Annotated in this window: 37 protein-coding genes; 22 read left to right on the plus strand and 15 right to left on the minus strand. The window is 71.3% G+C overall.

Annotation, left to right across the window (positions count from 1 at the left end; all coding sequences use genetic code 11):
* Positions 1-59 precede the first annotated feature (59 nt).
* The gene (gene groL / locus ACWGDX_RS31065) at positions 60-1,691 is read left to right on the plus strand and encodes a chaperonin GroEL (protein WP_453630947.1); all 1,632 of its coding nucleotides are present in this window, start codon (positions 60-62) and stop codon (positions 1,689-1,691) included.
* 120 nt (positions 1,692-1,811) lie between these two features.
* On the opposite strand, the gene ACWGDX_RS31070 is transcribed toward groL, so the two are convergent.
* The 3 genes from ACWGDX_RS31070 to ACWGDX_RS31080 form a co-directional block, all read right to left on the minus strand.
* Positions 1,812-2,585 (minus strand): SDR family NAD(P)-dependent oxidoreductase, encoded by a 774-nt coding sequence (locus tag ACWGDX_RS31070; protein ID WP_363084062.1) that lies wholly within the window; start codon positions 2,583-2,585, stop codon positions 1,812-1,814.
* Positions 2,586-2,607: 22 nt separating this feature from the next.
* Positions 2,608-4,122, minus strand: coding sequence for a multicopper oxidase family protein (locus ACWGDX_RS31075; RefSeq protein WP_453630950.1), 1,515 nt, complete (start codon positions 4,120-4,122; stop codon positions 2,608-2,610).
* A 307-nt stretch (positions 4,123-4,429) separates the two neighbouring features.
* Complete coding sequence (locus tag ACWGDX_RS31080) at positions 4,430-5,107, minus strand: MOSC domain-containing protein (RefSeq protein WP_453630951.1); 678 nt, start codon at positions 5,105-5,107, stop codon at positions 4,430-4,432.
* Between the two features lie 90 nt (positions 5,108-5,197).
* Here ACWGDX_RS31080 and ACWGDX_RS31085 point away from each other — a divergent pair, with 90 nt between their 5' ends.
* Positions 5,198-6,148 (plus strand): LysR substrate-binding domain-containing protein, encoded by a 951-nt coding sequence (locus tag ACWGDX_RS31085; RefSeq protein WP_453630953.1) that lies wholly within the window; start codon positions 5,198-5,200, stop codon positions 6,146-6,148.
* A 91-nt stretch (positions 6,149-6,239) separates the two neighbouring features.
* Here the strand turns inward: ACWGDX_RS31085 and ACWGDX_RS31090 are convergent, their stop codons facing one another.
* Entirely contained in the window at positions 6,240-6,611 is a 372-nt protein-coding gene (locus tag ACWGDX_RS31090) for a WhiB family transcriptional regulator (protein ID WP_363084066.1), read from the minus strand.
* Between the two features lie 424 nt (positions 6,612-7,035).
* On the opposite strand from ACWGDX_RS31090, the gene ACWGDX_RS31095 reads away from it, so the two are divergent.
* The 4 genes from ACWGDX_RS31095 to ACWGDX_RS31110 all read left to right on the plus strand — a co-directional run bounded on the left by ACWGDX_RS31095 (position 7,036) and on the right by ACWGDX_RS31110 (position 11,631).
* Positions 7,036-7,647, plus strand: a complete 612-nt coding sequence (locus tag ACWGDX_RS31095; RefSeq protein WP_003948568.1) for a response regulator transcription factor — start codon at positions 7,036-7,038, stop codon at positions 7,645-7,647.
* A 366-nt stretch (positions 7,648-8,013) separates the two neighbouring features.
* Positions 8,014-8,589 (plus strand): sigma-70 family RNA polymerase sigma factor, encoded by a 576-nt coding sequence (locus ACWGDX_RS31100; protein ID WP_365903752.1) that lies wholly within the window; start codon positions 8,014-8,016, stop codon positions 8,587-8,589.
* Between the two features lie 256 nt (positions 8,590-8,845).
* Positions 8,846-10,348 carry an IMP dehydrogenase gene (gene guaB, locus ACWGDX_RS31105; protein WP_453630955.1) on the plus strand — a complete coding sequence of 501 codons (1,503 nt, stop codon included), beginning with the start codon at positions 8,846-8,848 and terminating at the stop codon, positions 10,346-10,348.
* A 158-nt stretch (positions 10,349-10,506) separates the two neighbouring features.
* Positions 10,507-11,631, plus strand: a complete 1,125-nt coding sequence (locus ACWGDX_RS31110) for a GuaB3 family IMP dehydrogenase-related protein (protein WP_365903753.1) — start codon at positions 10,507-10,509, stop codon at positions 11,629-11,631.
* Positions 11,632-11,769: 138 nt separating this feature from the next.
* Here ACWGDX_RS31110 and ACWGDX_RS31115 read toward each other — a convergent pair whose 3' ends face one another.
* Together ACWGDX_RS31115 and ACWGDX_RS31120 are read right to left on the minus strand one after the other, a co-directional pair.
* Entirely contained in the window at positions 11,770-12,312 is a 543-nt protein-coding gene (locus ACWGDX_RS31115; protein ID WP_453630957.1) for a hypothetical protein, read from the minus strand.
* A 61-nt stretch (positions 12,313-12,373) separates the two neighbouring features.
* Positions 12,374-13,636, minus strand: a complete 1,263-nt coding sequence (locus ACWGDX_RS31120; RefSeq protein ID WP_453630958.1) for a nucleotide sugar dehydrogenase — start codon at positions 13,634-13,636, stop codon at positions 12,374-12,376.
* Between the two features lie 319 nt (positions 13,637-13,955).
* Between ACWGDX_RS31120 and ACWGDX_RS31125 the strand changes: the two genes are divergently transcribed.
* The 8 genes from ACWGDX_RS31125 to ACWGDX_RS31160 all read left to right on the plus strand — a co-directional run bounded on the left by ACWGDX_RS31125 (position 13,956) and on the right by ACWGDX_RS31160 (position 30,826).
* A complete protein-coding gene (locus ACWGDX_RS31125; RefSeq protein ID WP_453630960.1) occupies positions 13,956-15,662 on the plus strand; it encodes a glycerol-3-phosphate dehydrogenase/oxidase in 1,707 nt (568 codons plus the stop codon).
* Between the two features lie 473 nt (positions 15,663-16,135).
* The gene (locus tag ACWGDX_RS31130; RefSeq protein WP_453630962.1) at positions 16,136-18,088 is read left to right on the plus strand and encodes a protein kinase domain-containing protein; all 1,953 of its coding nucleotides are present in this window, start codon (positions 16,136-16,138) and stop codon (positions 18,086-18,088) included.
* 241 nt (positions 18,089-18,329) lie between these two features.
* Positions 18,330-21,452, plus strand: coding sequence for a protein kinase (locus ACWGDX_RS31135; RefSeq protein ID WP_453630963.1), 3,123 nt, complete (start codon positions 18,330-18,332; stop codon positions 21,450-21,452).
* A 274-nt stretch (positions 21,453-21,726) separates the two neighbouring features.
* Positions 21,727-23,400 carry a serine/threonine-protein kinase gene (locus ACWGDX_RS31140; RefSeq protein ID WP_453630995.1) on the plus strand — a complete coding sequence of 558 codons (1,674 nt, stop codon included), beginning with the start codon at positions 21,727-21,729 and terminating at the stop codon, positions 23,398-23,400.
* A gap of 352 nt (positions 23,401-23,752) precedes the next feature.
* Positions 23,753-25,459 carry a serine/threonine-protein kinase gene (locus ACWGDX_RS31145; protein WP_453630965.1) on the plus strand — a complete coding sequence of 569 codons (1,707 nt, stop codon included), beginning with the start codon at positions 23,753-23,755 and terminating at the stop codon, positions 25,457-25,459.
* A gap of 165 nt (positions 25,460-25,624) precedes the next feature.
* The gene (locus tag ACWGDX_RS31150; protein ID WP_453630967.1) at positions 25,625-27,379 is read left to right on the plus strand and encodes a serine/threonine-protein kinase; all 1,755 of its coding nucleotides are present in this window, start codon (positions 25,625-25,627) and stop codon (positions 27,377-27,379) included.
* A 106-nt stretch (positions 27,380-27,485) separates the two neighbouring features.
* Positions 27,486-29,204 (plus strand): succinic semialdehyde dehydrogenase, encoded by a 1,719-nt coding sequence (locus tag ACWGDX_RS31155; RefSeq protein ID WP_453630969.1) that lies wholly within the window; start codon positions 27,486-27,488, stop codon positions 29,202-29,204.
* Between the two features lie 47 nt (positions 29,205-29,251).
* On the plus strand, positions 29,252-30,826 hold the full coding sequence (locus tag ACWGDX_RS31160) for a GMC oxidoreductase (protein ID WP_453630971.1): 1,575 nt from the start codon (positions 29,252-29,254) through the stop codon (positions 30,824-30,826).
* 158 nt (positions 30,827-30,984) lie between these two features.
* Here ACWGDX_RS31160 and ACWGDX_RS31165 read toward each other — a convergent pair whose 3' ends face one another.
* Both ACWGDX_RS31165 and ACWGDX_RS31170 read right to left on the minus strand, forming a co-directional pair.
* Positions 30,985-32,034 carry an LAETG motif-containing sortase-dependent surface protein gene (locus tag ACWGDX_RS31165; protein WP_453630973.1) on the minus strand — a complete coding sequence of 350 codons (1,050 nt, stop codon included), beginning with the start codon at positions 32,032-32,034 and terminating at the stop codon, positions 30,985-30,987.
* 595 nt (positions 32,035-32,629) lie between these two features.
* Positions 32,630-32,965, minus strand: a complete 336-nt coding sequence (locus ACWGDX_RS31170; protein WP_453630975.1) for a chorismate mutase — start codon at positions 32,963-32,965, stop codon at positions 32,630-32,632.
* 324 nt (positions 32,966-33,289) lie between these two features.
* On the opposite strand from ACWGDX_RS31170, the gene guaA reads away from it, so the two are divergent.
* From guaA to ACWGDX_RS31185, 3 genes are all read left to right on the plus strand, one after another.
* Positions 33,290-34,876: a glutamine-hydrolyzing GMP synthase gene (gene guaA, locus ACWGDX_RS31175; protein WP_363080407.1), complete on the plus strand. Its 1,587-nt coding sequence runs from the start codon at positions 33,290-33,292 to the stop codon at positions 34,874-34,876.
* A gap of 118 nt (positions 34,877-34,994) precedes the next feature.
* Positions 34,995-36,260 carry a hypothetical protein gene (locus ACWGDX_RS31180; RefSeq protein ID WP_453630977.1) on the plus strand — a complete coding sequence of 422 codons (1,266 nt, stop codon included), beginning with the start codon at positions 34,995-34,997 and terminating at the stop codon, positions 36,258-36,260.
* Positions 36,261-36,440: 180 nt separating this feature from the next.
* A complete protein-coding gene (locus tag ACWGDX_RS31185; RefSeq protein ID WP_363080405.1) occupies positions 36,441-36,959 on the plus strand; it encodes a DoxX family protein in 519 nt (172 codons plus the stop codon).
* A gap of 156 nt (positions 36,960-37,115) precedes the next feature.
* Here ACWGDX_RS31185 and ACWGDX_RS31190 read toward each other — a convergent pair whose 3' ends face one another.
* Positions 37,116-38,462: a PspC domain-containing protein gene (locus ACWGDX_RS31190; protein WP_453630979.1), complete on the minus strand. Its 1,347-nt coding sequence runs from the start codon at positions 38,460-38,462 to the stop codon at positions 37,116-37,118.
* Between the two features lie 363 nt (positions 38,463-38,825).
* Between ACWGDX_RS31190 and ACWGDX_RS31195 the strand changes: the two genes are divergently transcribed.
* Positions 38,826-40,127 carry a PspC domain-containing protein gene (locus tag ACWGDX_RS31195; protein WP_453630981.1) on the plus strand — a complete coding sequence of 434 codons (1,302 nt, stop codon included), beginning with the start codon at positions 38,826-38,828 and terminating at the stop codon, positions 40,125-40,127.
* Between the two features lie 46 nt (positions 40,128-40,173).
* On the plus strand, positions 40,174-40,899 hold the full coding sequence (locus tag ACWGDX_RS31200; protein WP_363080401.1) for a response regulator transcription factor: 726 nt from the start codon (positions 40,174-40,176) through the stop codon (positions 40,897-40,899).
* A gap of 57 nt (positions 40,900-40,956) precedes the next feature.
* On the opposite strand, the gene ACWGDX_RS31205 is transcribed toward ACWGDX_RS31200, so the two are convergent.
* The gene (locus ACWGDX_RS31205) at positions 40,957-41,334 is read right to left on the minus strand and encodes a hypothetical protein (protein WP_453630983.1); all 378 of its coding nucleotides are present in this window, start codon (positions 41,332-41,334) and stop codon (positions 40,957-40,959) included.
* A 194-nt stretch (positions 41,335-41,528) separates the two neighbouring features.
* Positions 41,529-42,593, minus strand: a complete 1,065-nt coding sequence (locus ACWGDX_RS31210) for an NlpC/P60 family protein (protein ID WP_453630985.1) — start codon at positions 42,591-42,593, stop codon at positions 41,529-41,531.
* Positions 42,594-42,989: 396 nt separating this feature from the next.
* Between ACWGDX_RS31210 and ACWGDX_RS31215 the strand changes: the two genes are divergently transcribed.
* Positions 42,990-43,730 (plus strand): formylglycine-generating enzyme family protein, encoded by a 741-nt coding sequence (locus tag ACWGDX_RS31215; RefSeq protein WP_453630997.1) that lies wholly within the window; start codon positions 42,990-42,992, stop codon positions 43,728-43,730.
* Here the strand turns inward: ACWGDX_RS31215 and ACWGDX_RS31220 are convergent.
* On the minus strand, positions 43,706-44,905 hold the full coding sequence (locus tag ACWGDX_RS31220) for an NlpC/P60 family protein (RefSeq protein WP_453630987.1): 1,200 nt from the start codon (positions 44,903-44,905) through the stop codon (positions 43,706-43,708). The two genes, ACWGDX_RS31215 and ACWGDX_RS31220, sit on opposite strands and share 25 nt — an antisense overlap.
* A 321-nt stretch (positions 44,906-45,226) precedes the next feature.
* On the opposite strand from ACWGDX_RS31220, the gene ACWGDX_RS31225 reads away from it, so the two are divergent.
* Positions 45,227-47,851, plus strand: coding sequence for an ATP-dependent DNA helicase (locus ACWGDX_RS31225; protein WP_453630989.1), 2,625 nt, complete (start codon positions 45,227-45,229; stop codon positions 47,849-47,851).
* Positions 47,852-47,967: 116 nt separating this feature from the next.
* Here ACWGDX_RS31225 and ACWGDX_RS31230 read toward each other — a convergent pair whose 3' ends face one another.
* Both ACWGDX_RS31230 and ACWGDX_RS31235 read right to left on the minus strand, forming a co-directional pair.
* Positions 47,968-49,422: a peptidoglycan DD-metalloendopeptidase family protein gene (locus ACWGDX_RS31230; protein WP_453630998.1), complete on the minus strand. Its 1,455-nt coding sequence runs from the start codon at positions 49,420-49,422 to the stop codon at positions 47,968-47,970.
* Positions 49,423-50,033: 611 nt separating this feature from the next.
* Entirely contained in the window at positions 50,034-50,930 is an 897-nt protein-coding gene (locus ACWGDX_RS31235; RefSeq protein WP_453630991.1) for an esterase/lipase family protein, read from the minus strand.
* Between the two features lie 395 nt (positions 50,931-51,325).
* Between ACWGDX_RS31235 and ACWGDX_RS31240 the strand changes: the two genes are divergently transcribed.
* Positions 51,326-51,739, plus strand: a complete 414-nt coding sequence (locus ACWGDX_RS31240; protein ID WP_363080393.1) for a cobalamin B12-binding domain-containing protein — start codon at positions 51,326-51,328, stop codon at positions 51,737-51,739.
* Between the two features lie 185 nt (positions 51,740-51,924).
* Here the strand turns inward: ACWGDX_RS31240 and ACWGDX_RS31245 are convergent.
* On the minus strand, positions 51,925-53,457 hold a 1,533-nt coding region (locus ACWGDX_RS31245; protein WP_453630993.1), incomplete at its 5' end, for a DUF5691 domain-containing protein.

Here is a 53,457-nt window from a genome sequence, read left to right on the forward strand (position 1 = left end):
CCCTGCGATTGCCGGGCGGACAGGGGCGCGGTTCGTGTGAGAGGACAGAGAAAGCTCCCATGGCGAAGATCCTGAAGTTCGACGAGGACGCCCGTCGCGCCCTCGAGCGCGGCGTCAACAAGCTTGCCGACACGGTGAAGGTGACGATCGGCCCCAAGGGCCGCAACGTCGTCATCGACAAGAAGTTCGGCGCCCCCACCATCACCAACGACGGTGTCACGATCGCCCGCGAGGTGGAGATCGACGACCCGTACGAGAACCTGGGCGCCCAGCTCGTGAAGGAGGTGGCGACCAAGACCAACGACATCGCGGGTGACGGCACCACCACCGCCACGGTGCTGGCCCAGGCGCTGGTCCGCGAGGGCCTGCGCAATGTCGCCGCCGGCGCTTCCCCGGCCGCCCTGAAGAAGGGCATCGACGCCGCGGTCAAGGCCGTCTCCGACGAGCTGCTCGCGACCGCCCGTCCGATCGAGGACAAGTCCGACATCGCCGCCGTGGCCGCGCTCTCCGCGCAGGACCAGCAGGTCGGCGAGCTGATCGCCGAGGCGATGGACAAGGTCGGCAAGGACGGTGTCATCACCGTCGAGGAGTCCAACACCTTCGGTCTGGAGCTGGACTTCACCGAGGGCATGGCCTTCGACAAGGGTTACCTCTCCCCGTACATGGTCACCGACCAGGAGCGTATGGAGGCCGTCCTCGACGACCCGTACATCCTGGTCCACCAGGGCAAGATCTCCTCCATCCAGGACCTGCTGCCGCTGCTGGAGAAGGTCATCCAGGCGGGTGGCTCCAAGCCGCTGCTGATCATCGCCGAGGACGTCGAGGGCGAGGCGCTCTCCACCCTCGTCGTCAACAAGATCCGCGGCACCTTCAACGCGGTCGCGGTGAAGGCCCCTGGCTTCGGTGACCGCCGCAAGGCCATGCTCGGCGACATCGCCACCCTCACGGGCGCGACCGTCATCGCCGAGGAGGTCGGCCTCAAGCTCGACCAGGCCGGTCTGGACGTACTGGGCTCCGCCCGCCGCGTCACCATCTCCAAGGACGACACGACCATCGTCGACGGCGGGGGCAACTCCGGGGACGTCGCGGGCCGTATCAACCAGATCAAGGCCGAGATCGAGGGCACGGACTCCGACTGGGACCGCGAGAAGCTCCAGGAGCGCCTCGCGAAGCTGGCCGGCGGCGTGTGCGTGATCAAGGTCGGCGCCGCCACCGAGGTGGAGCTGAAGGAGAAGAAGCACCGTCTGGAGGACGCCATCTCCGCGACCCGCGCCGCGGTCGAGGAGGGCATCGTCTCCGGTGGTGGCTCCGCCCTGGTGCACGCGGCCAAGGTGCTGGACGGCAACCTCGGCAAGGAGGGCGACGAGGCGACCGGTGTCGCGGTCGTCCGCCGCGCCGTCGTCGAGCCGCTGCGCTGGATCGCCGAGAACGCCGGCCTTGAGGGCTACGTCATCACCGCGAAGGTGGCGGAGCAGGACAAGGGCCACGGTTTCAACGCGGCCACCGGTGAGTACGTCGACCTGGTGAAGGCCGGCGTCATCGACCCGGTGAAGGTCACCCGTTCCGCGCTGGAGAACGCCGCGTCCATCGCGTCGCTGCTGCTCACGACCGAGACCCTGGTCGTCGAGAAGCCTGCCGACGACGAGGCCGAGGCGGGCCACGGCGGCCACGGCCACAGCCACAGCCACTGACGAGCCGCTGACGCGGGTCCGCCCCGCGCGCACGGCCTGAACGCACCGAGGCCCGGCGCCCCTTCGACAGGGGCCGCCGGGCCTCGGCGCGTCCGCCGCCGGACTCCCCGCCCCGGGGACCTACCGCGGGCCGTACTTGCGGCCCGTCTTCGAGGTGATTCCGCCGAGCAGGCCGCGCGGAGCCAGTTTCACCGCGCCCATCAGCGCCTTGTACCGGGGGTCCGGCACGGACACCGTCTTCCCCCGGGACAGATCCGCCAGCGCCGCCGCCACCAGTTTGTCCGCGTCGAGCCACATCCAGCCCGGGATGTTGTCCGTGCCCATTCCGGCCCGTTCATGGAACTCGGTCCGTACGAATCCGGGGCACAGCGCCATCAGCCGCACCCCCGTCCCGGCCAGATCCCGGGACACACCCTGGGTGAACTGCACGACCCAGGCCTTCGAGGCACCGTACGTACCGCGCGGTACGAACGCCGCCACCGACGCCACATTGACGACTCCGCCCCGGCCGCGCTCCCTCATCCCCGCGACCGCCGCCGAGGTCAGCCGCAGCACCGCCTCGCAGTGCACCTTCAGCATCGTCAGCTCATCGGCCATGGTGACATCGAGAAAACGTCCCTTGTTGCCGAAGCCCGCGTTGTTGACCAGGAGATCGACCGGCTGTCTGCGGTCCGAGAGCCGCCTCTCCACCGACGCGATCCCGGTGTCGGTGGAGAGGTCGGCCGTCAGCACCTCGGCCTCGATGCCATGCCGGTCGTGCAGCTCGGTGGCCTGTTCCCGCAAGCGCGTGGTGTCGCGCGCCACCAGTACGAGATTGTGCCCGTCCGCCGCCAGCCGGCGCGCGAAGGCGGCGCCGATCCCAGCCGTCGCGCCCGTAATCAAAGCAGTCGTCATACGCGGCACGTTAGTGCCTGAGTCAGTGCCCCTGATGTGTGTGGACAGCAGATGGACGGCCCGCCCGCTGTCCCTTCTCGACCACCACGAACTGGCCCATCATCCCCTGGTCCTCGTGGTAGAGCAGATGGCAGTGGTACATGTACGGAGTGTTCGGGTCGGTGGGTCCGTCGAAGCGCATCGCCAGCTTCACGGTCGTACGGTCCGGGATGAAGACGGTGTCCTTGGCGCCGCGCAGAGCCGGTTCCGGTTCCCGGCCGTTCACCGACAGAACCCTGAACTGCACATCGTGGACATGGAAGTTGTGCGGCATGCCGTTGTTGTTCCGTATGGTCCAGATCTCCGTCGTACCGCGCGTGACCGTGTCGTCGATCCGGTTCATGTTCATGCTCCGGCCGTTGATCCCGGGGAGCTGGAGGTCGAAGAACCGTCCGCGCGCGGCGCCCGCGCCGGTCGGTATCTCCGGCTTTCCGAGGGCGGCGGGCAGCGCGGGGGAGTGCCGCAGCCGCTTCTGGGCACGCAGTTCCAGGATGTCGAAGGTGTCGTCGCCCCCGTTGAAGCGCTGGTTGTAGAAGTCCTGGCCGATGGAAAGCGGGTAGCTGCGCAGTACGGTCCGCTCCCCGGGCCGCACCCGCACCACGATCTCGGCGCGCTCGCCGGGCGAGAGCTGGATCCGGTCCATGGACACCGCCTTCTCCAGCAGTCCGCCGTCGGTGGCGATGAGCGAGAACGCGCGGCTGTCGTCGAAACCGAAGTCGTAGGTGCGGGCGGTCGAGGCGTTGAGGAGCCGCAGCCGTACGAGTTCGTCGCCGACCACGCGGTAGGGGTCGAGCGTGCCGTTCACCATCGTTCGGTCACCGAGGAAGCCGACCGTCTGCAACAGCCCGTGTCCGTGGTCGAACCGGGCTCCGTCGAACTTCACGTCCTGGACGATCAGCGGGAGATCGTTGACGCCATAGGTGTCCGGCAGCCCGAGTCCGAGGGACTTCGCGTCGTCGAGGATGAACATCCCGGCCAGTCCGCGCTGTACGTGGTCCTCGGTCTCGCCGTGCGGATGCGGGTGGTACCAGAGCGTCGCGGCCGGCTGGTCGATCTTCCAGTGCGGCGACCAGGTCGCTCCGGGATCGACCATCTGGTGCGGACCGCCGTCCATCTTCGCGGGCAGACGCATCCCGTGCCAGTGCACGGTCGAGGCCTCGTCCAGGGTGTTCCGCACCCGCACCCGGACCTTCTCGCCGCGCTCGGCGCGCAGTGTGGGTCCCAGATAACTGCCGTTGAAGCCCCAGGTCGGGGTCTTGCTCCCGGCCGTGAACTCCGTTTCGCCGGACTGCATCCTCAGGTCGAAGACCCGGGTGCCGTCGGGGCCGACCGAGGACTTGGCGAGCGGCGGCACGGTCAGTTCGTTACGGAAGCCGCCCCGGCCGGCCGTGGACACCTTGGCGCCGGAGTACACCCAGAGGAGACCGCCGCCGGTCGCCAGGGTGAGAACGATTCCGATCGACAGCAGAATGATGAGGACGCGCTTGAAGCCAGACATGCTCCGAGCGTCCCGGCGGGCGCCACTCCACTTCATCGGGGGCGCCCCCGAGGCGCCCCCGAGACCCCGCCCCGCGCTCTCAGGGGCATCCCCTACGCACGAAGTATTCCGCCCAACAAGCCCCAGGTCAGGGCCATTTCACCGGTATTCCCGGACCTCGGGGCGACCCTGATTCCCGCCTGACCGCCGCTTGAGTCCTGCCTGAGCCCTGCCTGAGTACCGCTTGAGCCCCGCTCGGATCCGACCGCCGCCCGCTTGTGCGCCGCCCGGCCATTCCGCCTCGCCGCCGCCCCCGTACGAGCCGCCTCTACGCGGTCGTCACGCCGTCTCCGTACCGGGCCACGTACTCGCGCGCGGTCCTCAGCTTCCCGGCGTGGAGCGCCTCTCCCGCCGCGAGGAGGCGCGGCAGCAGAGCACGCTCGGTGGTGACGGCACGGAACGCCATGGACACCGTCACCTCGTGAGCGGGCCGGTGGACGACCTCGATGGCGTCGCCCGCGCGGATCTCGCCGGGAGTGATGACCCGCAGATACGCGCCCGTCACGGCCTGTCCCGTGAAGCGCTTGAGCCAGCCCGTCTCGCCCAGCCAGGCCTGGAACGTACGGCACGGAATCCGGCCGCTCGTCGTCTCCAGCACCACATCGGCGCCGATCCGCCAGCGCTCACCGATCTTCGCGCCGGTGATGTCGAGCCCGTACGTGGTGAGATTCTCGCCGAACGCGCCGTTGGCCAGCGGCCGGCCCAACTCCCGCTCCCAGAAGTCCAGATCCTCCCGGGCGAACGCGTACACCGCCTGGTCGCTGCCGCCGTGGTGGCGCAGATCGCAGACCGTGTCCCCGGAGAGACCGCTCCCGCCCTCGCCCTTCGGCCCCGGATCCGCCACCCGTACGGGACCGTCGACGGGCCGCTTGTCGATTCCCGTAACGCCCGCGTCGGCGTACTCCACGGCCTTCGGCCGCCCCACATTCACGGTCAGAAGCTTCATCCCGCCACGGTATCCGGGCTCGGCCGGTCTTCCCTCAAAGGATTCATCCGTTATCTGGTGGTATCCCAAAGACCCTCTTATGGTGGAGGGATGATCGAGGCCCGTCATCTCCGTGTGCTGCGCACCGTGGCCGCCACCGGCTCCTTCTCGGCGGCGGCGCGTGAGCTGGGGTGTACGCAGCCGGCGGTCAGCCAGCAGATGAAGGCGCTCGAAGCGTCCGCGGGCACCCCGCTGACCGTGAGGACCGGACGTGAGACGCGGCTGACGGAGGCGGGCGAGGTGCTCGTACGGCACGCGACGGGCATTCTCGCCGGACTCACCGCCGCCGAGGAGGAGATGGCGGCCATCGCGGGGCTGCGGGCGGGCCGGGTCCGGCTCGTCTCGTTCCCCAGCGGCAGCTCCACACTGGTGCCCACCGCGCTCGCCGCCCTGCGCGCGGCCCATCCGGGCACACGGGTCTCGCTCGTCGAGGCCGAGCCGCCCGCCTCCGCGGTGATGCTGCGCGAGGGGGACTGCGATGTGGCGCTGGCGTTCCGGTACGGCGGCTCCGCCGCGGAGTGGGACGACCTGGTCGTGCGCCCCCTGCTGGTGGACCGGCTCGTCGCGGTGGTCCCGGAGGGGCACCGGCTGGCGGGCGCGGGCGTGGGGGCGGGCGCAGGCGCAGGCGTGGGTACGGGCGCGGGTGACGGTGCGGGTGCGGGAGCGGTCGCGATCGGTGAGCTGGCGGACGAGCCGTGGATCGCGGGCTGTCCGCGCTGCCGCAAGCAACTCGTCGACGCCTGCGAGGAGTCGGGGTTCACGCCCAGGATCGATTTCGCGACGGACGACTATCCGGCCGTGATCGGCCTGGTCGCTGCGGGGCTGGGGGTGGCGATGCTGCCGGAGCTGGCGCTGGAGGCCGTACGCCCCAGGGGTGTCCGTACGCTCACGGTCGAGCCGTCGGTCCACCGGGAGATCGTCGCTCTGACGCTGCCGGATCTGGCGAAGGTGCCGGCGGTGGCGGCGACATTGGATCAACTGGTCCTGGCCGCCGCGCGCTGATCCCTCGTGGGCGGGGGAGGCGGGGTGGGGAGAAGACCCTCGCAGGACTGTGCAGGAACGTTTCTTCGTTGTGCTGGCGGTGCGCGTTCTGTCAGTCGTCGGTGTGGCTGTCGTGCCCGTCCGAGCCGTTCGTACCCGGTGCGGAGGCCGAGGCCGACGTCGAGGCCGACGCGGTGATCAGCCGGGTGCGCGCGCGCCCCATCAGCTCCTCACGCTCGTCCTCGGTCAGTCCGCCCCACACGCCGTACGGCTCCCGTACCGCAAGCGCGTGCGCCGCGCACTCCGCGCGTACCGGGCATCGCATGCACACCTCTTTTGCCGAGTTCTCACGCGCGCTCCGTGCCGCGCCTCTCTCCCCCTCCGGATGGAAGAAGAGTGAACTGTCGACACCACGACAAGCCGCCAGGAGCTGCCAGTCCCACAGATCTGCGTTCGGTCCGGGAAGGCGGGAGAAATCTGCCATTGCTCATGTCCCCTTGAAACCGTGCTAAGTGGATACGGGCCGCTTGGACGCCGGGTACGAGCCCGACGCGCAACTCGCACCGGTGCTCACGACCGTACATCTACTATCCAAGTAGATGTAAATATGACTCATTGCGAATCTAGCCACAGACACCAGCAAAAGTGAAGAAAAGCCGCTAAATGGGGCATAGCTCTGAGTGAAGGCCGGGCGACCCGCGGCGCTCTCCTCCGTGTCCGGCCCCTCACGGGGAGTGCCGAACTCCACCGTCCGACCCGTAACTCTTTCGAGTGACCGTCGTTGAGTGTGCGAGGCGGTTGACAGAACGAGCGCTCGGGCGCATGTCCGAGAGCGTCAATCGCACAGGTGACGATATGTACCCAGCCTGGAGGCTCAAGGTGACGCGCATTAGCTGCGGAGGACGGTCATGACATCCGTCCTCGTCTGCGACGACTCCCCGCTTGCCCGAGAGGCGCTCCGCCGCGCGGTCGCGACCGTGCCCGGCGTCGAGCGCGTGACGACCGCGGCCAACGGCGAGGAAGTCCTCCGCCGCTGGGGCGCCGATCGGTCCGACCTGATTCTGATGGATGTCCGCATGCCGGGCCTGGGCGGTGTCGAGACGGTCCGCCGACTGCTCTCGGCCGATCCCGGGGCCCGGATCATCATGCTCACGGTCGCGGAGGACCTGGACGGCGTCGCGCTCGCGGTCGCCGCCGGTGCCCGCGGCTATCTGCACAAGGACGCCTCGCGCGCCGAGCTGCGCGCGACCGTCACCCAGGCGCTCGCCGACCCGACCTGGCGGCTCGCGCCGCGCCGGCTCCGCTCGGCGGAGATGGGCGCCGCGCCCACGCTCACCGCGCGCGAGATCCAGGTGCTCGAAGGCATGAGTCACGGCCGGTCGAACGCGGAGATCGGCCGTGAGCTGTTCCTCTCCGAGGACACGGTCAAGACACACGCCAGGCGGCTCTTCAAGAAGCTCGGTGCCTCGGACCGCGCGCACGCGGTGGCGCTCGGCTTCCGCTGGGGCCTGGTCCGCTGAGTCCGGGACCTGGTCCGCCAGGGCCGGGATCCGGACCTGGATCTGGACCCTGGACCTGGTCCGCCGGGGCCCGGTCCCCCGTACCGGGGCCCGGTCGCACGAGGCGACAGGTCCTCATCACCCGTCCACCGCCGGGTCCTGTCCAGCAGGGCAGGACCCGGGCGGGGCGGGGCAACGTACGCCCGTGCGCATCCGTTTCCCGCGCGATGCCGCATCCTTGAGGGTGTGGAGTTCCTCGGGGACGAGTCGGACGAGCGCGAGGGGAGGGCGCAGGGGATGAGTTCTGCCGCACCCGCTCATAACGCTTCGGTGCACAACTACGGACGCGGTGCCACCGATCAGCAGCCGCCAAGGCACCATGGTCCGATGCGCGATGACGAGACCACGGTGATCGGTGCGCTCGTTCACCGTGCCGTCGACGGCGACGCACAGGCCACACACGATCTCCTGGCTCGTGTGCATCCGCTCGCGCTGCGCTACTGCCGTACGCGGCTGAACAGGCTGCCGGGTGACGCGCGGCACTTCGTGGAGGATCTCGCGCAGGAGGTCTGTGTCGCGGTGCTGATGGCACTGCCTCGTTACCGCGACACCGGCAGGCCCTTCGAGGCGTTCGTCTTCGCCATCGCCGGGCACAAGGTCGCCGATCTCCAGCGGGCCGCGATGCGCCACCCGGGATCCACGGCCGTACCGTCCGACGAGATGCCGGAACGGCCCGACGACTCGCTCGGTCCGGAGGAGCGGGCGCTGCTCAGCAGCGACGCCGAGTGGGCCAAGAAACTGCTCGCCAATCTGCCGGAGAACCAGCGCGAACTGCTGGTGCTGCGCGTCGCGGTCGGGCTGACCGCCGAGGAGACCGGCCAGATGCTGGGGATGTCCCCGGGCGCGGTCCGGGTCGCCCAGCACCGCGCCCTGAGCAGACTGCGGGCGCTGGCGGAGCAGTGACACCGCCTGTGCCCCGTGGGCTGTGACACCGCCCGTGCCCGTCGGCCGGTGGGCGCGGGTGGGGTGCGCGTGAGGGAGGCGCGTGCGGGTGTGGTCCGGGCGCGGGTGCGGTGCGGCGGGGTCGACGGGGTGCCGTGGGGTGTGACGCGATCGGCGCCCGGGTGCGGAGATCGTGTACACGGGTGTGGAATGTGAGGCGTGTGGAGCCCGTTACCATGGACATCCGCACCGATCAAGGCCATTTGGGGAAGGTGTCATGACTGCAAACGTCGACGGAGTGCCCGAGAAATTCGCGACGCTCGGGCTGACATACGACGACGTGCTGCTGCTGCCGGGCGCGTCCGATATGGCGCCCGATGCCATCGACACCTCCTCGTACATCTCCAAGAACGTACGGGTGAACATCCCGCTGCTCTCCGCGGCGATGGACAAGGTCACCGAGGCCCGGATGGCGATCGCGATGGCGCGGCAGGGCGGCGCGGGCGTGCTGCACCGCAATCTCTCCATCGCCGACCAGGCCAACCAGGTCGACCTGGTGAAGCGCTCCGAGTCCGGCATGGTGACCGACCCGATCACGGTCCACCCGGACGCGACGCTCGCCGAGGCCGACCAGCTCTGCGCCAAGTTCCGTATCAGCGGTGTCCCGGTGACCGACCGCGGCGGCAAGCTGCTGGGCATCGTGACCAACCGCGACATGGCTTTCGAGGCGGACCGTACGCGCCAGGTGCGCGAGGTCATGACCCCGATGCCGCTCGTCACCGGCAAGGTCGGTATCTCCGGGGTGGACGCCATGGAGCTGCTGCGGCGCCACAAGATCGAGAAGCTGCCGCTGGTCGACGACGCCGGGGTCCTCAAGGGCCTGATCACCGTCAAGGACTTCGTCAAGGCCGAGAAGTACCCGAACGCGGCCAAGGACAAGGACGGCCGGCTGCTCGTCGGCGCGGCCGTCGGGGTCGCGGGCGACGCGTACGAGCGCGCGCAGGCGCTGATCGAGGCGGGCGTCGACTTCATCGTCGTCGACACCGCGCACGGTCACTCCCGGCTGGTCGGGGACATGGTCGCCAAGATCAAGTCCAACTCCGCGGTGGATGTCATCGGCGGCAACATCGCCACCCGTGACGGTGCCCAGGCGCTGATCGACTCCGGTGCCGACGGCATCAAGGTCGGCGTCGGCCCCGGCTCCATCTGTACGACGCGGGTGGTCGCCGGCATCGGTGTTCCGCAGGTCACCGCGATCTACGAGGCCTCGCTCGCCGCCAAGGAGGCGGGCGTCCCGGTCATCGGCGACGGCGGTCTCCAGTACAGCGGCGATATCGCCAAGGCCCTGGTCGCGGGCGCCGACTCGGTGATGCTCGGCTCGCTGCTCGCGGGGTGCGAGGAGTCGCCGGGCGAACTGCTCTTCATCAACGGCAAGCAGTTCAAGTCGTACCGCGGCATGGGGTCGCTCGGCGCGATGCAGTCCCGCGGCGACCAGCGTTCGTTCTCCAAGGACCGTTACTTCCAGGAGGGTGTGGCCTCCGACGAGAAGCTGGTGCCCGAGGGCATCGAGGGCCAGGTACCCTACCGCGGCCCGCTCTCCTCGGTCGTCCACCAGCTCTCCGGCGGACTGCGCCAGTCGATGTTCTATGTCGGCGGACGCACGGTGCCCGAACTCCAGGAGCGCGGCCGGTTCGTACGGATCACCTCGGCGGGGCTCAAGGAGAGCCACCCGCACGACATCCAGATGACGGTCGAGGCGCCGAACTACACCAGGGGCTGACACGGCACCGGGCCCACGGAGCAGTCGGTGCGTGTGCCCATGAGGGGCGGTCCCGGTGGTACGGGTCCGCCCCTCACCGGTGTGCCCGCCCCTCACCGGTGTGCCCGGGGTGTCCTGGATACTGGAAAACGCAGACGCAGAGCGAAAGGCCACACATCGTGACTGAGATCGAGATCGGGCGCGGCAAGCGCGGCCGCAGGGCGTATGCCTTCGACGACATCGCCGTCGTCCCCAGCCGGCGCACCCGGGACCCGAAGGAGGTCTCGATCGCCTGGCAGATCGACGCCTACCGGTTCGAGCTGCCCTTCCTGGCGGCCCCGATGGACTCGGTCGTCTCCCCCGCGACCGCCATCCGGATCGGTGAGATGGGCGGTCTGGGTGTGCTCAACCTGGAAGGCCTCTGGACCCGCTACGAGGACCCGGCACCGCTGTTCGAGGAGATCTCCGCTCTCGACGGGCCGAGCGCCAACCGCAGGCTCCAGGAGATCTACGCCGAGCCCATCAAGGAAGAGCTGATCGGGCAGCGCATCAAGGAGGTGCGGGACTCGGGCGTGGTCACGGCCGCCGCGCTCTCGCCGCAGCGCACCGCGCAGTTCTCCAAGGCCGTGGTGGACGCCGGGGTCGACATCTTCGTCATCAGGGGGACGACGGTCTCCGCCGAGCATGTCTCCGGGGCCGCCGAGCCGCTGAATCTGAAGCAGTTCATCTACGAGCTGGACGTACCGGTCATCGTCGGCGGCTGCGCCACCTACACGGCGGCGCTGCATCTCATGCGTACGGGCGCGGCGGGTGTGCTGGTCGGCTTCGGCGGCGGCGCCGCGCACACCACGCGCAATGTGCTGGGCATCCAGGTGCCGATGGCCACGGCGGTCGCGGATGTCGCGGCGGCCCGCCGGGACTACATGGACGAGTCCGGCGGCCGGTATGTCCATGTGATCGCGGACGGCGGGGTCGGCTGGTCCGGCGATCTGCCCAAGGCGATCGCGTGCGGCGCGGACGCGGTGATGATCGGCTCCCCGCTGGCGCGGGCGTCGGACGCGCCGGGCCGGGGGCACCACTGGGGCATGGAGGCGGTCCATGAGGACGTGCCGCGCGGCAAGCTGGTGGATCTGGGCGTCGTCGGGACGACGGAGGAGGTCCTGACGGGGCCTTCGCACATCCCGGACGGCTCGATGAACTTCTTCGGGGCGCTGAAGAGGGCGATGGCGACGACGGGTTACAGCGAACTCAAGGAGTTCCAGCGGGTCGAGGTGACGGTGGCGGACTCGCAGCACCGCCGCTGAGCGCGAGCCCCGCGCCCGTACCGAAGGGGTACGAGCGCCCGCGCCCGTACCGAAGGGGTGCGAGGGCTTGCGCCCGTACCGGAGGGAAGGTGCCCGGACCGTGTGCCGGTCCGGGCACCTTCGCCGTTCACGACGTCCCTACTCGGCCGCCTTCTTGGCCCCCGTGAACGAGGCGAACGCGGCGAGCGCGAAGAAGACGAAGGTCATGAAGTCCTTGCCCTCGCCCCACGCTTCGTTCAGCAGACCGAAGTTGTTGAAGAAGACATCCGTCGCCGAGACATCCAGCTCCTTCGCGATGATGACCGCGATACCGACGAGCTGGCCGAGGTAGACGGCGCCCAGGGACAGGACGGCGCCGGCGACCGGCAGGAGGGGGCTGCGCCCGCCGACCTTGCCCGCGGCGAATCCGACCAGGAAACCCACACCGATGGCGACCCAGCCGATCTCGCGCTCGATGGCGCCGGCGATCCCGCCGTACACCCCGGCGGCGACGAGGGCCGCGACCAGGGCCGCCACGAGACCGAGTCCGATGCTGTCGCGGACCGGGGCGGGCGGGGCGCCGAACGGGGCGGGCTGGACGGTGTCGTCCGGCTGCGCGGCGCCCTGGGCGAACGGTTGCCGGGCGGTGGAACGGGCTGGCTCATACGGAAGATCCCCCCACGGGATGAGTGTCGTGCGCATGACTTGAGCACGATGGGCTCGGACAGTAGCAGTCCGGTACGACACTCCCGTAGGCATTTGATCAGAGCCGGTACGCGGTCCCCGCCGGGCTCGCGCCCCGTGTGTCCAGCAGGAGTTGGGCCTTGACCGCCAGGCCCTGGAGGTCGTACGTACGGTGGTGCTGGAGCAGCACCGTCAGATCGGCGTCGGCCGCGGCCTCGTAGAGCGAGTCCGCGCGCGGGACGGGCACCTGGCGCACACGCCAGTCGGGGACGTAGGGATCGTGGTAGGTGACCGTCGCGCCCAGATCCATCAGCCGGCAGGCGATCTCCTTGGCCGGTGAACTCTCCTGGTCGGCGAGGTCCTGCTTGTAGGTGACGCCGAGGAGCAGGATCCGTGCGCCGCGCGCCGACTTGCCGTGCTCGTTGAGGAGCGTGGCGCAGCGCTGGATGACGTACTGCGGCATCCGCGTGTTGATCTCCTGGGCGAGACCGACCATACGCAGCGGATGGCCGGGGGTGCGGCCCGCGTGCGGCAGATAGCTGGGGTCCATCGGTACGCCGTGGCCGCCCACACCGGGGCCGGGCCGGAAGGCATGGAAGCCGAAGGGCTTGGTCTCGGCGCAGCGGATCACGTCCCAGAGATCCACACCGAGGTCGTGGCAGAGCACGGCCATCTCGTTGACGAGCGCGATGTTGACATGCCGGAAGTTGGTTTCGAGGAGCTTGACGGTCTCGGCCTCGCGCGGGCCGCGCGCGCGTACGACCTTCTCGGTCAGGCGGCCGTAGAACGCGGCGGCCGACTCGGTGCAGGCGGGGGTGAGACCGCCGATCACCTTGGGGGTGCCGGCGAAGCCGTGGGCGCGGTTGCCGGGGTCGAGCCGGCCGGGGGAGTACGCGAGATGGAAGTCGCGGCCCGCGCGCAGGCCCGAGCCGTCCTCCAGGATGGTGCGCAGGAAGCCCTCCGTGGTGCCGGGCGCCACCGGCGACTCCAGCAGCACGGTGGTGTGCGGGCGCAGCCGGGCGGCCAGCGCGCGGGCGGCCTCGCCGACGGCGCCCAGATCGGGGGTGCGGTCGGCGCCGAGGGGGGTGGGGACGCAGATGACGGCCGTACGGACCCGGCCGAGATCGGTCGGGTTGGTGGTCGGCCGGAAGCCTCCCGAGAGCATCCGGCGGATCTCGGAGGCGGTGAGCGAACCCTCGACCGGTGGATGTCCCGCGGCCAGTTCGGCGACGGGCCACGGGTCGGTGTCGTAGCCGATGGTGTCGACACCGGCGGCCACGGCGGCCTGTGCGAGGGGCAGACCGAGGTGGCCGAGTCCGATGACGGCGAGATCTGCGGGCACGGTGGTGGCCGTCCTTCCCATAGCCGAGGTGGGCAGTGAGCGCAAGCCCGGTGGACAGAATGGGGAAGCGCAATGTCAGACTAGGCTTAAATATGACCGTTATGCGGTATTGCGCGGCCGGGCAGAGTGTGTTTCTCCCCCCTCGGCTCGCCCGGGTCCCCTCCTCCCCGCCCGGTTCCGGTCCGCTCCTCCCCGCCCGGTTCCGCCCGCCCCGCTCGGGGTGTGACCGGTGTTATCCACAGGCGGTGGCTGAAGTCGTGTGGTGCGGACAGAATCGATGTGGTGAGCCCGACCAGACGGGGGACTACGGGAGGCAGCGGTGAGGACAGCGACACTGGGACCCGCCGAGCGCTTGCGGGCGCTCGCGGCGATGGCCGAGCGTGAACTGGACGTGCTGGTGGTGGGCGCGGGTGTGGTCGGAGCCGGGACCGCCCTCGACGCCGTGACCCGGGGGCTGTCGACCGGACTCGTCGAGGCGCGCGACTGGGCGGCCGGCACATCGAGCCGTTCGAGCAAGCTGATCCACGGCGGTCTGCGCTATCTGGAGATGCTCGACTTCGCCCTGGTGAGGGAAGCCCTCAAGGAGCGGGGGCTGCTGCTGGAGAAGCTGGCGCCCCATCTGGTGAAACCGGTGCCGTTCCTGTATCCGCTGCGGCACAAGGGCTGGGAGAGGTGGTACGCGGGCTCGGGCGTCGCGCTGTACGACGCGATGTCCGTGTCGTCGGGGCACGGCCGCGGACTGCCCGTCCACCGCCATCTCTCACGGCGGCAGGCGCTGCGGGTGGCGCCCTGTCTGAAGAAGGACGCGCTGGTGGGCGCGTTGCAGTATTACGACGCCCAGATGGATGACGCGCGCTATGTGGCGACCCTGGTCCGTACGGCGGCGACCTATGGCGCGCAGGTGGCCGGCGGGGCACGGGTCGTGGGCTTTCTGCGGGAGGGTGAGCGGGTCGTCGGCGCGCGGGTGCAGGACGTGGAGGCGGGCGGGGAGTACGAGATCAGGGCCAAGCAGGTCGTCAATGCCACCGGGGTGTGGACGGATGACACCCAGGGGCTGATCAACGAACGCGGACAGTTCCATGTGCGGGCCTCCAAGGGCATCCATCTCGTCGTGCCCAAGGACCGGATCCACTCCACCACGGGGCTGATCCTGCGGACGGAGAAATCGGTCCTGTTCGTCATCCCCTGGGGACGCCACTGGATCGTCGGCACCACCGACACCGACTGGGATCTGGACAAGGCGCATCCGGCGGCCTCCAGCGCCGATATCGACTATCTGCTGGAGCGGGTGAACGCGGTGCTGTCCGTCCCGCTGACCCGGGACGACGTCCAGGGGGTGTACGCGGGGCTGCGCCCGCTGCTCGCCGGGGAGTCGGACGCGACGAGCAAGCTCTCCCGCGAGCACACGGTCGCGCATCCGGTACCCGGCATGGTGGTGGTCGCCGGCGGCAAGTACACGACGTACCGGGTGATGGCCAAGGACGCGGTGGACGAGGCGGTGCACGGCCTCGACCAGCGGGTGGCGGAGTGTGTCACGGAGGACGTTCCGCTGCTCGGCGCCGAGGGCTATCACGCGCTGTGGAACGCGCGAGCGAGGATGGCCGCGCGCACCGGTATCCATGTGGTGCGTGTGGAGCACCTGCTGAACCGGTACGGGACGCTGGTGGAGGAGCTGCTGGAGATGATCGCCGCCGACCCCTCTCTGGGCGAGCCCCTCGCGGCGGCCGACGACTATCTGCGGGCCGAGGTGGTCTACGCGGCCTCGCACGAAGGAGCACGCCATCTTGAGGACGTGCTGACCCGGCGGACCCGGATCTCGATCGAGACCTTCGACCGCGGCACGCGCAGCGCGCGGGAGTGCGCGGAGCTGATGGCGCCGGTGCTCGGCTGGGACAAGGACCGGATCGAGCGAGAGGTCGAATATTACGAGAAGCGGGTGGAGGCGGAGCGGGAGTCACAGCGGCAGCCGGACGACCAGACGGCGGACGCGGCGCGGCTCGGCGCGCCGGACATCGTGGCGATCTGACGTCTCACACCTCACCTCACACCTCATCTCATATCTCCCTCCCACAGCCGGTGCCCGGGGCGTCCGGCGCCCGGTACACGGCATCCGGCGCCGGGCACATGACGTCTGGTACGGGGCACGTGACGTCTGATACATGGCACTTGGTGCATGGCGGCGGGTGTCCGATACCTGACACCCGCCGCCGTGGCGGAGGTTCGGGGCCGGGCGGGGGCCGGGCCCCGGACGGCCTGTCGGCTTGGCGATGGCGGGTCCGCTGTCCGTGTTCGGTGTATCTTCGCTCACTCCGTCCCCATGAGGCACACGCGTACCCAGCACATTTGTGTCAAGTCCGAACAAGGCCATGATGTATCCAGGACCCGGGAGCGGTGACGGTCCCGGAGTGAGGGACAATGAAGGCTCTGTCAGGGCGCGTTACGGCACCGCGCGGGCGGGCGGCAGTCGCGGGCCAGGATCAGGGATCGCAGAGGGGACGCATGTCGGAGTCGAAGCAGTCGCGGGACACGGCGCAGGAGCCCCAGCGGGACGAGGAGCAGGGCTCCCGGGACGGGAAGACGGGCTCCGGAGCCGTCGGCACTCCGGAAGGGCGTCTGCTCGCGGGCAGGTACCGGCTCGGCGCGGTGCTCGGCCGTGGCGGTATGGGTACGGTCTGGCGGGCCCTCGACGAGACGCTCGGCCGTACGGTCGCGGTGAAGGAACTGCGTTTCCCCTCCAGCATCGACGAGGACGAGAAGCGCCGGCTCATCACCCGCACGCTGCGCGAGGCCAAGGCGATCGCCCGGATCCGCAACAACGGCGCGGTCACGGTCTATGACGTCGTCGACGAGGACGACCGGCCGTGGATCGTCATGGAGTTGATCGAGGGCAAGTCGCTCGCCGAGGCCGTTCGCGAGGACGGCGTGCTGACACCGAGGCGCGCCGCCGAGGTGGGGCTCGCGATCCTCGACGTGCTGCGCTCCGCGCACCGCGAGGGCATCCTGCACCGCGATGTGAAGCCGTCCAATGTGCTGATCGCCGAGGACGGGCGCGTGGTCCTCACGGACTTCGGTATCGCCCAGGTCGAGGGCGACCCCTCGGTCACCTCCACCGGCATGCTGGTCGGCGCCCCCTCGTACATCTCGCCGGAGCGCGCCCGTGGCCACAAGCCGGGGCCCGCCGCCGACCTCTGGTCGCTCGGCGGTCTGCTCTACGCGTCGGTGGAGGGCTGCCCGCCGTACGACAAGGGCTCCGCGATCGCCACGCTCACCGCCGTGATGACCGAGCCGCTCGACCCGCCCAAGAACGCGGGAGCGCTGGAGGAGGTCATCTACGGGTTGCTCGCCAAGGACCCGGCGCAGCGGCTCGACGACGCGGGCGCGCGGGCGCTCCTCGTGGACATCATCGAGGCGCCGGAACAGGCGCCGGGCGTGCCCGAGCCGGGTCCCGACGCCACCCGGGTCGTACCGCTGCCGCCCCTGCCCGCCGAGGACAAGTCCGCGCGGCCGGCTGCGGGTTCGGCCGGTGACGCGGGTGGCGACCGGGTGCGCGGTGCGCTGCGCTCCGTACGGAACGCCGCCTCGGCGACGTCCGGCGCAGGGCAGCGGCCCGAGCCGGTCCAGCCGTCACGGCCCTCGCCGCCGCGCGCCTCGCTCACCGATGTGGTGCCCCGGCGCACGCTGGTGATCATCGCGATCGTGGCCGCGCTGGCCCTGGTGTCCACCGTTCTGATCGTCGCCCTGAACGGGGGAGACGGTGAGGCGTCGGAGAAGGGCACCGACACCACGGCGTCTTCGGCCGGCAGCGGCGCCGCCGACGACGACGCCAAGGGCAAGGACCAGGAGCAGGCCCCCGAGCCGGACCCGAGCGGCAAGGGCGACGGCCAGGGGGACGCGGCGGCCTCGGCGGGGAAGGAGTCCGGTGACCCCGGTTCCGGTTCCGACGCGTCGGGCGACGCCGATGACACCGGCGGCAAGGAGACCGGGGGCGACGCCCTGCCCGCCGGATACGCCACGGTGGCCGACGGGCGGTTCCGTTTCTCGATGGCGATGCCCAAGGGCTTCCACCGAACAGGCATAGCCGGGCAGAACTCGGGTGGTATCTACAGCGCCGACGGCGGATTCCCGCGCGTCCAGATCGACTTCAACGACAGTCCGACCGACGACGCGGTGGCCGCGTGGCAGGGACTTCAGCAGGCGGTCAGCGGCAGCAGCAGCAACTACAAGCTCCTCGGCATCAAGAAGGTCGACTACAACGGCTATCCGACCGTCGCCGACTGGACGTTCGAGCGGGACCAGAGCGGTCAGCGGATCAGGGTGCTCGACCGGGGCTTCAAGATCGACGCCAAGCGCGGCTACTCGATCATGATCAGTTGCCGGGCGAGTGAGTGGGACGCCAAGGAGTGCGCCACGCTGCGCGAGACGGCGTTCCGCACGTTCCAGCCGAAGGGCTGACCGGACCGGCCGGTTCCGGCCGGCGGGTGATCGGCGCGAGGGCCGCCTGGGCGATCGGCTCGGGGCACCGGATGTAAACGTTCCGCACCGGGTTGCCCCGACCCTGCGGCATGTTCGCCCGCGGCCACGTATCGTGAGAACCCGCGAACCGTACGCATCCACAATGAGCCGGTAAACGACCGGAATTGGCGGTTTAGCGGGTCTCCGGGACCGGGAGACAGCGTGTGTGTGGGGAGGCGTTGTGGACGACTACGCGGGGCGGGTGCTGGCCGACCGCTATCGCCTGCCGTTGCCGCCGTCCGACGAGTACGAACTCGTCGAGACCCGGGCGTTCGACACGTACAGCGGGCAGGAAGTCCTCGTCAGACAGGTGCCGTTGCCGGAGGTCGTGGAGGCGGAGGTCGTCGACGCGGAGGGGGCCGCCACGCCGCGGCGGGTCTCCGGGCGCGCGCCGCGCAAGGCCACCGACCCGGCGGTGCGGCGGGCCATCGAGGCCGCGCAGACCGCCGCGCAGATCCCCGACCACCCCAGGCTCGACCAGGTCTTCGACGTGTTCGCGGACGGTGGCTCGCTGTGGATAGTGAGTGAACTCGTCGCCGCCAGACCGCTGGCCGCGCTGCTCGCCGAGAGGCCGCTGAATCCGTTCCGGGCCGCGGAGATCGCCTCCGACGTGCTCACCGCCGTACGGGTGCTGCACGCGCACGGCTGGACCCACCGGAACATCACCGTCCGTACGGTGCTCGTCTGCGACGACGGCCGGGTCGTACTGACCGGTCTCGCGGCGGGCGCGGCGGAGGAGGCACTGTGCGGATACGCGCCGGTGCCCGAGCCGCCGGACCAGCGCGGGCTCGACGAGCGGCTCGCCCCCGACGGACAGCTGGGTTCCGGCGCACGGCCCGACGCCGAGCGGCAGCTGGGCGCCGACGAGACGTCCGCCACCACGGGACGGCTCGGCGCCGGCCCCGGGTTCGGCGCCACCGAACAGCTCGGACAGCGGGAGCAGTTCGCGCGGCCGGAGATGCCGGCGGCCCAGGAGGCACCGGCTCTGCCCTACGACCCCGGGCCGACCGCGGGAGTGCCGGGGGCGCCCGGCCGGGCCGCGCTGGGTGCCGGCCGGAGTGCGGAGAGTCCTTACGGCGACGGCACCTCGTCCGCCACGTCCGGCGCGATGCCGCGTCCGGGCACCGGTACGCCGGGGATCCCCGCTCCCTACGGCGGCGCACGCGGCGCGCTGCCCGGCGGAACCGCCTCGGGGGACATCCGGGCCGCGCGCGCCGGTGCCATCGCGGCCTACCGCGCGGGAGCGCGCGCCGCCGCGCGCGCCAGCGAGGACCAGCGCGCCGCCGGCAAGGGCGGGCCCGCGGTGCCGCCGCTGCCGGAGCCCGCCGACGGCACGGGCCCGCAGGAGCTGCCGCGGCGCGGCGGCGACGACCCGGACCGGTGGGCGGCCCAGCCCCGCCCGTTCGAGGGACCGGACGGCGGCGAGGACGACGACCCGCGGACCCCGCACCGCGCGGAACTGGCCGGCACCTGGCGTGATGGCCCGGCCCCCTGGAACGACGCCTCGGGGTCCGTCCCCGCGGGCGGCAGCCCGTACGGTCCGGACTCGCCGGGCCCCTTCGCCGGCGGCACGTCCGGCCTCCCCGCCGGAGGCTCCGCGGGCGGGACCGGCGGGACCGGGCAGGGCGGCGAGATCGTCGTGGCCCGGGGCGGGGACACCCCGTACTCGGGACCCGGCAGCGGCGGTGGCGGCGGCTGGCCGTCGGGCGGTGCGAGCGACGCGCTGCGCGCCGACGCCCAGCGCGAGACCGCACGGCTGCCCGCCGTGGCCGGAGTCGGCGCGGGCACCGGACGGTGGGACGACATCGTGGCGAGCGGCTCCGTGCCCGCCTACCGGGGCCCCGCCACCCCACTCGCCGCCGAGCGCGCCCGGCAGGCCCGTATCGCGATCGTCGGGGCCGTCACGGAGCGCTGGGCGCCCGAGCAGGCGGGCCCCGTCCACGAGAACTGGCAGCTCGCGCCGCCCATCGGCCCCGCCACCGATCTGTGGGCGCTCGGCGCGCTGCTCTACCGCGCGGTGCAGGGGCATGCCCCGTACCCCGAGGAGAGCGCCGTCGAGCTGGTCCAGCTCGTCTGCGCCGAGCCGCCCGCCTTCGCCGAGGAGTGCGGCCCGCTGCGCCCCGTCGTCGAGTCGCTGCTGCGTCAGGACCCGACCGAGCGGCCGGACTTCGAGGAACTGCGCGGCTGGCTGCGCTCGCTCGTCCGGTCGGCGCCCGAGCCGGAGGCCGGACTCGACGTCGTACCCGTACCGGCGGACGAGACACGGCTGCCGATAGTGCGCCGCCGCGGCGAGCTGGTGCGCAAGCGCCGTGGACGCAAGGGCGACGCGGGGCGGCACCGGCACAAGAAGGGCAAGGAGCGCAAGGAGAAGGCGGACAGGGGCGGCCTCGACGACCAGCGGCAGTATCAGCACGAGCACCCGTCGGAGCCCGAGTACCAGCAGCCCCACGCGCAGGCGCATCCGCAGGCGCACTCGCACCCGGCCCCGCGGTCGTACGAGTCCGAGGAGTCCTACGACCGGCTGGAGGGGCTGGAGCGGCGGTCGGACAGGTCCGAGAGGAGCGGCGGCCGCGGCCCCCGTTCCCTGGGCCGTACGCTCCTGGTCCTGATACTGCTCCTGTTCGTGGGCGCCATCGGGTACGCCGTGGTTTTCCTGCCCAAGGCCGACACGGGACAGCAGGGCCAGAGCGTGGGGGAGGCGACGCCCGGCGCGTCCTCCGCGCCGCAGCCCCCGGACGACCGGAGCACGGACGGCGAGGGCTCGGGCGGGGCGGACCCCGCCCCTTCGGATCCCGCCACCTCCGCTCCGGCGACCTCCGCCCCCGCGACCTCCGGATCCGCCGTCGATCTCGCCGACGGATACGTCCTGCGCGACGACCCCGAGGGCTTCCGGGTCGGGGTCGACAAGGACTGGCAGCGGAGCCCCATCAACGACAGCGGGCAAGTCCGCTATGTCGGCGGCGACTTCACCCTGATCGTCGTCCCGGGCCGGGACAGCGTGGCGGACAACGGCAGCGACCCCATGGTGTACCAGCGCGACAAGGAGCGGGAGCTTCAGCCGTTCCGGGACTCCTCCTGGGCCACGGCCTCCGGGCTGCGCCGGATAGATGTGGGCCGACAGGCCATGGCGGAGGGGCAGTTCACCTGGCAGGACAGCAGCGGGCGCGAGGTCTTCGTGCGGAATCTGGCCATGGTCGTCGGCGACCGGTACCACATCATCCAGGTCATCGGCCCCGACAGCCAGCGTGACAAGGTCGACGAGATCTACCAACAGGCCACGGTCGCCTACCGGGTGAGCGGCTGAACGGTCGCCCCCGCCGCCGGAGCGCCGCGGGGGCGGCGCTCCGCGTCACAGTGCTGTTTCCGTGTGGGACCCGAGGTTCCGCGTCCGCGCGTCCCCTCCGTAACCTGTCATCCCAAGGAACGGGGCGGGGGACGTGGATCATTCACAGAGCACGGGCGTGGGTACGGGCGCGGGTGCGGGTGCGACCGCTGGAGCGGGTGCCGGTGCCGGTACGGGCAGGGGACTGGTGCTCGCCGGGCGCTACCGGCTCGGCGAGACCATCGGCGCCGGCGGCATGGGCAAGGTATGGCGCGCGCATGACGAGGTCCTGCACCGGACCGTCGCCGTCAAGGAGTTGACGGCGGGGCGCTATGTCTCCGAGGCCGACCGGGCCGTACTGCACCAGCGCACCCAGAAGGAGGCGCGGGCCGCGGCGCGTATCACCCATCCGGGTGTGGTCACGGTCCATGACGTCCTCTACCACGACGACCGGCCCTGGATCGTCATGCAGTACGTCGACGGCCCCTCGCTCGCCGACACCACCAAGGAATCGGGTCCTGTCCACTTCCGTGAGGCCGCCAGGATCGGGATCGAGGTCATGGGCGCGCTCCGCGCCGCCCATGCCGCCGGCGTGCTGCACCGCGATGTGAAGCCGGGCAATGTGCTGCTCGCGCGCGATGGCCGGGTACTGCTCACGGACTTCGGTATCGCGGCGATCGAGGGCGATTCCACCATCACCAGGACCGGTGAACTCGTCGGCTCCATCGACTATCTGGCACCCGAGCGGGTACGGGGCAACGACCCCGGTCCCGCCTCCGATCTCTGGTCGCTGGGTGTGACGCTCTACACGGCGGTCGAGGGCGTCTCGCCGTTCCGCCGCTCCTCGCCGCTCTCCACCATGCAGGCCGTGGTCACGGACGAGCCGGACCAGCCCGGCCAGGCGGGACCGCTGGCACCCGTGATCGCCGCGCTGCTGTGCAAGGACCCGGCGGGGCGGCCCGGAACGGCCGAGACCGAGCGGATGCTGCGCGCGGTGCTGGAGGGACGTCCGTCCGACGACGCGGGGGTGTACGCACCGACCCAGGTCGTGCCGGACGGCGAACGGTGGCAGGCCACCGCGCCACTGCCCCCGCACCCCGTCGCGTCCGGGCCCGTGCCCGTACCTGTGTCCGCCGCCCCTCGTCCCGGCACCGTCTCTCCGGCCACGGTCCCCAGCACGCTGCCCCCGGGCGCGGGGCCGGGGCCCGGGGCGGGCGCGGTGGGCGGACGCCGTGGCCGCTGGCGTACGACGGTCGCGGCCGTCGTCGTCGCGGCGGTCCTCGGCGGCGGAGCGGGCTACGCCGCCCTCAAGTACGCCGGGAACGAGGGCAGGAGCGACGGCGCACGGAGCGCGGACACCACCGGCGGTCAGTCGGTGAGCGGCGCCACGGACGAGAGCAACGGTACGGACGAGAGCGGTGGTACGGGAGATGGCGGCGGCGGTACGGACGAGGGCGGCGGCTCCATATCCGACGGCTGGGAGCGTGTGGAGGCCCCCGAGGGCTTCAGCCTCAGTGTCCCGCCGGGGTGGGAACGCCAGATGGACGGCGACCAGATCGACTTCACCCCCGACAACGGCCGCCATCTCATCCGGATCAGCGTCGGCGCGCCCGACTTCGAGAATCCGTATCTGCACATGCTGAGCATGGAGAAGAGTCTTCAGCGGCTGCCGGAGTACACGCGGGTCAAACTGGCTCCGGACACGTTCCGCGACCAGACGCAGGCGGCTCTCTGGGAGTTCACCTGGATCGAGGAGGAGGGACACCCGGGTCCGCGGCACGCGATCGACCAGATGTATTTCTCGGACGACAACAGCACCGAGTACGCGATCTACATGTCCGGTCCTGAGGAAGACTGGGCCACGACGCGCAAGCAGTTCGACGCCGTGCTGCGGAGCTGGAAGCCGCCGCCCGGCGATTCCGGTCAGTGAGCGGAAGGGGACGGTATTGCCCGACGACCGGCAGCCCGCGGACAGCGGTCGGCCTTTGGACAACCGGCGGCCTACGGGCGGCCAGCAGCCTTCGGACAGCCCGGAGCCCTCGGACGGCCGGCCCCCCGGCGATGGGCCCCCCAGCGGTGGGCAGCCCCCGGGCGGCAGGCAGGCTCCGGAGAGCAGGCGGCCTTCGGAGAGCAGGCGGCCTTCGGAGAGTGAGCGGCTTTCCGAGAGCCGGCGGCCTTCGGAGGGTCGGCGATCCCCGGCCCCGGACGCGCGGCCCCCGGCCCCGGACGCGCGGCTGATCGCCGGGCGTTACCGGCTCGGCACCAGGCTCGGACGTGGTGGCATGGGCATCGTATGGCGGGCCGACGACGACCTCCTCGGCCGGCCCGTCGCCGTCAAGGAACTCCACGCGGCGCACGACGGCGAGGGCATCGCGACACTGCGCGAGGCGCGCACCGTGGCCAGGGTCAGACATCCCCATGTGGTCGTCGTCCACGATGTCGTGGAGGAGGACGGCCGCCCCTACATCGTGATGGAGCTGGTCGAAGGCGGTTCGCTCGCCGACCGGCTCGCCGGGCAGGGACCCGTCGACCCGCCCGAGGCGGCACGGATCGGGCTCGCGCTGCTGGGCGCGCTGCGCGCCGCGCATGAACTCGGAGTGCTGCACCGGGATCTCAAACCCGCCAATGTGCTGCTGGAGGACGGCACCGGACGGGTCGTACTGACCGACTTCGGTATCGCGCGGCTGGTGGGCGCCACGACGATCACCGATCCGGGTTCGTTCGTGGGTTCGCCCGAGTACACCGCCCCTGAGCGGGTATTGGACGGCGACGTGGCCGGTCCGGCGTCGGACCTCTGGTCGCTCGGCGCGCTGCTATGCGCGATGCTGAGCGGTGAATCGCCTTTCCACCGCGACTCGTTGGCCGGGGTGCTGCACGCGGTGGTGCAGGCCGAGATCCGGCCGCCCGCCGCGGCCGGGCCGCTGCTGCCCGTGGTACGGGGGCTGCTGGAGCGCGATCCGGAGCACAGGCTCGACGCGGCGGGGGCGGAACGGCTGCTGCGCGCGTACGTGGCCACGGGAGTCCCCGTACCGCCTCTGTCCGATCCTCCCGGAGCGCGCGTAGGGACGCCGTCCTCGGCGCTTCCGCCGTCGGTCCCGCCCGCGTCGGCCCAGGCGATCCCGCCGGCCGGATCGTCCGTGTCGCCGGTGCCGGTGCCGTCGTTCGCGTACGTATCGCGGCGTCGGTTCCCCGGTGGTCCCGGCTTCGGTTCCGTACCCGTACCCGTGGACGCGTCCGGCCGCCGTGGCCGCCGTGCCGCACTCGTCGCGTGCGCGGTGGTCGCCGTGATGGTCGGCGCGGGCGCCCTGTCCGTGGTCCTCCTCCGGAACGGCGCGGGCGACGGCGACCGTACGGACGGCCGCCCGAGCCGTACGTCCCACGCCGCCGCCGACAGCGACACCACCGCCGATTCCGGCGCTCCGCCCAACGGCGACACCACCGTCGGCTCCGGTCCCGCGCCCGGCACCGCGCCCCCGGTGACTCCCGTACGGACACCTCCCACCTCGCCGGCGCCCGCTCCCCCCGGCTATCACCTCGTCGACGACCCGATGGGCTACACCCTCGCCGTCCCCGACGGATTCATCCGCTCCCACGACGGCAAGCGGGTCCTCTACATGTCGCGCGACGGGGCGTTCCGGATCGGCGTCCGCGTCCAGCCCGCGATCCCCGCCGGTCCGGTCGGTGCCATGCGCCTTTCGGACGCCAACGGCCCGGAGACCAACCCCGGTTACCACGACGGCAGTGTCACCCGTACCACGCACAACGGATTCCCGGCGGCATTCTGGGAGTTCACCTGGAACGGCTTCTCACGGGAGGAGGGCGAGCGCCACACCTCCGACCTCTGCTGGGACCAGGACGGGCGGATGTACGACGTCTGGGTCTCGGCCCCGCTGGACGGACTCGACACGGCGCGGGCGCACTTCGACACCGCCCTCGACTCCTTCGTCCCCGTACCGGCGCGCGTGCCTGTGCCCACTCCCGTGCGCTGATCCCGTGCGCTGATCCCATGCGCGATCCCGTGCGCCCGCAACTCACCTCGCCCGCCGCCACGTTCATGTTCACATGCACGTTTACTTTCTCTCCCACTGTCACGGCTCTGCATCTGCTCCGCTTTCACGCTGGCGACCGCGACCACTCTTCGTAAGGATGTGCGCATGACCAACGACGGGGGAGTCGGCGGACGGGTGGACGAGCCGACCAGTTACGCACTCCAGCCACCGAATCCCGCACAGGTTCCGATTCCTCCGCAGGGCGCGCCGCGAGGCGCGCGAGAGGCCGTACCACAGGCCGCTTCGCACGTCGCGACGGCGGGTGCCCCGGCGGGTGCCCCGGCGGGCGCCCCGGCGGGCGCCCCGGCGGGCGCCCCGGTGGGCGATCCGGCCGTGGGGCGGCTGCTCGGCGGCCGTTACCGGCTGGTCTCCCGCCTCGGGCACGGCGGTATGGGCACCGTCTGGCTGGCGCACGACGAGGTCGTGGACCGCGATGTGGCGATCAAGGAGCCGCGCGTTCCCGACCACTTGAGCGATCGCGACCGGGACCGCGTCTATCTGCGGATGCAACGGGAGGCGCGTTCCGCCGCCAAGATCGACCACCCCTCGGTGGTCACCATGCACGATGTGGTGATCGAGGACGCCAAACCGTGGATCGTGATGGAGCTGGTGCGCGGTCAGTCGCTCGCCGACCGGCTCCAGGAGGGCACGCTCGACCCGCGCGAGGCCGCCCGTATCGGACTCGCCGTACTCGACGGTCTCACGGCGGCGCACAAGAAGGGCGTACTCCACCGTGACGTCAAGCCGGACAACGTTCTGCTGGGCGGTGGTGACCGGGTCGTTCTGAGCGATTTCGGCATCGCCCAGATCGAGGGCGAGCAGGGGCTGACCGAGACCGGTTCGTTCGTCGGCTCGCCCGAATTCATCGCGCCCGAGCGGGTGCTGGGACAGCGGCCGGGCCCCGAGTCGGACCTGTGGTCGCTGGGGGTTGTGCTGTACGCGGCGGTCGAGGGCATGTCCCCGTACCGGCGCTCCAACATCCCCGCCACGCTTCAGGCTGTGCTCTCCGCCGAACCGCAGATGCCCGCCCGTGGATCCGGGGCGCTGGGCACGCTGGTGATGCGGCTTCTGCGCAAGGACCCGGCCGAGCGGCCGGACGCGGCGGAGATCCGGGCGGTCCTGGACTCGGTGATACGGCCGCCGGCCCCGCTCGTCCCGACACAGCCCAACGGGGGCGGTGGCTGGGGCGGTGGCGGTGGCTGGGGACCCGGCGGTGGGCAGCGGCCGACGGGCGCGGCCGCCTGGGTGCCGCCGGTGCTGTACGGCAGCCGCGCGGCGCGGTACGGACTCGGCGGCGGGGTGCTCGCCGTGGCGCTCGCCCTGTTTCTGATCCTGGCCGATCCGTTCGGCGGCGACAAGCTGCCCGAGGGCTGGGGCATCCGTCCGGAGAACGAGATCCTCGGCGCCAAGGTCGGGGTCCCCGACGAGTACAAGCGCACCCAGAGCACCAATGGCACCGGCGTCACCTACCAGGACCCCAGCGGTGTCTTCTCCATCTACGCGGAGCGCGTCCAGCAGCAGGCCGACGACGAGGACATCCTCGCGCCGAGGGCGACCGTCTGGAAGACGCACTACGAGCGTGGTGGATCGAACGGCATGGAGATCAAGGACGCCGAGGTCACCAACAAGAACATCGTGCACCAGGGCGAGGAAGGCTTCGAGACCGTTGTCGACTTCACGCCATACGGCGCTTCGGACGACGACCCGATCCGCTACCGCTGGCACGAACTCGTCATCCCCGGTGGGAGCGGTGTCTATCTGCGGCTGCGGGTGGCCATGCCCGCGGAGGGCGCGGCGGTGAAGGACGGCGAGGAACTGTACGCGAACGTCGTCGACCATCTCGACATCGGGCAGTCGTAGGCCGGTGGGCGCGCGGTGAGCACACGGTGAGTGACCGAGGGGCGGCCGGTGAAAAGGTGTTACCGGCGGGTACCCAAAGCCCGCGACGCGCCCTACCCTCGGCCTCATGACGGACTCGCAGGCCTCCGCCGCCGCCCCTGGTCCTGGTGACGGTCCCACCCCCGGTCCTCGTGACGGTGCCGCCGTCGCTCCTGGCGCCGCCGTCGCTTCCGGCGTCGGTGCGGCTTCCGGAGCGGGCGCCGGTACCAACCCCGTCGCCGCCGCCCCGGCCGGCGCGCGCACCGCGGCCGATGTGGTCACCCCCGAGGTGGTCGCCCGGCTCACCCACGGAGTCGTCGGTTCCCGCCGTACCGCCAACCACACCCCCCTCACCGGGGAGAAGCTGGCCGACCTGCCCGAATCGACCCCCGAGGACGTGGCGACCGCCTTCGAGCGGGCCCGTGCCGCCCAGCCCGGCTGGGCCGGCCTCCCGGTACGGCGGCGGGCCGCCGTACTGCTCCGCTTCCACGATCTCGTACTGGAGCGCCAGGCCGAGGTGCTCGATCTGATCCAGCTCGAAACCGGCAAGGCCCGGCTGCACGCCCATGAGGAGGTCCAGGCCGTCGCCGTCGCCGCCCGCCACTACGGGCGCTCGGCGGGCTCGTATCTGCGGCCGAAGCGCCACACCGGCGCCATTCCGGTGCTCACCAAGGTCACCGAACTGCGTCAGCCGCGCGGGGTCGTCGGCCAGATCGCACCCTGGAACTACCCCCTCGAACTCTCCGTCGGCGACGCCCTGCCCGCGTTCGCCGCCGGTAACGCCGTGGTGATGAAGCCCGACACCGGAACCGCGCTCACCGCGCTCTGGGCCCGCGATCTGCTGATCGAGGCCGGACTGCCCGCCGAGGCCTTCCAGGTGGTGCTCGGCGAGGGTCCGGTCGTCGGTCCCGAGATCGTCGGGCACGCCGACTACGTCTCCTTCACCGGCTCCACCCGTACCGGCCGTGAGGTCGCCAGGGGCGCGGCGGACCGTCTCGTCGGCGTCTCCCTCGAACTGGGCGGCAAGAACGCCATGCTGGTCCTGAAGGACGCGGATGTGGAGAAGGCCGCGGCGGGCGCGGTGCGCGCCTGTTTCTCCTCCGCGGGCCAGCTCTGCGTCTCCATCGAGCGGCTGTACGTCCACGAGTCGGTGGCCGACGCGTTCGTGGCGCGGTTCGCGGCCCGTACGAAGGCGATGCGGCTCGGCAGCGCGCTCGCCTACGGCGCGGACATGGGCTCCCTCGTGAGCGAGCGCCAGCTCGCGACGGTCGCGCGCCATGTCGAGGAGGCCGTCGCCAAGGGCGCCACGGTCGTCGCGGGCGGTGTCGCGCGCCCCGACATCGGCCCGTACTTCTACGAGCCGACCATCCTCGAAGGCGTCGAGGCACCGATGGCGGTCTGTACGGAGGAGACATTCGGCCCGGTCGTGTCCGTCTACCGGTTCGGTGACGAGAACGAGGCGATCCGGCTCGCCAACGCCACGCCGTACGGCCTCAACGCCGGTGTGTGGACGAGGGACGCGGGACACGGTCACGCGGTGGCGGCCCGGCTGCGGGCCGGCACGGTCAACATCAACGAGGGGTACGCGGCGGCGTACGGCAGTGTGCGGGCGCCGATGGGCGGCATGAAGGACTCCGGGCTCGGCCGGCGGCACGGCGCCGAGGGCATCCTCAAGTACACCGAGGCCCAGACCGTCGCACAGCAGCGGATCATGCCCCTCGCCCCGTCCTTCGGCATGAGCGACGAGAAGTACGCGGCCTTCATGAGCCGCGGTCTGCGGGCCATGAAAGCGCTGGGGCTGCGGTAGTTCCCGGCCGGTGGTCCCCGACCGGTCGTTCTCGACGAGGAGAGGCAGTGCGACAGAACAGCCATGCCGGGAATCAGGGTGACGCCGAGTACGACGCCGGGAACGGAGCTGGGCACGACGCCGAGTACGACTACGACGTGATCGTGGTCGGTTCGGGTTTCGGGGGCTCGGTCTCCGCGCTGCGGCTGACCGAGAAGGGATACCGCGTCGGTGTCCTGGAGGTCCATCTCAAGGCGGCGGCCGAGGCGATGGGCGTCGGCGACAGCTTCCATCCGGCGCCGGTCGGTGTCTTCTTCGGGGACGGTGAGGACGCCGACGGTACGGCGAGAGCCGAGCCGGGCGCGGCCGTCGGCGATCCGTACTTCGGCGGGGCCGGGCCCTCGCGCACGGCCTGCACCGAGTGCGGCGCGTGCATGACGGGGTGCCGGCACGGGGCGAAGAACACCCTCGACGAGAACTACCTGTATCTCGCCGAGCGGGCCGGGGCGGTCATCCACCCGATGACCTCGGTGATCGCGGTGGAGGAGGAGACGGACACGGGGGAGAGGGCGGAGGCGAAGGCGGCGGAGAAGGCGGGCGGCTTCCGCGTGACCACCGTCCCCACGGACGCCCGCCGGTGGGGCCGCCGACGGGGCCGGCGGGGCCGCGACCGTACGGCGTACAGCAAGCAGACCCTGCTGCACACGATGAGGGACCGGGGCCTGCTGCCGCGTGTCTCCGCGCGGCTGGGCGAGCTGACCCGTACCAACTCCGAGGCGCTGGTGGGCGCGCAGACCGGCGACCGGCGCTACCGCGCGCGGCACGGCGCGGCCAGGGCCGACTTCACCCGGGGCGTCGCCATCACGTCCTCGGTCCATCCGAACGCCTCGACGCATATCGAGCCGGTCCGCTACGGCAAGGGCTCCAACGCGATGGGCGCGCTGTCCATCGTCCAGGTCCCGGTGAGCGACCGTCGCGTACGGGCCTGGCTCGGGAACGCGGCGAGGCACCCGCTGTGGCTGCTCCGCTCGCTCTCCAACCGCCGCTGGTCGGAGCGGACCATCATCGGTCTGGTCATGCAGTCGCATGACAACTCGCTGACGACGTACCGCAGACCGGGCGGACCGGGAAAGGGCCTGCTCACCGCGCGCCAGGGGCATGGCGCCCCCAACCCCGAGCAGATACCGGAGGCGACCCGGGCCGCGACGCTCATCGCCGAGGAGATCAACGGCTTCGCGGGCAGCAATGTCGGTGAGCTGCTGGGGACACCGCTGACCGCGCACTTCCTGGGCGGGTGTGTCATCGGGGCGTCGGCGCGGGAGGGCGTGATCGACCCGTACCACCGGCTGTACGGACACCCCGGTATCTCGGTGGTCGACGGCTCGGCGGTCTCGGCGAATCCGGGTGTGAATCCGTCCCTGACGATCACGGCACAGGCCGAGCGCGCGATGTTCTTCTGGCCGAACAAGGGCGAGCCGGATCCCCGCCCCGAACAGGGCACGGGCGCGGGCACGGGCGCGGGCGCGGCGTATGCGCGTCCCCACCCGGTCGAACCGGTGTCCCCGGCGGTTCCCGCGGAGGCGTTCGGCGCGCTGAGGCTGCCGTTCCTGGGCATACCGGCGGTCCCGCCGAAGCGGATCTGAGCCGCGGCCGTGGGGATCGCGGCCGCGGATATCCCGCTCGTGCATGCCGTAGACCTGGGTGCCCTGGACGCTGCGGACGCGCCAGAGGCGGACGCGCCAGAGGCGCTGCACCCCCCTCCGAGTGCAGCGCCTCTGGCGTGTATGCGGGCCGTACGCGGTTACGCGACGGCGCTGCCCTGGCGGCGCCTCAGCGCGAACACCACACCGGCACCGGCGACGATCGCGATCGCGCCGGCCATACCGATGACGGGCACCATCGAGGACGAACCGGTCTCGGCCAGGCTGCCCTGCGGCTTGATCTCGTTGTCACCCGTGGGCTTGGGGAGCGGCTTCTTGCCACCCTCCTGCGGCTCGGCCTCGTTGGGCTCGCCCGGGTCCGAACCGGCGCCGAGGATCTCGAACTCGTAGAAGGTGTTGTTGTCCTCGATGACGCAGTTGCCGTCGCCGTCCGAGTACAGACCGATGCTGAAGACGACACCGGGACCGGCCGGGGCCGACTTGGCCACGCTCAGCCGCAGATCGATGGTGTACGACTGCTTGGCCTTGACCTCGGTGTAACCGACGTAGCCGTAGTTCTCGTCCTCCTCGTCGAGGGAGATGTCCTCCCACACGCCCGACTCGGGGTCCTTGAACTGGAGCGCCAGATACCGGCCCGTCTCCCCGCTCGCCTCCTCGCCCGGCTCCTCGTCGGCGAGCCGGCTCGCGAAGACGCCGAAGTCGACGCGCTTGAAGTCCTCGTCGCTCTTGTTCGTGACATTGAGCTTGAGGGCGTGGAAGCCGCTGCCCGCGACGATCTTCTCGGGCAGCCCGGTGACGCCGGTCCGGAGGTCCTTGCTGAAGATGACCTCCCCGTTCTCGTCCAGGCAGCCCGCCGGTCCCTCGCTCGGCTCGTCGCTCGGGCTCGCGCCGGGAGTGGCGGGAACGCTGGTCCCGGTCGCGGGCGGGGAAGAAGCCGGCGTGGAACTCTCCGAGGCGGCCGGGCTCGACGGCGTGCCGCTCGTGGCGAGCGGCGGAGCCGACGAGGGCGTGCCGCTCTCCGAGTCCTCCGGGGCCGGAGACGTGGTGCTCTCGGAAGGGCTCGCGGAGGGTGACTCGGTCGTGGTGACCGTGTCGTTGCCGTGCGCGGACGCGGCCGGCGCCGAGAAGAGCGCGGCGGGCGCGATAACGGCGGTCGCGGCGGCGACGGCCATGGCACGGCGAAGCTTCATGAAGACCTCAGCGAAGTCCGGCGCACCGCGCGGACGCGGTACGGAGTCGTTGGGCCTTCCCGGATATGGAGGTCACAGGTGAGGCCGGTCATTACGCAAGCAAGACCCGTGACATGGGGCGATGGTTGCAGCCGACTTCACAGAATCTTTAAGTGGCCTGTGTCACATGTTCAGTCGTAGTCGTACATGCGTCCACAGGCGGGCCGTGCGTATGCGTCGGCCGCGCGTATGTGTCAACAGACGGCCGAGCGCCGAGGACCGAGCTGCCGAGGACCGAGGCGAGGACCGAGGGGAGCGGCTTCGAAGCTCGCCGGGCGGTCGGTCCGGGCGGTCGGTCCGGGCGTCCCCGGGACCGACCGCCATGGGGTGACCGGGCTGCTGTCCCCTGCCTACCGGTCACGAACGCCGGGACGAGGTCCCACGACGTATCTGCGGTACGTCGCACGCCCCGGCGGTGGCCACGCGTGGTTCTCTGCCATCTCTGCGAGCCCGCCCCTGGGTGGCGCGGATGCCTGGTCCAACGAGGCCCGCGCGGGTCCGGTCACGCGCCGTACGGGTGAGAGCCGTACCCGAACTCAGATACGGCCCCGGGACGTCAGATACGGCCCCGGCCCAGCTCCAGCAGGGTCATCGCCAGGGCCGTGCCCGGCTTGCCGAGGGCCTCCCGGTAGCGGCCGAGGATCTCCATCTCACGGGAGAGATGGACGCGGCGGCCCCCGGAGGTGATCCGGGCGTCCTGGACGGCGGCCGAGACCGCCATCCGTTCCTGGACGAGACCGATGATCCGGTCGTCCAGCGCGTCGATCCGTTCCCGCGCGCCGCCGATCAGCGTGGCGGCCTCGTCCGTACGCGCGCCGGTGGAAGCGGCCGAGGAGGCGGTGGAGGCGGCTGAGGTGGCGGTGGAGGTGGCTGAGGAGGAGGTGGTCTTCATCTCGGGGTCCTTGTCGGGAGTGGGGTGCGCCCCGAAGGTCGTACGGCCCCGAACGCGACAGACGCCCCGGGCCTTGTCGGCCCGGGGCGCCTGGGAAGTCGCGTGTCAGTTCAAGCAGCGCGACCATGGCAGCCGGACGGGCCGGTGCCATAGGTAAAGACGAAGGTCTGCTGCTCGCGCATACCGCCAGTATGGACCCGGCGCCCCCGCGCGGGTCGAGGCGGGCCGGATGGTGAGACGTATCGGCGGCCCCGGCCCGTCGTCGCTCCCCGTTAGAATCGAGACAACCAGAACCCATGTAAGTAACGCCGGAAGGCCGCCCCCGTGCCAGCAGCGCCCCCCGCCGCCGCCCCCGATGTCGTCCTCGTCGTCGACTTCGGTGCGCAGTACGCCCAGCTCATCGCCCGACGCGTCCGCGAGGCGCGGGTCTACAGCGAGATCGTCCCGTCCACGATGCCCGTGGCCGAGATGCTGGCGAAGAAGCCCAGGGCGGTCATCCTCTCCGGCGGTCCGTCCTCCGTCTACGCGGAGAAGGCTCCCAGCGTCGACAGCGCGCTCTTCGAGGCCGGCGTCCCGGTCTTCGGTATGTGCTACGGCTTCCAGCTCATGGCGACCGCGCTCGGCGGGACGGTCGACAACACGGGCGCGCGTGAGTACGGCCGTACCCCGCTGCATGTCTCCAAGACCGGTTCCACCCTCTTCGAGGGCACTCCGGCCGAGCAGGCGGTCTGGATGTCGCACGGCGACGCCTGTTCCGCCGCGCCCGCCGGGTTCACCGTCACCGCGTCCACGGACGTCGTGCCCGTCGCGGCCTTCGAGAACGACGAGAAGAGGCTGTACGGAGTCCAGCACCACCCCGAGGTGATGCACTCCACCTACGGTCAGCAGGTCCTGGAGCACTTCCTCTACCGGGGCGCCGGTATCGAGCCGACCTGGACCACCGCCAATGTGCTGGACGAGCAGATCGCCCTCGTCCGTGAGCGGGTCGGCACCAAGCGCGCCATCTGCGGTCTGTCGGGCGGCGTGGACTCGGCCGTGGCCGCCGCGCTGGTCCAGCGGGCCATCGGCGACCAGCTCACCTGCGTCTATGTCGACCACGGCCTGATGCGCAAGGGGGAGACGGAGCAGGTCGAGAAGGACTTCGTCGCCGCCACGGGCGTCCAGCTCAAGGTCGTCGACGCGCAGGAGCGCTTCCTCGCCGCGCTGGCCGGGGTCTCCGACCCCGAGCAGAAGCGGAAGATCATCGGCCGTGAGTTCATCCGGGTCTTCGAGCAGGCCCAGGCCGAGATCGTCGCCGAGGCGGGCGCGGAGGGCGAGGACGTCGCCTTCCTCGTACAGGGCACGCTCTACCCGGACGTCGTCGAGTCGGGCGGCGGCACCGGCACCGCCAACATCAAGTCCCACCACAATGTCGGCGGGCTTCCCGACGACATCGAGTTCGAGCTCGTCGAGCCGCTGCGGCAGCTCTTCAAGGACGAGGTCCGGATGGTCGGCCAGGAGCTGGGCCTGCCGGACGAGATCGTCCACCGCCAGCCCTTCCCCGGCCCCGGGCTCGGTATCCGTATCGTCGGCGAGGTCACGCGCGAGCGCCTCGACCTGCTGCGCGAGGCGGACGCGATCGCCCGCGAGGAGCTGACCGCGGCCGGTCTCGACCGTGACATCTGGCAGTGCCCGGTGGTCCTGCTCGCGGATGTACGGTCCGTCGGCGTCCAGGGCGACGGACGGTCGTACGGTCATCCGATCGTGCTGCGCCCCGTCTCGTCCGAGGACGCGATGACCGCGGACTGGACACGGATGCCGTACGACGTGCTGGCCCGGATCTCCACCCGGATCACCAACGAGGTCGCGGATGTGAACCGCGTGGTCCTCGATGTGACGAGCAAGCCGCCGGGCACCATCGAGTGGGAGTGACCGCGCGGGCGGTGGCGGCCACGGCCGGACCGATTGCGCGCGTACCTCACTCTGTACGGCACAATTCCCAGGCGTAGCAAGGAAGTTCGTGGGCGGGGCGGGGAAGGCGGCATTCGGCGTGGCTGTGCAAGTGGCAAGAGAGGGCGTGCACGGCGGGGGCTGTACGTGCGGCGACTGCCCGCACGGAGCGCGCGAGGGGCATCGGCGTGCCGTGGCCGCGTTCCTGGCGAAGCGGGACGAACTGGCCGCGGGGCACGGGCTGCCGGTCGCGGTCGCGCACTCCGTGGGGGCCTCCCGCCAGTGGGTCTCGGACGAACTCACCCAGTCCGCGCGGGCGGTGGCCGATCGCAGCCGCGAGGCGGGCGACGCCTGGCTGCACTCCGTCTGGCGGCACACGCTGCTGGTGGTGTGGGGCGCGGTCGTGGCGCTCGCGCTGGCACAGACCGCGACCGCGATCGGGGCCGGCTGGAGCGCCGCCCGTACGGCCGGACTGGTCGCCGCGCTCGTCGTCGCGGGGCTGCTGACCGTCGCGGCCCGGCTCCACCGTGCCCGTGGCGGACTGCTCGCACCGCTGATCGGCGAGGACAACCGGCTGTCCACCTCACGGACCATCGCCTCCGCCTGGGTGCTGCTCGTCGTCTTCTCCGTGCTCGTGCTCGCCCTCCAGCTCGCGGGCGCCTCCGGGCACGCCCGGCGCGACGAACTGATCGCCGGGCTCGATCTGGCCCGGGGCGCGGGCATGGTGACGGTCCTGGCCGTGGTGTGCGGGATCGCCGTGGTCGTCCGCCGGGTGGTGTCCGTACGCGTACTGGCCCAGCGGCTCCAGAAGGTACGCGCCGAACGCCCGCGGCTGGCCGATCTGCTCTGCGACGACGGCGGGCGCGGCAGCTTCACCGATGTGCAGTACGCGGTGGTCAATGTCGTGGCGCTCCTCTTCTCCGGTGTCCGTCTGGCCCGGCGGCCCGAGCAACTTCCCGATCTGCCCTGGGCGCTGGCCCTGCTGGTCGCGGTCTCCGCCGCCACCTACTTCGCGGGCAAGTACGCGGAGGGCGGGCGGCCCCTCGTCCTGTCGGTGGTACGGGCCAGGGAGGCGGGCGACCTGGACGCCCCCATCCGTACCGGCGACGACATCGAGATCCGCGGCGCCGGTTTCGTGCCCCCCGGCGCGGGCACCCCGGACCGGCTGGCCCGGATGGTCGTGCGGATCGGCTCCGTCCATGTGCATGTACCGCTGGTGCCCGTGCCCGGCGGCTTCGCCAACCCGTCGGACACCTGTCTCACCGTGCCCGTACCGGTCGATGTGGAGCCGGGTTCCGTCGAGGTGCAGGTCGTGACCGCGGCGGGAGTGGAGACCAACCGCGTGATCGTCGAGGTCATGGACTGACCGCATCGGTACGTATCTCAAGCGCTGTTGTTCAAACCCTTCACAGGCATGGCCGGTTTCTGAGGTGCGGCGGCTGATTCACTGAGCGCCGGACGGGTCGTATCCGTATGCATGGGCAAGGGCACACGGGAGCAGCGGCTCCCGTGGCAGCGGCGTGGGACAGGGAGAGGCGGACCGGCGATGACGTATGGCTACCGGACGGACACCTATGGACAGGTCGGCGGTGAGCGGCGCGGCTGGCGGGAGAACGCCACACGCTTCGCCCTGCTGCCGTTGCGGATCTTCCTCGGCGTCACCTTCATCTACGCGGGAATCGACAAACTGACCCAGGGCGGATTCTTCTCGGCGACCGGCCCGGGGTCGGTCGGCGAGCTGATGCGGGGGGTCCGGGACAGCTCGGCCATCCCCGCGCTGGTCGATCTCGCGCTCAAGAGCCCCTCGGGGTTCGGGTACGCCATCGCCATCGGTGAACTCGCCGTCGGCCTGGGCACGCTCTTCGGAGTGCTGGCCCGGCTCGCCGCGTTCGGCGGTGCCCTCATCTCGCTGAGCCTGTGGCTGACCGTGAGCTGGCAGAGCGACCCGTACTACTACGGCAACGACCTCGCCTATCTGATGGCCTGGCTGCCGCTGGTGCTCGCCGGCGCCCCTGTCCTCTCCCTGGACGCTCTCCTGGCCGACCGGCGGCGACGTATGAGGTAGTCGGCTGCGGAGACGAGGGAGGCCAGGAAGAGACCGCCGAAGACCACCGGGAACGCGGCGTACCACGGCGTGTGCCAGGAGCCCGCCGCGTCACCGGCGTACGCGACCGCCGCGCCCAGCACCGCCAGTCCCGCGATCAGCCGGCCGGGACGGATCTCATGACGCAGCACGGGTCACCTCCACCTGGCCGAGGCCGACTTCCAGCTCCAGATCCAGCGTTCCGGACGGGGCCGACCCCGCGCGCGGGGTCAGCGTGCGCTGCCGGGACCGGTCCGGGGCGATGTCCACATCGTTCGGCGGGTCTCCCGGCAGCCGGACGTCCCCGAGCCCCGCCTGGGCACGCAGTCTCACGGTCACTCCTCGCGGTACGACGACCTTGAGCTGCCCGGCGCCCACCTCTGCGGACGTACTGACGGTGCGGCCCTCGGGTACGGAGAGCCCGGACAGATCGAGTGTGCCGACGCCCGAGCCCAGCTCGTACCGAGGCTGCACCGCGGCGACCGAGACGGGCGTCCAGTGCTGGCGGCCCCACTCCGTGGTGATGTTCTTCGGAACGGCCGACGCGCCCGCGAGCAGCCCGGCGGTGACCACCGTCAGGAAGATCGTTCCGACACCGGTGCGGCCCAGGAAAGCGCTGACCGCGAGACCGATCCCGAAGACCGCGAGCGCGCAGGCCAGTCCCGTCTCGACGCTCGTACCGAACGGCCGGCTCTCCCACGACAGGCCCGTGCCGAGCCCGCCCGCGATGAGCGCGAGCAGCAGGATGCTGCCGCCGATCCCGTGCGGCCCCTCGGGGCGCGCCGGGCGCGTGGAGGTGGCCGAGCGGTGCCACGACTGGTCCGCGCCGCTCCCGCTGTCCTCAGGGCCCCACAGATAGATGCCCACGGCCGGGCCCGTGGTGCCGTCCTTGACTATCGGGTCACGCCACCACGAGTGGATGCCGGGTATCGGCGGCGCCATCGTCTCCGGAGGGGCCTCCGCCACGGCCTGCGCCGTCACGGGGTCGAGGGCCGCCCCGTCGGGCGCGGCGGCCCGGCGACGCTGCGACCACACGGCGGAGCCCCCGACGGCGAGCGACAGCATGGCGGCGAAGCCGAGGGTGCCGTCATTGCCCAGCATGGACAGGAACAGCCCGCAGCCGATCATCGCGAGCAGCACGGCGATCAGCGAAGCCCCGTCGACCCGTCCCGACAGCAGTCTGCGGGCCTCGTTCTCCTCCTCGCCGTCCAGCGGGATCAGCAGCCACGCGAAGCCGTAGAAGATCAGCCCGATCCCGCCGGTGACCGTGAGCACCCCGACGACGATCCGGAAGATCACCGGATCCACGTCGCAATACCGCCCGAGCCCGCCGCACACACCGGCGAACACCTTCTGGCGCGGGCTGCGCTGAAGCTGGGGAGGCGCGAGAGGCGGCTGCGCGGAGCCCGGGGCGGCTGCGGAAGCGGACGCCGGGGGCGGCGCGGCGGCCGACGCGGAAGGCGGCGGGGCCGACGGCTGGGTCATATGTCCATGGTGACGGTCCGTGTCCCGCGCCTCCAGCCATCCCGACCCTGGGCTCACCCTGATATTGGTCCCGGGGTGGCTTCGGGGATCATGGACGTTTGCGTGTGCGCCGTTCCGGAGGGACGAGTCCCCGCAGGAACCTTCCCGCGCCCTCCACGGCGTGCGGAGCGTCACACCCCTGACGTCACACCCCTGAACACCCCTGAGGTCCGGCACCGCCGCGACTGCCGGGGTCCGGACCCGTTACGGCCCCCGAGATCCGGGACCGTTACGGCCGGGATACGGGACCGATACGGCATCAGGGTCGCCTCAGGGGTCCGACCCTGATGTCCCCCCACACCCCGCCATGTGACCATCGAAGGCATGCCAGCCGCCCCGCCCCGCCCCACCGCGCCCTCCGCCGCCCGTGCCCCGGTGCCGGAGGAGCCGCCGACGCGCAAGCTGTACCGCAGCGCCGACGGCCGTCTTCTCGGCGGTGTGGCGCGCGGTCTCGCCGGGCATCTCGGGCTGCCGGTCGTCTGGGTACGGCTCGTCTTCCTCGGTCTCTTCTTCTCCCAGGGTCTCGGCGCGCTGCTCTACGCCGTCTTCTGGATCGTCGTCCCGCTCGGCGTCGGCGGCACGGCGGTCGAGTCCCGCTCCGTCTTCGAGATCAGCCCCGACGGCAGGCGCCGGCTCCGCAAGCCGGACAAGGGCCAGATCTTCGCACTGATAGCCCTGGTGATCGGCGCCGGCGTCTTCATCGGCAACGTCAGTTTCGGCCGCAGCCACGCCGACCGCTACATCTGGCCCCTGCTGCTGACAGGCGCGGGCGTCGTCCTGGTCTGGCGTCAGGCGGACAACGCGCGCCGCGCCCGCTGGACCGAGGTCGGCCGCCGCCGGAGGCTGTTCCAGCTCGCGCGCACCCTCGCCGGAGTCGCCCTGGTCGGTCTGGGCCTCGCCGTCTTCATGGTGGTGCGCGGCTCGGCGGCCCAGCTCGGCAACGTGCTGACCGGTGCCATCGCCGTCGTCGCCGGGGTCGCGCTGCTCGCCGGGCCCTGGCTCGTACGGATGACACAGGACCTCTCGGAGGAGCGCCTGATGCGCATCCGCGCCCAGGAGCGCGCCGAGGTCGCCGCGCATGTCCATGACTCCGTACTGCACACCCTCACGCTGATACAGCGCAATGCCGACGAGCCGGGCGAGGTCCGCAGACTCGCCCGCGCCCAGGAACGTGAGCTGCGCGCCTGGCTCTACAGGCCGGAGGGCCGGGGCAAGGACGAGGAGGACGAGCCCACCACCCTCGCCGAGGCGGTGAAGCGGACGGCGGCCGAGGTGGAGGACTACCACGGGGTGCCGATCGAGGTCGTGGTCGTCGGCGACTGCCCGCTCGACGAGAAACTGGCGGCACAGATGCAGGCCGCACGCGAGGCGATGGTCAACGCCGCCAAGTACGGTGGCGATGGGGGCGCGGTGCAGGTCTTCGCGGAGGTGGAGGGCCGTACGGTCTTCCTCTCCGTAAGGGACCGCGGCCCCGGGTTCGACCTGGACGCGGTGCCGGCCGACCGGATGGGCGTACGGGAGTCGATCATCGGCCGGATGCAGCGCAACGGCGGGACGGCGCGGCTGCGTTCGGTGCCGGGCGGCGGCACCGAGGTCGAGCTGGAGATGGAGCGGGCGGACGGATGACCCGTGTCCCGCGCGGCGACCACTACCAGGACGAGGGGCAGAGACCATGAGCGAGGGCGTACAGGCCGAGGGCAATCCGGCGGACAGCGGCGGGGGCCGGGCCGGGGACGGCCGTCGTGTACGGGTCGTGCTCGTCGACGACCACCGGATGTTCCGTACCGGTGTGCAGGCGGAGATCGGCCGCACCGAACAGACCGGTGTCGAGGTCGTCGGTGAGGCGGCCGATGTGGACCAGGCGGTCACCGTGATCACGGCGACCCGCCCCGAGGTGGTGCTGCTCGACGTCCATCTGCCGGGCGGTGGCGGTGTGGAAGTGCTGCGCCGCTGCGCGCCGCTGATGGTCGCGGGCGAGAATCCGGTGCGCTTCCTGGCGCTGTCGGTCTCCGACGCCGCCGAGGATGTCATCGGGGTGATCAGGGGCGGTGCCCGGGGCTATGTCACCAAGACGATCACCGGCACCGATCTGGTCGACTCGATCTTCCGGGTGCAGGAGGGCGACGCGGTCTTCTCGCCCCGGCTGGCCGGCTTCGTCCTCGACGCGTTCGCATCGACGGACGCGCCGCCGGTGGACGAGGACCTGGACCGGCTCACCCAGCGGGAGCGTGAGGTGCTGCGGCTGATCGCGCGGGGATACGCGTACAAGGAGATCGCCAAGCAGCTCTTCATCTCGGTGAAGACCGTGGAGTCGCATGTCTCGGCGGTCCTCAGGAAGCTCCAGCTCTCCAACCGGCATGAGCTGACGCGATGGGCGACGGCGCGCAGGCTGGTCTGAGACGGCGCGCAGGCTGGTCTGACGGGGACGCCGCCTGGGGGCGCCGTACGCCTGCGCCTACGAGCAGTGCCACTCGGTGACGTACGTCCTGTCCCCGTGCTCCAGCAGGCCGCGTACGCACTCCCCCGGCGCGGTCTTGAGCGTGCCGCTCAGCTCGGCCCGCCCGCCCTGGGTGCGCTGGGTCCCGAACCAGCCGGGGAACGCGACGATCCGGTCGTCCTTGCGCTGATAGCCGAGGCGTACGGTGGTGCCGGGCCGGTCCGCGTGCTGGACGTACCACGTGGTGAACCGGCCCGTACCACCGATCGGGCCCTCGATGCAGAGCCGCCCGTTGGAGAGATCGCCGCAACCCTCGGGCGTGACGCCGACGGGGGCCAGGACGAAGAGCGCGCCGACGGTGAGGACGGACGCGCTGACGGCGGTGGCTCGTCTCACGGCTTCCCTTTCACGGCCGACGGAATACTGCTGCTCATCGTGGCGTGAAGGAGGGGGCGGGGCACCCCGGAAGGTCCGTCCTGGTTACGCGTCGGCCCGTCCGGATCAGCCGTGCGGCCCTGCCCGGTACGCGGGCGTCCTCATCACGTGGGCGTCCCGGTTGCGCGAGGGTCCTGATCGCGTGGGCGTCCCGGTTACGCGGGCCGGGCGGCTCCCGCGAACGGCATCTGGTCGATCGGCGCCAGCCGCACCGCCGAGCCGGGGCGCGGGGCATGGATCATCTGCCCCCCGCCGACATAGATCCCGACATGGCTGACACCGGAGAAGAAGAACACGAGATCACCCGGGGCGAGCCGGTCGCGTGTGACGCGCTGTCCCGCGTTGATCTGTGTGTACGTGGTACGGGGAAGGGATACGCCCGCCGCGCGCCAGGCGGCCTGGGTCAGCCCCGAGCAGTCGAAGGAACCGGGCCCGGTCGCGCCCCAGACGTACGGCTTGCCGATCGCCCCGTACGCGAAGGCGACGGCCGCCGCCGCGCGGGAGTCCGGCACCCCCACCGCGCTGCCGGCCGCCCCGCCAGGCCCGTACGGACCCGTCCCGCCAGGACCGTACGGGCCCGTCCCGCCGTCCTCGCCGTACCCGGCGCGCCGCGCGGGGTCCAGCCGGTCCAGAAGCCGCCGGGCGGAGTCGAGCTTCGCCTCGATGGTGGACTTGTGGCGGGCCAGCTCCGACCGGCGGGCCCCGAGCTCGTCGAGCCGTCCGTCGGCCCGGCTGCGGAGCTGGGCGATCGCGGCGAGTTCCTTGCGGATCCCGGCGGCCATGGCGGCCTGACGGGCTCCGGCGCGTTCGGCCAGTCCGGCGCGTTCGAGGAAGTCGTCGGGCCGGGAGCTGAGCGCGAGCTGCACGGCGGGGTCGAGGCCGCCCGTGCGGTACTGCGCGGTGGCGATCGAGCCGAGCGCGTTGCGTGAGACGTTGAGCCGGTCCGTCCTGCGGGTGGCCTCGTCACGCAGCCGCGCCAGCGAGGCCCGTGCCTCGTCCGCCTTCTCCTTCGCCCCGTTGTACCGCTCGGTGGCGACCTCGGCCTGCTCGTACAGGCTGTCGATCTCGGCCTTGACCTGGGCGGGGGTGAGCTGGGGCTCCGCGTGCGCGGGAGCGCCCGAGGCGGTGGCGGTCGCGGCGCCGGCGAGGGCGAGGGTGAGGGCGGTGCGGCCGATCGGGCCGGTGAGCCGGCGCTGCTTGGGTTTTCGGTGCGCTGCCACGAGGGCGTCCACTTCCTTGGGTTCCTGGGTTCCGGGGTTCCTCGGGCCCGTACGGTCCGGGCCCGGCGGTACGAGTCGACCGCCTGGAAGGGGACGCTATGGCGCAAGGTCACAGCCCGGTGTCGGCATGGCCGCTATTGGCTGGAGGTGAAGCTTCCGAAGCGCTTTGTGATCAGCGCGATCCGGACGGAACGGTGCCCTTCCGGTCCGACCCGGCCGAAAGGGAAAGAGAGCCCCACCTCACCTCGGAGAGGTGATATGGCCCCCGTTAGGCTCCGGCCATGGACGTACCCATCAACATCCTCATCGCCACGGTCCGGACCTGACGGCGTGGACGCGAGTGCCGTGAGTGCGGGGAGTGCCGTGAGCGACGGGAGTACGAGCGCGGCGACCAAGATGATCACCGTCCCGCCGGGGCGGGTGACCCTGTCGGACCGGCGGACACGGCGAAGCTGGACGGTCGAGCTCGCGCCCTACCGGCTCGCGGCGTTCCCGGTCACCCGGGCGCTGTACGCGCGGATCACCGGCGAGCGGCCCGGCACCGCCCAGGGGGACCGGTTGCCCGTCGAGAGCGTCTCCTGGTGGGGCGCGGTCCGGTTCTGCAACGCCCTGTCCCTGAACGACGGGTTCACACCCGTCTACCGCCTCCACACCGGCGCCGAGGGTGAGGGTGAGGGCGACGGCGAGGACGTCGAGTGGGACGCCTCCGCCGACGGCTACCGGCTGCCGACCGAGGCCGAGTGGGAGCACGCCTGCCGGGCCGGTACGAGCGGCCCGGGTTACGGGCCGCTCGACGAGATCGCGTGGTACCGCGACAACTCGCACGGGCGCGTCCACGACGTGGGCGGCAAGCGCGCCAACCCGTGGGGCTTTCACGACATGCTCGGCAACGTCTGGGACTGGTGCTGGGACGTCTACGACGCCGAGGTCTACGGCACCTACCGGGTGCTGCGTGGCGGTGGCTGGTTCGACGAGCACTGGAGCTGCCGGGCCTCCGCCCGCCGGCGCAGCCACCCGAGCTACCAGGTCGACGACGTGGGCTTCCGCGTCGCACGTTCCGTCATGGATCGGACGGATCGGGTGGATCGGTCGGATCGGGCGCGTGGAACCGATCAGGCCGGGCGGACGCTCCCGTAGATCGGCATGTAGTAGATCGACTCCTCGCGGACGTTCGCGCCCGGCTTGGGGGCGTGGATCATCATGCCGTCGCCTATGTAGATGCCGACATGGCTGATGTCGTCGTAGAAGAAGACCAGATCGCCGGGGAGCAGATCCCCCGTGGCGACGCGCGTGCCGGCCTCGACCTGCTCCCAGGTGGTGCGCGGCAGTTGCACGCCCGCCTCCCGCCAGGCGGCCTGGGTCAGGCCCGAGCAGTCGTACGAACTGGGGCCCGACGCGCCCCAGACGTACGGCTTGCCTATCTGCGCGCGCGCGAAGGCGAGCACCTTCGCGGCCTTGGTGGCGTAACCGCTGTCGGCGGACCCGGACCCGGTTCCAGACCCGGTTCCGGAGCCCGTTCCCGTGCCCGAATCCGTACCCGCGCCCGTACCGGTCGCCGGGGACTCGGCCTGCTCCCGCTCGCGCGTGCGCTCGGCCTCCGCCTGGGCGCGGGCCTCCTCCTTGGCCTTCGCCTCCGCCTTCCGGCGGGCCTCCTCTTCCTTCTTGCGCTCCAGCGCCGCCAGCCGCTCCTGCTCCGCCGCGGTCAGCCGCGACAGCAGCGCACGGGCCGTCCCGAGCTTCTTCTGTACGTTCTCCTTGCTGGTCCGCAGCGTGGCCTGCGACTCGGTGAGCGACTCCAGGCTCTTCGTCGCCTCCGCCCGCTCCTTCGCCGCCGCGGCCTGCTGCGCCTGGTAGTCGGCGAGGACGGCGCTCTGACGGTCCGACAGCCGGTCCATCATCTGCGTCTGCTCGAAGTACGCCTGCGGGCTGTCGGAGAACAGCAGGGCGGCGGTCTGGGTGAGCCCGCCCTCGCGGTACTGCTCGGCCGCGAAGCTGCCCAGCGTACGGCGGGCCTCGTTCAGCTTGTCCGCGCGCTTGGCGACCTCGTCCAGCACCCGGCTCACGGCGCGCTTCTGCTTCTCCGTGGCTTCCTTCGCCTTGTTGTACTGCTGGGTGGCGCCGCCGGCCTGGCGGTACAGATCGTCGACCTTCTTCTGCACCTCTTCGACGGACGGCCGGGGTTCGGTGGGCGCGGCGTTCGCGCTCTGCGCCGAGAGCAGCGTGACCGAAGCGAGGGCGGCCGTCGTGATCCCGACGGCGGGGGAGTTGGTGCGTACTCCGCTACGGGTGCGCGACTTGCGATGCGACGCCAAGGCCAGCATCTCCTTCCGTCGAACTTCCCTATGGAATGTCCGATTTCGGCATAGGCCGCCCGCTCGGCGCGGGTCGCCTTCGGGGGTACGGGGTGCCTGACCGAGCACGCTAGCCAAAGTGTGGTCCTCATGTGAAGGACGATGGCCGATATGCCCGATACATTTCCGTGACCATTTGCTCATGCGACGGGGGAAAGTGTTTCCGGGGGGTCGGCAGGGGCCTGGGCAGGGGTTTTCGTCGCACTGTGTGACCGGACGGGGACTTCCCGATTTTCCGAGCAGGCGCGGGCTGTCAGTCCGGCGGCCTAGACTCGGAGAGCGATGAGCAGCCTCTTTGACGACAGTTTCCTGGCGGACCTCCAGCCCTCCGGCGACGAGCACCCACCGCCGCCCGAGGACCACGACGAGCATGCCCGGGAGGCGGTGCCCGACGATCTTTTCGGCGGCGCGTTCGACGCACCGCCGGCGCGCGATCCGTATCACCGCGGCGGCTCCCCGCGTACGGTCGTGGACCCCGCCGCGCTGCTCGAAGGGTTGAACGAGGAACAGCGCGCGGCCGTTGCGCACAGGGGATCGCCCCTGCTCATCGTGGCCGGGGCCGGCTCGGGGAAGACCCGGGTCCTGACCCACCGGATCGCGTATCTGCTGGGCAACCGCGCCGTTCACCCCGGCGAGATACTGGCGATCACCTTCACCAACAAGGCCGCGGGCGAGATGAAGGAGCGGGTCGAGCAGCTCGTCGGACCGCGCGCCGGTGCCATGTGGGTGATGACCTTCCACAGCGCCTGTGTACGGATCCTGCGGCGCGAGTCCAAGCGGCTCGGCTTCACCTCGTCGTTCTCGATCTACGACGCCGCCGACTCCAAGCGGCTCATGGCCCTGGTCTGCCGTGATCTGGACCTCGATCCCAAGCGCTATCCGCCGAAGTCCTTCAGCGCCAAGATCTCCAATCTGAAGAATGAGCTGATCGACGAGGAGACCTTCGCCGACCAGGCATCCGACGGCTTCGAGAAGACGCTCGCCGAGGCGTACCGGATGTACCAGGCACGGCTGCGCGAGGCCAACGCCCTCGACTTCGACGACATCATCATGACCACCGTCCATCTGCTTCAGGCGTTCCCCGACGTGGCCGAGCACTACAGGCGGCGCTTCCGCCATGTGCTGGTGGACGAGTACCAGGACACGAACCACGCCCAGTACACGCTCGTACGCGAGCTGGTGGGCCCTTCCGGCGAGGACCAGGACCCGGCGGAGCTGTGTGTCGTCGGAGACGCGGACCAGTCGATCTACGCCTTCCGCGGCGCCACTATCCGTAACATCCTCCAGTTCGAGGAGGACTATCCGGACGCGACCACGATTTTGCTGGAGCAGAACTACCGCTCCACGCAGACGATCCTCAGCGCCGCCAACGCGGTCATCGAGCGGAACGAGAGCCGCCGCCCGAAGAATCTGTGGACCAAGGCCGGCGCCGGTGCCCAGATCGTCGGCTATGTCGCGGACACCGAGCACGACGAGGCGCAGTTCGTCGCCGACGAGATCGACCGGCTGACGGACGCGGGTGAGGCCAAGGCGGGTGATGTCGCGGTCTTCTACCGGACGAACGCGCAGTCGCGTGTCTTCGAGGAGATCTTCATCCGGGTCGGCCTGCCGTACAAGGTCGTCGGCGGAGTGCGCTTCTACGAGCGCAAGGAGGTCCGCGATGTGCTGGCCTATCTGCGGGTGCTGGCCAACCCGGAGGACAACGTCCCGCTGCGCCGCATCCTCAATGTGCCCAAGCGCGGTATCGGGGACCGCGCGGAGGCCATGATCGACGCCCTCGCGCTGCGGGAGAAGATCACCTTCCCGCAGGCGCTGCGCCGGGTGGACGAGGCGTACGGCATGGCGGCCCGCTCCGCCAACGCCGTGAAGCGCTTCAACACGCTGATGGAGGAGCTGAGTACGGTCGTCGAATCGGGCGCCGGGCCCGCGACGGTGCTGGAGGCCGTGTTCGAACGGACCGGTTATCTGGCGGAGCTTCAGGCTTCGACCGATCCACAGGACGAGACCCGTATCGAGAACCTCCAGGAACTGGCGGCGGTGGCGCTGGAGTTCGAGCAGGCGCGCGCGCAGGCCGCCGGGGCGACGGGCGACGGCGCGGACGCGGACGCCGGTGCGGTGGCCGCGGGGGGTACGGGTGCCGGGGAAGCGGTGGCCGGGGATGTCGAGGCCGGTGCGGCGGCCGCCGGGGCCGCTGGTGGCGGCGCGGTGGGTGCCGGCGGCGGTACCGCGACCGGCACGCTCGCCGAATTCCTGGAGCAGGTGGCCCTCGTCGCCGACTCCGACCAGATCCCCGACGAGGACGAGGACGGCTCCGGCGTCATCACGCTGATGACCCTGCACACCGCGAAGGGCCTTGAGTTCCCCGTGGTGTTCCTGTCAGGCATGGAGGACGGCGTCTTCCCGCACATGCGCGCCCTCGGCCAGACGAAGGAGCTGGAGGAGGAGCGGCGACTGGCGTATGTCGGTATCACGCGCGCCCGCGAGCGGCTCTATCTGACGCGTTCGTCGATGCGGAGCGCCTGGGGGCAGCCCTCGTACAACCCGCCGTCACGGTTCCTGGAGGAGATCCCGGGCCACCATCTGGAGTGGAAGCGGACCGGAGCGCAGATCCCGGCGGGTCCGACGTCCGGGATCGCGTCCTCGCTGTCGGCGGCCTCGGGTTCCGGCTCCGGTTCCGGATCCTCGCGCACCAGGTCCGGCGGCCCTTCGGGCTTCGCCACACGGCGTACGACCGACCGGCCGGTGATCTCGCTGGCGGTCGGCGACCGTGTCACGCACGACCAGTTCGGTCTGGGCACGGTGACGGCGGTGACGGGGACGGGCGCGGACACCCAGGCGACGGTCGACTTCGGGGACACCAAGCCCAAGCGGCTGCTGCTGCGGTACGCGCCGGTGGAGAAGCTCTAGGCCCTGGTCCGGTCCTGGCGGGCCGGGCCTGGCTCGGGCCCTGGTGGGCGGAAAGCGGAAAGCCCCTCGGTACGGAGAACCGAGGGGCTTCGTGCTCTGTGTTTCGTGCCCTGTGCCTAGGTGGGGTCGAGGCCGTGGCTGCGGAGCCAGGACAGCGGGTCTATCGCCGAGCCGCCACCGGGACGTACCTCGAAGTGCAGGTGGGGACCGGTGGAGTTGCCCGAGTTCCCCGAATAGGCGATCACATCACCGGCCTTGACCGTACCGGAGCGGATCTTCGTGCTGCTGAGATGGCAGTACCACGTCTCGGTGCCGTCGGCCGCGGTCACGATCGCCATATTGCCGTAGGCGCTGTTGTACTGCGTGCGTACGGTGCCGTCGGTCGCGGCCATCACCGGTGTGCCGTACGAGACGGGGAAGTCGATCCCGGTGTGTACGGACATCCAGTTGACGCCGGCCTGGCCGTAGTACGCGCTGAGGCCGTGCATGGCCACGGGAAGGGCGAACTTGGGGCGCAGGGCCTCCTTGCGGGCTGCTTCGGCCGCGCGCTGCTTCCGCTCCGCCTCCTGCCGCTCCTTGAGGTCGATGCGCTCCTGCGTACGGCTGGCGCGGTCGCCGAAGTCACGGGCGTCGGCACTGAGGGCGGCGAGCTGGGTGTCCAGCTTGTTGTTCGCGGCGACGGGCTTCACGGAGCCGGGATCGGCGGCCGTCGCCGTGGTCTTGGTGTCGTCCTGGGTCTCCTCCGCGCCGAGGCCGCCGACGGAGGCGGCGGCGATACCGGCGACGCCCATCACACAGACGGAGGGTACGGCGACGGTGAGGAGCGCGGAGCGCTTGGCGGGGGTACGGCGGCGGCCACGGCTGCCGTTCCCACCCCCGCCTGCCCGGCGTACCGGGCGAGGGGTCACGGGCGTCACGGTTATGGCGGGCACGGTCATGGTCGGGGCCATGTGCAGCGAGTCGACCCCGGGGTCGAACTCGGTGTCGGCGTCCGCCCCGGTCCGCGGGCCGTCGCGGTCGTCGGCCTCGTAACCGGGCTCCGCCTCGAAGCCGTCGACGGGTTCGGGCTCGGGCCCGGGGGCGCCGTACTCGGCGTCGGGGTCGAACTGGTCGGGGTCGTACGGGGCCTTCGTGCCGTACCCGCCGTCGGCGTCGTACTGGCCGTCCGTGCCGTACCGGCCATCGGTGCCGTACTGACCGTCCGGGGTGTACTGCCCCTCCGCGTCGTACTGGCCCCGCTCCGGATCGGCCGTCGTGTCCGCCGAGTTCCACGCGGTGGCGTCGTACGCGTCGGTGTCGAACGAGGGCGCCATCCACACCGCGGTCGGTTCGTATCCGACGGGGGCGGCCGTGAACTGCTCGGGGTCGAACGGTGCGGTCTCGAACTGCGCGGCCTGCCGCGCCGGGTCGAACGGCGCCGTCGTGGTCCCGCCCGAAGCGTCGTATCCGAACGTTGCATCCTCGAACTGCCCCGGGTGGCCGGTCCCGTTGAGCTGGTTCGCCTGGCTCCAGGCGTCGGCGTCCCACTGGCCGGTCATGTCCGGCTCGGCCGCCGGGGCGGGGACGCCCATCGACGGCTGATAGTCCGCCGGCTGCTGGTAATCCGCCGACGGCTGGTAGCCGGTGCCGCTGGTGGTGACATTCGCCCACTGGCCGCTCGTGTCGTACTGCGGCGTGGCGTACGCGTCGTATCCGGCCGTCTGGTGCTGCTGCGCGCCGCCGTCCCACTGGGCTCCGGCGTCGTACTGCGTCTCGTACGGCCCGCTGGGGGCCGGAGCGCCTTCATAGCCGCCCGGCAGGGAGCCGAAGAGCGGGTCGGTCGCGTAGCTGCCGGTCTGGTAACCGTCAAATGCGGCGTACCCGGCGTGGGCGTGCTGGTCGTTCACCAACTTCTCTCTCGCCTCGGCAGCAGAACCAGGGTCTGGGGAAAACCGGTCCTGAGTGGAGAGGACCCCCAGAGGGAAAGCAGTGGCCGCGACTGTACCCGGCGGTATGCGACGGCGACAATCTTCCGCAGGTTTTGGGATTCGCGGAAACGGGCATTCGGCCGTGTTTCGGCGGACTGCGGGCACAGGCTTGGCCGTACGTTCGAAGGGTGTTCGAGTGCCGGTCCGGTCCGAGGGCTCGACCTGAGGGTGTGGTCCGAGGGCTCGGTCGGGGGCAGGTGGAACTCGGGTGGGGCTCAGGCGACGGACGCCGGTCCGTCGGCCGCGGAATCCCCGTCGGGTTCGCCGCCTGAACCGAGATCGGGCAGGAATCCCGATTCGAGTACATGCCGTACACCGGCCGCGACCGAGGGGTGAACCGGCAGGGTGAGATGGCCGAGACCGCCCACATGCACGTTCTGTGTGAGGAGATCGGGATGGCTGATACGCGCCGCCTCCACCGGGTCCATGAGCTGGTCGAGATCGCTCCAGAAGCTCACGAACCGGGTACGGCAGCCGGGCGCGGGCAGCCTCAGCTCCTCGATCAGGGCGGATCCCGGCCGCATCTGGCGCACCACGGGGTGGGCGTCCGCCAGCGGCACGGCGGTGGTGCCCTCGTGGGGCGTACCGAGCGTGACCAGGATACGAATCCGGGTGTCGCCGCCCAGACGCTGCGCGTAGTACCGGGCGATCAGACCGCCCAGGCTGTGCCCCACCACATCGACCTGACTGTGGCCGGTCCGGACGCAGATCTCCTCGATGTGCCGGCTGAGCAGCTCGGCGGCCGTCCGGATGTCGAACGTCAACGGCGAGTAGTTGAGCGAGATCAGACGTGTCCAGCCGTGCCGGGAGAGGGAGCGGCGCAGCATCACGAAGACGGAGCGGTTGTCGACGAGGCCGTGGAGCAGCACGACGGGGGGCCGGGCGCGGCCCTCGGTGGGGAGCTGAGGGGTTTCGGGCGACAGCGGGGCGGCGCGGCGCTCCTGGACGATCCCGGCCGGGTAAAGGACGAGATGGCCGGTGAGGATGGCCAGATCGATCGCGCTGGCGCGGAGCAGGGCGGCCGGGGGTGTCGTCACCTCGCGTACGCGGCTCACCTGGCGCAGCAGTGGAGGCAGGAGCGGAGAGAGCGGAAAGAACGGCGGAATCTGCATGGCCGACCTCCGAACGGCACCCGGGAGGCGGCTCTGACCCCCGTGTGCCCTCATGGGGCGCCGCTCACGCGGGTCGGGTCGCGGCCGACGTGCCGGAGCCGACGCACCGGTAACCTCCACCGCACCGCCCCGGCGATGCGGTGGAACGCGCCCGTGTGGCGGCTCCTCTGCGGCTCCCCTTGCGGCTGTCCCGACCCGGCCGTGGGGCCGAGCGGTACCGGAACACCGCAAAGCGAACATGTCCCACGTGTGATTTCCCCCTCGCCGACCGTCGCGAAACAGCGGGGTGCGGGATGCTGTGGATAACGTTCGTTCACCTCTCCGGGCCAGGCGGGCGCGGGGACCCGGGCCAATTGACGACGCAGTCGGTCTGCAGTCGGTATGTGGAGGCAGTGATGGGTGTGACCGGTCCGATCCGCGTGGTGGTGGCCAAGCCGGGTCTCGACGGCCACGATCGCGGGGCCAAGGTGATCGCGCGGGCGCTGCGCGACGCCGGCATGGAGGTCATCTACACGGGGCTCCACCAGACCCCCGAGCAGATCGTGGACACCGCGATCCAGGAGGACGCCGACGCGATCGGGCTGTCCATCCTGTCCGGTGCGCACAACACTCTCTTCGCGAAGGTGATCGAGCTGCTGAAGGAGCGGGACGCGGAGGACATCAAGGTCTTCGGCGGCGGCATCATCCCGGAGGCGGACATCGCACCGCTGAAGGAACTGGGCGTGGCGGAGATCTTCACCCCTGGCGCGACGACGACATCGATCGTCGCCTGGGTCAACGACCATGTCCGCCAGCCGACGGGCGCGTGACCCCCGGTCCCGGCATGCCCCCGCATATTCGGTACGCCTCGTAGGCAACGCGGGGTGGGCGGGCCCCCAGGCTCGGGCCTCCAAGGCTCGGGCCGCTACGGCTCTACCACCGCCTACGGCTCTACCACCGCCTACGGCTCTACCACCGCCTACGGCTCTACCACCGCCTACGGCTCTACCACCGCCTACGGCGCTGAGGGTTCGGCCGATATGTGCGGCGCGGCCTCTACGACTGGTGCGGCCTGTACGGCCTGTACGGCCCGTTCGGCCGGGGGTGCCGGCACCCCCGGTTCGGTGGCTTCCCTCAGTTCCGACAGCATCGCCGCGCGCAGCCGGAGCGTGGAGACCAGGCGCTGGAACGCCTCCGACCAGTAGCCGCCCGCGCCCGGCGAGGCGTCCTCGGTCTCGTCCGGGGTCGCGGTGAGCAGATCGAGCCGGCTCGCCTCGGCGGGGTCGAGGCAGCGTTCCGCGAGGCCCATCACCCCGCTGAAGCTCCAGGGGTAACTGCCCGCGTCCCGGGCGATGTCGAGTGCGTCGACGACCGCCCGGCCGAGCGGCTCCGCCCAGGGCACCGCGCAGACGCCGAGCAGCTGGAACGCCTCGGAGAGGCCGTGGGCGGATATGAACGCGGCCACCCAGGAGGCCCGTTCGGCGGAGGGAAGCGTCGCCAGCAGTTTCGCCCGTTCCGCGAGGGACGGGGTACCGGTGCCGCTCTCCCGGGATGTCACCGGCGTGCCCAGCAGCGCGGCGGACCAGCGCGCGTCCCGCTGCCGGACGGCCGCCCGGCACCAGGCCGCGTGGAGTTCGTCCCGCCAGTCGTCCAGGACGGGCAGCGCGACGATCTCCTCCGGAGTGCGGCCCCCGAGCCGGTCGGGCCAGGTGCTCAGCGGGGCGGCCTCCACCAACTGGCCCAGCCACCACGACCGTTCCCCCCGTCCGGCGGGCGGCGTCTGGACCACGCCGTCACGCTGCATGTCCGTGTCGCACTCGTGCGGGGCCTCGACCACGATGACCTGGCCGCCGCCCGTGCGGTCCATGCTCACGCAGGTCGCCGCCCGCGCGGCCATCCGCCCCGCGAGCGCGGACTCCGGGAGCGCCGAGAGCAGTTCGGCCGCGGTGGAGCGGACATTGCGGCTGCGGTCCGACAGGGCCCGTTCCAGAAAGGGTTCGTCCGCCCCGGACAGCCCCGTACGCAGGGAGTCGAGGAACATCAGCCGGTCCTCGGCGCGCTCGGTCGGCCAGGTCGACGCCAGCAGCGCGCGGGCCGCCTCGCCGTCCCGCGCCCGTACCGCGCCGAGCAGGGCGATCCGCTCGGCGAACAGACCCTCCTCCCAGAGCAGCCGCACGGCCTCGGCGTCCCGCGCCTCGGGCGGGACCGAACCACCGGAAGCGCCGCGCAGGGCGAACTTCCACTCGGGATTGAGCCGGGCGAGCCAGAGACCGCGCGGCCCCGCGAAGGCCAGGGCCTGCGGCCGCAGATCGGTACGCGCGCGGGCCGCGTCGAGCAGCGCGGGCAGTACGGCCGCGGGCGCGCGGTAACCGTGCTCGTTGGCGGCCGCCAGCCACTGCGGAAGCAGCTCGGTGAGATCGGGGGCCGTACCGCGGCGGCCTCCACCGCCCGACGGCGCCGACCGGTCGGTGAGCAACTGCCCGAGCCGCCTCCCGGCCGGCTCGGGCAGCTGCCGCCGCCCGTCCCGGGGCGCTGGTTCGGGACGGGC

It is taken from the genome of Streptomyces sp. NPDC055025 (genome assembly GCF_053608565.1).

What these genes read in the sequence shown, in the direction of transcription:
- ACWGDX_RS31140 (WP_453630995.1), top strand. Translation starts at nt 21,727, where the DNA reads ATGGGCAAGGTATGGCGCGCGCATGACGAGGTCCTGCACCGGACCGTC.
- ACWGDX_RS31215 (WP_453630997.1), top strand. Translation starts at nt 42,990, where the DNA reads ATGATCACCGTCCCGCCGGGGCGGGTGACCCTGTCGGACCGGCGGACA.
- ACWGDX_RS31235 (WP_453630991.1), bottom strand. Translation starts at nt 50,930, where the DNA reads ATGCAGATTCCGCCGTTCTTTCCGCTCTCTCCGCTCCTGCCTCCACTG.
- ACWGDX_RS31190 (WP_453630979.1), bottom strand. Translation starts at nt 38,462, where the DNA reads ATGACCCAGCCGTCGGCCCCGCCGCCTTCCGCGTCGGCCGCCGCGCCG.
- ACWGDX_RS31130 (WP_453630962.1), top strand. Translation starts at nt 16,136, where the DNA reads ATGTCGGAGTCGAAGCAGTCGCGGGACACGGCGCAGGAGCCCCAGCGG.
- ACWGDX_RS31185 (WP_363080405.1), top strand. Translation starts at nt 36,441, where the DNA reads ATGACGTATGGCTACCGGACGGACACCTATGGACAGGTCGGCGGTGAG.
- ACWGDX_RS31225 (WP_453630989.1), top strand. Translation starts at nt 45,227, where the DNA reads ATGAGCAGCCTCTTTGACGACAGTTTCCTGGCGGACCTCCAGCCCTCC.
- ACWGDX_RS31090 (WP_363084066.1), bottom strand. Translation starts at nt 6,611, where the DNA reads ATGGCAGATTTCTCCCGCCTTCCCGGACCGAACGCAGATCTGTGGGAC.
- ACWGDX_RS31150 (WP_453630967.1), top strand. Translation starts at nt 25,625, where the DNA reads ATGACCAACGACGGGGGAGTCGGCGGACGGGTGGACGAGCCGACCAGT.
- ACWGDX_RS31115 (WP_453630957.1), bottom strand. Translation starts at nt 12,312, where the DNA reads ATGCGCACGACACTCATCCCGTGGGGGGATCTTCCGTATGAGCCAGCC.
- guaB (WP_453630955.1), top strand. Translation starts at nt 8,846, where the DNA reads ATGACTGCAAACGTCGACGGAGTGCCCGAGAAATTCGCGACGCTCGGG.
- ACWGDX_RS31080 (WP_453630951.1), bottom strand. Translation starts at nt 5,107, where the DNA reads ATGAAGCTTCTGACCGTGAATGTGGGGCGGCCGAAGGCCGTGGAGTAC.
- ACWGDX_RS31155 (WP_453630969.1), top strand. Translation starts at nt 27,486, where the DNA reads ATGACGGACTCGCAGGCCTCCGCCGCCGCCCCTGGTCCTGGTGACGGT.
- ACWGDX_RS31075 (WP_453630950.1), bottom strand. Translation starts at nt 4,122, where the DNA reads ATGTCTGGCTTCAAGCGCGTCCTCATCATTCTGCTGTCGATCGGAATC.
- ACWGDX_RS31165 (WP_453630973.1), bottom strand. Translation starts at nt 32,034, where the DNA reads ATGAAGCTTCGCCGTGCCATGGCCGTCGCCGCCGCGACCGCCGTTATC.
- ACWGDX_RS31230 (WP_453630998.1), bottom strand. Translation starts at nt 49,422, where the DNA reads ATGGGCGTCCCCGCCCCGGCGGCCGAGCCGGACATGACCGGCCAGTGG.
- ACWGDX_RS31200 (WP_363080401.1), top strand. Translation starts at nt 40,174, where the DNA reads ATGAGCGAGGGCGTACAGGCCGAGGGCAATCCGGCGGACAGCGGCGGG.
- groL (WP_453630947.1), top strand. Translation starts at nt 60, where the DNA reads ATGGCGAAGATCCTGAAGTTCGACGAGGACGCCCGTCGCGCCCTCGAG.
- ACWGDX_RS31195 (WP_453630981.1), top strand. Translation starts at nt 38,826, where the DNA reads ATGCCAGCCGCCCCGCCCCGCCCCACCGCGCCCTCCGCCGCCCGTGCC.
- ACWGDX_RS31070 (WP_363084062.1), bottom strand. Translation starts at nt 2,585, where the DNA reads ATGACGACTGCTTTGATTACGGGCGCGACGGCTGGGATCGGCGCCGCC.
- ACWGDX_RS31100 (WP_365903752.1), top strand. Translation starts at nt 8,014, where the DNA reads ATGCGCGATGACGAGACCACGGTGATCGGTGCGCTCGTTCACCGTGCC.
- ACWGDX_RS31145 (WP_453630965.1), top strand. Translation starts at nt 23,753, where the DNA reads ATGGGCATCGTATGGCGGGCCGACGACGACCTCCTCGGCCGGCCCGTC.
- ACWGDX_RS31170 (WP_453630975.1), bottom strand. Translation starts at nt 32,965, where the DNA reads ATGAAGACCACCTCCTCCTCAGCCACCTCCACCGCCACCTCAGCCGCC.
- ACWGDX_RS31240 (WP_363080393.1), top strand. Translation starts at nt 51,326, where the DNA reads ATGGGTGTGACCGGTCCGATCCGCGTGGTGGTGGCCAAGCCGGGTCTC.
- ACWGDX_RS31085 (WP_453630953.1), top strand. Translation starts at nt 5,198, where the DNA reads ATGATCGAGGCCCGTCATCTCCGTGTGCTGCGCACCGTGGCCGCCACC.
- ACWGDX_RS31095 (WP_003948568.1), top strand. Translation starts at nt 7,036, where the DNA reads ATGACATCCGTCCTCGTCTGCGACGACTCCCCGCTTGCCCGAGAGGCG.